Annotated in this window: 58 protein-coding genes, 1 pseudogene and 1 riboswitch (1 of these 60 only partly in view); of the genes and pseudogenes, 42 read left to right on the top strand and 17 right to left on the bottom strand. The window is 42.5% G+C overall.

Annotated features, from left to right (window positions below):
• Positions 1-64: 64 nt before the first annotated feature.
• Positions 65-1480 carry a metallophosphoesterase gene (locus L1028_RS09000; protein ID WP_234533129.1) on the bottom strand — a complete coding sequence of 472 codons (1416 nt, stop codon included), beginning with the start codon at positions 1478-1480 and terminating at the stop codon, positions 65-67.
• 206 nt (positions 1481-1686) lie between these two features.
• Here L1028_RS09000 and L1028_RS08995 point away from each other — a divergent pair, with 206 nt between their 5' ends.
• Complete coding sequence (locus L1028_RS08995) at positions 1687-2286, top strand: nitroreductase family protein (RefSeq protein WP_234533128.1); 600 nt, start codon at positions 1687-1689, stop codon at positions 2284-2286.
• Positions 2287-2359: 73 nt separating this feature from the next.
• Positions 2360-2572 carry a DUF2188 domain-containing protein gene (locus tag L1028_RS08990; RefSeq protein ID WP_234533127.1) on the top strand — a complete coding sequence of 71 codons (213 nt, stop codon included), beginning with the start codon at positions 2360-2362 and terminating at the stop codon, positions 2570-2572.
• A 57-nt stretch (positions 2573-2629) separates the two neighbouring features.
• Here the strand turns inward: L1028_RS08990 and L1028_RS08985 are convergent, their stop codons facing one another.
• Positions 2630-3796 (bottom strand): peptidylprolyl isomerase, encoded by a 1167-nt coding sequence (locus L1028_RS08985; RefSeq protein ID WP_234533126.1) that lies wholly within the window; start codon positions 3794-3796, stop codon positions 2630-2632.
• 185 nt (positions 3797-3981) lie between these two features.
• A complete protein-coding gene (locus tag L1028_RS08980) occupies positions 3982-4317 on the bottom strand; it encodes a hypothetical protein (protein WP_042126947.1) in 336 nt (111 codons plus the stop codon).
• 181 nt (positions 4318-4498) lie between these two features.
• Between L1028_RS08980 and L1028_RS08975 the strand changes: the two genes are divergently transcribed.
• On the top strand, positions 4499-5620 hold the full coding sequence (locus tag L1028_RS08975) for a lactonase family protein (RefSeq protein WP_234533125.1): 1122 nt from the start codon (positions 4499-4501) through the stop codon (positions 5618-5620).
• A 108-nt stretch (positions 5621-5728) separates the two neighbouring features.
• Here L1028_RS08975 and hfq read toward each other — a convergent pair whose 3' ends face one another.
• Positions 5729-5950 (bottom strand): RNA chaperone Hfq, encoded by a 222-nt coding sequence (gene hfq / locus L1028_RS08970; RefSeq protein ID WP_042126951.1) that lies wholly within the window; start codon positions 5948-5950, stop codon positions 5729-5731.
• A 110-nt stretch (positions 5951-6060) separates the two neighbouring features.
• On the opposite strand from hfq, the gene L1028_RS08965 reads away from it, so the two are divergent.
• The gene (locus L1028_RS08965) at positions 6061-6702 is read left to right on the top strand and encodes a phosphatase PAP2 family protein (RefSeq protein WP_234533124.1); all 642 of its coding nucleotides are present in this window, start codon (positions 6061-6063) and stop codon (positions 6700-6702) included.
• 101 nt (positions 6703-6803) lie between these two features.
• Here L1028_RS08965 and L1028_RS08960 read toward each other — a convergent pair whose 3' ends face one another.
• Positions 6804-7328: a hypothetical protein gene (locus L1028_RS08960; protein WP_234533123.1), complete on the bottom strand. Its 525-nt coding sequence runs from the start codon at positions 7326-7328 to the stop codon at positions 6804-6806.
• Between the two features lie 188 nt (positions 7329-7516).
• Here L1028_RS08960 and L1028_RS08955 point away from each other — a divergent pair, with 188 nt between their 5' ends.
• The 3 genes from L1028_RS08955 (at position 7517) to bcbE (ending at position 12459) form a co-directional block, all read left to right on the top strand.
• Positions 7517-8563, top strand: coding sequence for an FUSC family protein (locus L1028_RS08955; protein WP_234533121.1), 1047 nt, complete (start codon positions 7517-7519; stop codon positions 8561-8563).
• A gap of 97 nt (positions 8564-8660) precedes the next feature.
• On the top strand, positions 8661-11012 hold the full coding sequence (helD, locus tag L1028_RS08950) for an RNA polymerase recycling motor HelD (RefSeq protein WP_234533118.1): 2352 nt from the start codon (positions 8661-8663) through the stop codon (positions 11010-11012).
• Between the two features lie 133 nt (positions 11013-11145).
• On the top strand, positions 11146-12459 hold the full coding sequence (gene bcbE / locus L1028_RS08945) for a bacillibactin exporter BcbE (RefSeq protein ID WP_234533116.1): 1314 nt from the start codon (positions 11146-11148) through the stop codon (positions 12457-12459).
• 56 nt (positions 12460-12515) lie between these two features.
• Here the strand turns inward: bcbE and fsa are convergent, their stop codons facing one another.
• Entirely contained in the window at positions 12516-13163 is a 648-nt protein-coding gene (fsa, locus tag L1028_RS08940; RefSeq protein ID WP_042126959.1) for a fructose-6-phosphate aldolase, read from the bottom strand.
• Positions 13164-13398: 235 nt separating this feature from the next.
• Between fsa and L1028_RS08935 the strand changes: the two genes are divergently transcribed.
• From L1028_RS08935 to L1028_RS08885, 11 genes are all read left to right on the top strand, one after another.
• Positions 13399-13851, top strand: coding sequence for a hypothetical protein (locus L1028_RS08935; RefSeq protein ID WP_234533113.1), 453 nt, complete (start codon positions 13399-13401; stop codon positions 13849-13851).
• Positions 13852-13928: 77 nt separating this feature from the next.
• Positions 13929-14438, top strand: a complete 510-nt coding sequence (locus L1028_RS08930) for a GNAT family N-acetyltransferase (protein ID WP_234533112.1) — start codon at positions 13929-13931, stop codon at positions 14436-14438.
• Positions 14439-14504: 66 nt separating this feature from the next.
• Positions 14505-15185: a ribose-5-phosphate isomerase RpiA gene (rpiA, locus tag L1028_RS08925; RefSeq protein WP_234533185.1), complete on the top strand. Its 681-nt coding sequence runs from the start codon at positions 14505-14507 to the stop codon at positions 15183-15185.
• A complete protein-coding gene (locus tag L1028_RS08920; RefSeq protein ID WP_234533111.1) occupies positions 15182-15661 on the top strand; it encodes a VanZ family protein in 480 nt (159 codons plus the stop codon). Before rpiA ends, L1028_RS08920 begins: the two co-directional genes overlap by 4 nt.
• Positions 15662-15664: 3 nt before the next feature.
• A complete protein-coding gene (locus L1028_RS08915; protein ID WP_234533110.1) occupies positions 15665-16105 on the top strand; it encodes a GNAT family N-acetyltransferase in 441 nt (146 codons plus the stop codon).
• 174 nt (positions 16106-16279) lie between these two features.
• A complete protein-coding gene (locus L1028_RS08910; RefSeq protein WP_234533109.1) occupies positions 16280-16735 on the top strand; it encodes a MarR family winged helix-turn-helix transcriptional regulator in 456 nt (151 codons plus the stop codon).
• On the top strand, positions 16732-19893 hold the full coding sequence (locus L1028_RS08905; protein ID WP_234533108.1) for an MMPL family transporter: 3162 nt from the start codon (positions 16732-16734) through the stop codon (positions 19891-19893). Before L1028_RS08910 ends, L1028_RS08905 begins: the two co-directional genes overlap by 4 nt.
• 485 nt (positions 19894-20378) lie before the next feature.
• Entirely contained in the window at positions 20379-22316 is a 1938-nt protein-coding gene (locus tag L1028_RS08900; RefSeq protein WP_234533107.1) for an ABC transporter ATP-binding protein/permease, read from the top strand.
• Between the two features lie 25 nt (positions 22317-22341).
• Positions 22342-23889, top strand: coding sequence for a hypothetical protein (locus tag L1028_RS08895; protein WP_234533106.1), 1548 nt, complete (start codon positions 22342-22344; stop codon positions 23887-23889).
• A 90-nt stretch (positions 23890-23979) separates the two neighbouring features.
• Complete coding sequence (locus tag L1028_RS08890) at positions 23980-24666, top strand: response regulator transcription factor (RefSeq protein ID WP_234533105.1); 687 nt, start codon at positions 23980-23982, stop codon at positions 24664-24666.
• The gene (locus tag L1028_RS08885; RefSeq protein WP_234533102.1) at positions 24666-26459 is read left to right on the top strand and encodes a sensor histidine kinase; all 1794 of its coding nucleotides are present in this window, start codon (positions 24666-24668) and stop codon (positions 26457-26459) included. Before L1028_RS08890 ends, L1028_RS08885 begins: the two co-directional genes overlap by 1 nt.
• Positions 26460-27004: 545 nt before the next feature.
• Here L1028_RS08885 and L1028_RS08880 read toward each other — a convergent pair.
• Both L1028_RS08880 and L1028_RS08875 read right to left on the bottom strand, forming a co-directional pair.
• Positions 27005-27412 (bottom strand): annotated as a pseudogene (locus L1028_RS08880) (IS4 family transposase); the annotation flags it as partial.
• Between the two features lie 226 nt (positions 27413-27638).
• Entirely contained in the window at positions 27639-28310 is a 672-nt protein-coding gene (locus L1028_RS08875; RefSeq protein WP_234533098.1) for a tetratricopeptide repeat protein, read from the bottom strand.
• A 249-nt stretch (positions 28311-28559) separates the two neighbouring features.
• Here L1028_RS08875 and L1028_RS08870 point away from each other — a divergent pair, with 249 nt between their 5' ends.
• From L1028_RS08870 to L1028_RS08850, 5 genes are all read left to right on the top strand, one after another.
• Positions 28560-28757: a hypothetical protein gene (locus tag L1028_RS08870; protein WP_234533097.1), complete on the top strand. Its 198-nt coding sequence runs from the start codon at positions 28560-28562 to the stop codon at positions 28755-28757.
• A 195-nt stretch (positions 28758-28952) separates the two neighbouring features.
• Positions 28953-30059, top strand: a complete 1107-nt coding sequence (locus L1028_RS08865; protein WP_234533095.1) for a stalk domain-containing protein — start codon at positions 28953-28955, stop codon at positions 30057-30059.
• A gap of 88 nt (positions 30060-30147) precedes the next feature.
• On the top strand, positions 30148-30741 hold the full coding sequence (locus tag L1028_RS08860; protein WP_234533093.1) for an LOG family protein: 594 nt from the start codon (positions 30148-30150) through the stop codon (positions 30739-30741).
• A gap of 122 nt (positions 30742-30863) precedes the next feature.
• Positions 30864-31757 (top strand): polysaccharide deacetylase family protein, encoded by an 894-nt coding sequence (locus tag L1028_RS08855; protein WP_234533091.1) that lies wholly within the window; start codon positions 30864-30866, stop codon positions 31755-31757.
• Positions 31758-31901: 144 nt separating this feature from the next.
• On the top strand, positions 31902-32066 hold the full coding sequence (locus L1028_RS08850) for a hypothetical protein (RefSeq protein WP_234533089.1): 165 nt from the start codon (positions 31902-31904) through the stop codon (positions 32064-32066).
• Between the two features lie 72 nt (positions 32067-32138).
• On the opposite strand, the gene L1028_RS08845 is transcribed toward L1028_RS08850, so the two are convergent.
• A complete protein-coding gene (locus tag L1028_RS08845) occupies positions 32139-32351 on the bottom strand; it encodes a hypothetical protein (protein WP_060622323.1) in 213 nt (70 codons plus the stop codon).
• 241 nt (positions 32352-32592) lie between these two features.
• Here L1028_RS08845 and L1028_RS08840 point away from each other — a divergent pair, with 241 nt between their 5' ends.
• The 13 genes from L1028_RS08840 to L1028_RS08780 all read left to right on the top strand — a co-directional run bounded on the left by L1028_RS08840 (position 32593) and on the right by L1028_RS08780 (position 46613).
• Positions 32593-33948, top strand: coding sequence for an ABC transporter substrate-binding protein (locus L1028_RS08840; protein WP_234533086.1), 1356 nt, complete (start codon positions 32593-32595; stop codon positions 33946-33948).
• A gap of 124 nt (positions 33949-34072) precedes the next feature.
• Positions 34073-35026, top strand: a complete 954-nt coding sequence (locus L1028_RS08835; RefSeq protein ID WP_042187483.1) for a carbohydrate ABC transporter permease — start codon at positions 34073-34075, stop codon at positions 35024-35026.
• Positions 35023-35886 (top strand): carbohydrate ABC transporter permease, encoded by an 864-nt coding sequence (locus L1028_RS08830; protein ID WP_234533085.1) that lies wholly within the window; start codon positions 35023-35025, stop codon positions 35884-35886. Before L1028_RS08835 ends, L1028_RS08830 begins: the two co-directional genes overlap by 4 nt.
• Positions 35887-35969: 83 nt before the next feature.
• Positions 35970-37694 (top strand): sensor histidine kinase, encoded by a 1725-nt coding sequence (locus L1028_RS08825; protein ID WP_234533084.1) that lies wholly within the window; start codon positions 35970-35972, stop codon positions 37692-37694.
• Between the two features lie 33 nt (positions 37695-37727).
• Positions 37728-39074, top strand: coding sequence for an ABC transporter substrate-binding protein (locus L1028_RS08820; RefSeq protein WP_234533083.1), 1347 nt, complete (start codon positions 37728-37730; stop codon positions 39072-39074).
• 16 nt (positions 39075-39090) lie between these two features.
• The gene (locus L1028_RS08815; protein ID WP_234533082.1) at positions 39091-40689 is read left to right on the top strand and encodes a response regulator; all 1599 of its coding nucleotides are present in this window, start codon (positions 39091-39093) and stop codon (positions 40687-40689) included.
• A gap of 169 nt (positions 40690-40858) precedes the next feature.
• On the top strand, positions 40859-41923 hold the full coding sequence (gene desA / locus L1028_RS08810; protein ID WP_234533081.1) for a Delta(5) desaturase DesA: 1065 nt from the start codon (positions 40859-40861) through the stop codon (positions 41921-41923).
• Positions 41924-42084: 161 nt separating this feature from the next.
• Positions 42085-43221 (top strand): sensor histidine kinase, encoded by a 1137-nt coding sequence (locus tag L1028_RS08805; RefSeq protein WP_234533184.1) that lies wholly within the window; start codon positions 42085-42087, stop codon positions 43219-43221.
• Positions 43221-43823 (top strand): response regulator transcription factor, encoded by a 603-nt coding sequence (locus L1028_RS08800; protein WP_042187498.1) that lies wholly within the window; start codon positions 43221-43223, stop codon positions 43821-43823. Before L1028_RS08805 ends, L1028_RS08800 begins: the two co-directional genes overlap by 1 nt.
• Positions 43824-43948: 125 nt before the next feature.
• A complete protein-coding gene (gene asd, locus L1028_RS08795; protein ID WP_234533080.1) occupies positions 43949-45034 on the top strand; it encodes an aspartate-semialdehyde dehydrogenase in 1086 nt (361 codons plus the stop codon).
• Between the two features lie 116 nt (positions 45035-45150).
• Complete coding sequence (locus L1028_RS08790; protein WP_234533079.1) at positions 45151-45549, top strand: hypothetical protein; 399 nt, start codon at positions 45151-45153, stop codon at positions 45547-45549.
• A gap of 74 nt (positions 45550-45623) precedes the next feature.
• The gene (locus tag L1028_RS08785) at positions 45624-45806 is read left to right on the top strand and encodes a DUF3934 family protein (RefSeq protein ID WP_060622334.1); all 183 of its coding nucleotides are present in this window, start codon (positions 45624-45626) and stop codon (positions 45804-45806) included.
• A 114-nt stretch (positions 45807-45920) separates the two neighbouring features.
• Positions 45921-46613, top strand: a complete 693-nt coding sequence (locus tag L1028_RS08780) for a pseudouridine synthase (protein ID WP_234533078.1) — start codon at positions 45921-45923, stop codon at positions 46611-46613.
• Here the strand turns inward: L1028_RS08780 and thiE are convergent.
• The 6 genes from thiE to L1028_RS08750 are packed head-to-tail and all read right to left on the bottom strand — an operon-like array spanning position 46594 to position 51405.
• The gene (gene thiE / locus L1028_RS08775) at positions 46594-47259 is read right to left on the bottom strand and encodes a thiamine phosphate synthase (protein WP_234533077.1); all 666 of its coding nucleotides are present in this window, start codon (positions 47257-47259) and stop codon (positions 46594-46596) included. The genes L1028_RS08780 and thiE overlap by 20 nt on opposite strands.
• The gene (thiD, locus tag L1028_RS08770; RefSeq protein ID WP_234533183.1) at positions 47240-48067 is read right to left on the bottom strand and encodes a bifunctional hydroxymethylpyrimidine kinase/phosphomethylpyrimidine kinase; all 828 of its coding nucleotides are present in this window, start codon (positions 48065-48067) and stop codon (positions 47240-47242) included. The genes thiE and thiD overlap by 20 nt, the downstream gene beginning before the upstream one ends.
• A 22-nt stretch (positions 48068-48089) precedes the next feature.
• Complete coding sequence (gene thiM, locus L1028_RS08765) at positions 48090-48884, bottom strand: hydroxyethylthiazole kinase (protein WP_234533075.1); 795 nt, start codon at positions 48882-48884, stop codon at positions 48090-48092.
• Between the two features lie 40 nt (positions 48885-48924).
• Positions 48925-49959 (bottom strand): ABC transporter substrate-binding protein, encoded by a 1035-nt coding sequence (locus L1028_RS08760; RefSeq protein WP_234533073.1) that lies wholly within the window; start codon positions 49957-49959, stop codon positions 48925-48927.
• Positions 49956-50729: an ABC transporter permease gene (locus tag L1028_RS08755; RefSeq protein WP_234533071.1), complete on the bottom strand. Its 774-nt coding sequence runs from the start codon at positions 50727-50729 to the stop codon at positions 49956-49958. Before L1028_RS08755 ends, L1028_RS08760 begins: the two co-directional genes overlap by 4 nt.
• Positions 50710-51405, bottom strand: a complete 696-nt coding sequence (locus L1028_RS08750) for an ABC transporter ATP-binding protein (protein ID WP_234533068.1) — start codon at positions 51403-51405, stop codon at positions 50710-50712. Before L1028_RS08750 ends, L1028_RS08755 begins: the two co-directional genes overlap by 20 nt.
• 268 nt (positions 51406-51673) lie before the next feature.
• Positions 51674-51777: riboswitch (TPP riboswitch) on the bottom strand.
• Positions 51778-52000: 223 nt separating this feature from the next.
• On the opposite strand from L1028_RS08750, the gene L1028_RS08745 reads away from it, so the two are divergent.
• From L1028_RS08745 to L1028_RS08735, 3 genes are read left to right on the top strand one after another with little or no spacing between them, the layout of a single operon-like run.
• Positions 52001-52837, top strand: a complete 837-nt coding sequence (locus tag L1028_RS08745) for an amino acid ABC transporter substrate-binding protein (RefSeq protein ID WP_234533067.1) — start codon at positions 52001-52003, stop codon at positions 52835-52837.
• A 50-nt stretch (positions 52838-52887) separates the two neighbouring features.
• Entirely contained in the window at positions 52888-53556 is a 669-nt protein-coding gene (locus L1028_RS08740) for an amino acid ABC transporter permease (RefSeq protein WP_076299420.1), read from the top strand.
• Positions 53557-53570: 14 nt separating this feature from the next.
• On the top strand, positions 53571-54323 hold the full coding sequence (locus L1028_RS08735; protein WP_234533065.1) for an amino acid ABC transporter ATP-binding protein: 753 nt from the start codon (positions 53571-53573) through the stop codon (positions 54321-54323).
• A gap of 94 nt (positions 54324-54417) precedes the next feature.
• Here L1028_RS08735 and L1028_RS08730 read toward each other — a convergent pair whose 3' ends face one another.
• The gene (locus L1028_RS08730) at positions 54418-55080 is read right to left on the bottom strand and encodes an S-layer homology domain-containing protein (protein ID WP_234533062.1); all 663 of its coding nucleotides are present in this window, start codon (positions 55078-55080) and stop codon (positions 54418-54420) included.
• A gap of 321 nt (positions 55081-55401) precedes the next feature.
• On the opposite strand from L1028_RS08730, the gene L1028_RS08725 reads away from it, so the two are divergent.
• Entirely contained in the window at positions 55402-55875 is a 474-nt protein-coding gene (locus L1028_RS08725; RefSeq protein ID WP_234533060.1) for a Fur family transcriptional regulator, read from the top strand.
• Between the two features lie 316 nt (positions 55876-56191).
• Here the strand turns inward: L1028_RS08725 and L1028_RS08720 are convergent, their stop codons facing one another.
• Positions 56192-56872, bottom strand: coding sequence for a TIGR00266 family protein (locus L1028_RS08720; RefSeq protein WP_042187527.1), 681 nt, complete (start codon positions 56870-56872; stop codon positions 56192-56194).
• A 145-nt stretch (positions 56873-57017) separates the two neighbouring features.
• Between L1028_RS08720 and L1028_RS08715 the strand changes: the two genes are divergently transcribed.
• Together L1028_RS08715 and L1028_RS08710 are read left to right on the top strand one after the other, a co-directional pair.
• Positions 57018-57224, top strand: a complete 207-nt coding sequence (locus L1028_RS08715) for a hypothetical protein (protein WP_234533058.1) — start codon at positions 57018-57020, stop codon at positions 57222-57224.
• Positions 57225-57285: 61 nt separating this feature from the next.
• On the top strand, positions 57286-57671 hold the 5' portion of the coding sequence (locus L1028_RS08710) for a class I SAM-dependent methyltransferase (RefSeq protein ID WP_234533056.1). Its footprint extends 358 nt past the window's final position; only the first 386 of its 744 coding nucleotides appear in the window; its start codon is at positions 57286-57288; its stop codon lies off the right edge, out of view.

Raw genomic sequence — 57671 nt, 5'->3', positions numbered from 1 at the left:
CCAGCTTCTAACTTCGCAGAAATGCGAGTGGAGCTGGGTTTTTCATATGAAATATGGCATCCATTTATTGCTTCGTTAAAACCACCTCTAAGTCGACATTACTAAATGCTTTTTCTTCAGCCATACTTTGAACATACCCTCCCAAGAAACCGTCCTGCTGTTCCTCCCAAAGCTTGTAGCCAGGCAACGCTTTAATATCCTTAGCAAAGGTGCCCGCAGTTCCTGCGAAGTATCGTACATTCAGCTTGGACATTACCTTCGCCATGGATTCTTTTTCAGACTCCGTTAAAGGACTTTCCTTAAGACTATCCATAGCTTTGTCATAGGAGTTAGTAGCAAAGGCTTCTTCGGCATATGCCTTGAAGTTTAAGAGATTGTTATCTGTAATCTGGTTAGCTTCAGCCCAACCTTCTACGTTCAAAGATGCTGTTTTATAATTTACGCTTCGCGAGACGGGATCGAAGATCATGGCACCATATTGATGCGGATTGACGGCCATCGCACTCGTGGCGATATCATAGATTGGCATTTGTTCAGAGGATGCTATATCTTGATTCGCGTCTGCTGGATCTACTTGAATGTCCTGCATATGAATATGTCCTGAGAGAACTAGATTAAGTCCATTCTTCCGTAAGGATTTTATAGCTTCCTGGCTGTTATTAAGCTTGAAGCCTGAAACAGACATAGAAGTGTGACTTAATAAATTATGATGCATCACTGTGATCACAGAAGCGTGTTCTTTGGCTGCAAGCTTAACGGATTCATCCATCCATGAAAGAGTAGAGGGAGCAATACGCCCATCCGTCTGAGGAAACCCGTACTTCTGATTATTAAGATATTGGCTGCTGTCTATCATGAGAATCCATAAGTTGGGGGCAGCCTTGATGATATAGCTTAGAGATGCCTTATCACGTGCTACAGCTTCTTTGTATCCGAAATCCGCATACATTTTGACGAAGTCTTTATCTGTAATTGAATCCGTAAGGAGCTGTTTATCACCACTGAAGGATCTAGCCCAAGGATTAAATAAGTCGTGATTGCCTGGAATGACATAAACAGAGGTTCCTTGTTGTTCAATTCGCTTTAAATTTTCGGTTAACTTTTGATGGCTGCTGCGTTCTCCATTATTAGTTAAATCGCCACTGAGGATGATAAACGCAGGTTTTTCCTGTTCAGCGTCATAGACCAAAGCTTCAGCCATTTCATCACTGTAGGGCAGCATTTTTCCATCACCCCCAGTGACATAAGTTTGAAAAGCCTGTCCACCATCGTGAAGATCCTTATCCAAAAAGTGAGTATCTGTGGCGACCCAGAAAGATACAGGTTTAAGTTCAGCTTGATCAAGCTCTACAGCGTTTAAATTAGACGGTTTTGTGTCTTTGCAGCCAGTAAGTGCCAAGCTAACGGAGAGGAGTACCATACAAGAGAATATGACCGTTTTTTTATGTAGAATGAGAACTTTATCTGTTGAAAAATTCATTTATATAACCTTCCTTCTGTACTTTTGCTGCACTATTGTAGCTTATTTTTAGTCGAAATGTATATCGGAAAAGTGAAGGGGAGATGTTACTTACGGGAGACTTATATATCCTACAAAATAAGTTGTGAATAAATGTTGTGTTTTCAGAAAAAAGGTGATAAGATGTACAAAAGTAAGTTACTTAAATAAATGGAGGTAGTTATTTTATGTCTAACAATTTTTTTGAAGCAGTTAAAGGAAGACGTTCCATCTATGCCATCAGTAAAGAATCCACTATAGCCGATGCTCAAATTATTGAAATCGTTGAGCAAGCAGTTTTGCATAGCCCAACTTCATTCAACTCCCAAAGCTCCAGAGCGGTTGTTCTTTTAGGTGAACAGCATGATAAATTATGGAATATCACTACAGAAACATTGCGCAAAATCGTTCCAGCTGAACAATTTGAAGGAACAGCGCAAAAATTAGCATCTTTCAAAGCAGGTTATGGTTCCATATTGTTCTTTGAAGATCAAGCGGTAGTGAAGAACCTTCAAGAAAACTTCGCATTGTATGCCGAAAACTTCCCAGTTTGGTCTAACCAATCTTCAGGTATTCTGCAATTTGTAGTATGGACTGCACTTTCTGAAGCAGGATTAGGAGCATCCCTGCAGCACTATAACCCACTGATTGATGACGAAGTGAAAGAAGCATGGGGCATCCCGCAAGAATGGAAACTGATTGCTCAAATGCCATTTGGTAAGACAGTAACTCCAGCAGGTGAGAAACAATTCCAACCGGTTGAAGATCGCGTTAAAGTCTTTAAATAAGCTTAAAAGAATGTTTATAACCTCCTAGACCAGGCTAATTAATTATATAGTCAGGTTAAGGAGGTTTTTTTGTATGCCGTGGAACAAAGAAGATTATCCAGATTCACTCAAGAACTTCACTGCACCTATTCGTAATAAGGCGATTGATATTGCTAATGCACTGCTAGAAGACGGATATGAAGAGGGAAGGGCGATCTCTATTGCTACCGCACAAGCGAAAGAGTGGGGAGAGAACCGTGATAAGCAGATCCGTAAAAAAGGACATTCATTAGCAGCTCGAAAATAGGTACAAAAAAAGCAGGACAGCGTCTAGTGACGCTTGTCCTGCTTTTTTACGGTCGTATTATTTAGCGGATTCAGTTCCTGCTTCTGCGCTTGCAGATGGCTCAGGAGAAGCTGTTGCTTCTTTTTTGGCATCCGTAAGTGAATTTGTGATTTTTGCTTTTGCAGTTGTATCTGACAACCAAGTGGTGGAAAGAGTGGAAACCTTCTGAGACACAAGCGTCTTTTTGATTTCATCTTTCTTTTCTTCCAAGGTGTAGTTTTTAGCGTCTTTATGGTCGGTAACTTTAATGATGTGATAACCGTAATCGGATTTGACAGCACCGCTTGTTTCCCCAACTTTAAGCTTAAAGGCTACATCGGAGAATTCAGCAACCATGTCTCCACGTTTGAAGAAGTTTAGATCTCCGCCATTAGCTTTGGAACCGGTGTCTGAAGATTTTTCTTTAGCAAGTTCAGCGAAATCTGCTCCATCTTTCAATTGCTTCAGAATTGCATCCGCTTCTTCTTTAGTCTTAACGAGAATGTGGGAAGCGCGAACTTGTTCTTCTTCATTGAAAGTAGCTTTATTTGCTTCATAGTAGTCTTTGATTTCTTGATCCGTTATAGTCACTTGCGGCTCAAGAATCTTACGCAGTTTTACTTGCAGTGGCATTTGTTTCTTCAAGTCATCAACGGTCATTGAGCTTTGTTGCAATGCAGCATTAAATGCATCTTCTCCGCCGAGTTGTGCTTTAAGGTTTTCTAATTCAGTATTGATGTCTTCATCAGTAACAGTTACGTTAGCTTTTTTAGCTTCTTGATCAACGAGTTCTGTAGTAATCATAGCTTGCAGCGTGCTTTCTCCGCCTGCTTCGATCAATTTATCATAAAGCTGTTCTTTAGTAATGTTAGTTCCGTTAACGCTAGCAACAGCTGTGCTGTCGTCCTTTTGGAATGGAGGCTTAATCAGGACAATGATGAGTGCCGCAGCCAGAACCACAGAGGCAATCATCCAGCCTTTGTTACCTTTAGGAGTAACTGGTGGAGCAGGTGGCGTCGTATTATTGTTACTGCTGACTTTATTCATTACTGGAATACTTTCCTCTTTTGTTGTATTCACAGGTTCTTCAGCAGCTACGACCTCCACTTCATTTACTTCATTGGTATTCTCGGTAGTGTTCAATTCTTCTTCCGGAGTACCGTTGTTTTCTAAGTTCTCATTTCCATTCAGATCTTTTTTGTCCATTATTAGTAATGACTCCCTTCAATATAGGTGTTGCTTGTCTATTTACAACTTTAACAGAAATCCTGATCCTAAACCTTAAGAAAGTATAAAAAAAGATAGGATCTTTTTAAGTTTCTATTAATAAAAAGCAAAAAGCCGGAAAGGGCATCGTTAACATGCCCTTCCGGCTTATGGGAATAAGATGTTTACTTCAGTCCTTTCAATAGATGACGAATACTTTCCTGTTTCCGTCTTGGGACCCGTACGTTTTTAGCGAATAGACCCTTTTCTCCGAAATAAATGCAGTCATCTTCGATAGAACTGATCTTGTTCAGATTGACATAACAGCCACCGTACACATGATAGTAAGTTGAATTGGATAACAATCGTTTTAATTGCTCGGCAGTCATTCTCTTTTTTATGTTGTAGTTTCTGCCGTGAAAAATGACCAAATCATGGTCCCCGACCTTAAAGAACAGAATGTCTGTTTCCACCTCGAAGTCCTCGTATACATTTCTGGCTTCCAGCAGGATGCTGCTCATTCATGTTCCCCCTTTATACTTAGTAAAAGACTAATGTTAGCGCTTTCATTATAGCACAATCCCTAATCGTTGAAAAGCCTTATTTTTGAACTATTTGTCACACTTTTTACTTTATAGTTTGTCTTTAACGTTTAAAAATTGTAAATTATATAATAGCAATACTTTGGAGGAGGATGTAGAGATGGAAAAGCAGACTAAGTTATTGCTGTTTACGGGTTCCTATGCAAGTGCCACGGAAAGCGGTGTGCAGGTATTTGAGTTCGACGGCGAAGCAGGAGGTACGTTAAAGCTAATCGACTCGGTTCAGGGCCTAACTAACCCGACCTTTGTGAATGTAGATGCTTCAGCCCTGCGTTTATATGCCATAGGAGAAAAGCTAAACGGTGAGGGTGGAAAAGAAGGCGAAGTCGTTACCTTTGCTATCGATGCTAAGCGTGGGAAATTGAGTGAATTGAACCGTATAGCCTCAATGCCTGCATCAGGTAATGGTCAAACGACCACATGCCATATTTCTAGAGATCTAAACAATGAATACATTGTTGTATGTAGTTATCATGGTGGCAGTGTAGGCTTGATCACATTAGATGAAGAAAAAGTTGCTAATCAACTGGCAGATATCGCGATTCATTCCGGTCATGGTCACCATCCTGAACGTCAGGATCGCCCGCATCCCCATTCGGCTATTTTCAGTCCGGACGGACAGTATCTGTTTGTTTCTGATCTTGGGCTTGATATTATTCGGTCCTATAGAATCAATAGAGACTTGAACAAACTAGAAGTTCACGGAGATACTGCGCTTCATCCAGGGGCGGGACCTCGTCATTTTACTTTTCATCCAGATGGAAAGTCTGCTTATGTTATAAACGAGGTGGATTCCACGATAACATCGTTTACATATGACAGTGCTACAGGGACTCTTCACACGGTAGATACAGTTTCAACTTTGCCTGAGGATTTTAAGGAAGAGAATACTTGCGCCGAAATTGCTACTTCAAAAGATGGAAGATATCTTTACGCTTCTAACCGTGGAGCGGATAACATCGCAGTGTTTGCAGTGGATAACGCTACTGCCAAGCTTACACTAATTGAATATGTATCTACTCGTGGAGGGCATCCACGACACTTCTCATTAACTCCGGATGGGGCTTATCTTATTGTTGCAAATCGTGACGCTAATAACCTGGTTGTGTTCTCTATTGAAGAGACCAGTGGTCGTCTCGTCTTTACTGGAAATACGGCCGGGGTATCCAAGCCGGTGTGTGTGAAGCCTGTGATTTTCCTTTATAAAAGAAACTCGTTTTGAAGAGTGAATAAGACAATTTAAGAAAATAATAAAGGGAACACCGGAGATGTAGTCCGGTGTTCCCTTTATTATTGAAAATAGGATGAAGAAGTTTAATGAATGTGTGAACTATTTGAGTGAGACGGGCTTAAGAGGTACAATAGTGGATACTGCAGATTTGAAGAGCACATTCTGTCTGCCATCACCTTGCCCCTGTAAAGTGATTGTGAATGCATCATACGAGGTTACGACGCCTTGCATTTTTACACCATTTGTTGTAAAAATCGTCACGGGCACCTTTGTGGAAATAAACTGGTTCAACAAACGTTCCTGCAATTTTAGACTCTCCACTTTGGCAGCACTCCATCTTTTTGTATATTTATTTCTCTATAATTATAGCACGGGTTATAGCTTCTCAGGAAATGTGATCGACAGGCACTAAATTAGACACGGAGGTATTTATGCTTTATTATCAGAACTGGTCTAGAAGTTTTCGTTATTTTATAGGGTTTGCTGCTTGTTTCGTCGTTATTGCGATTCTAGTTCATATGAATAAGGTATCATCATTTGATAACTATATGATTCATTTTGTTCAATCCGCTGAATCACCTGGACTGACCACATTCGCCAATGGACTATCTCTGATTGGTTCCTCCAAGGTAGCAATTGGCATATCTATCGGCACGATGGCACTGCTGTATTTTCTGCTGAAACATCGGCTTGAGCTAATTCTGTTCCTATGGGTTGGACTAGGCTCACAGCTATTGAATACACTTATGAAGTTATGGTTTCAAAGGGAGCGTCCAAATTTCCATCGTATTGTCCAAGAGCTCGGTTATAGTTTCCCAAGTGGACATTCCATGGCAGCCTTCTCCCTGTATGGAGTAATTGCCTATTTACTGTGGCGTCATTTGCCGCGAAGAAGTGAAAGAATCCTGTTAATAATGTTTGCGGTATTCATGACTGTGGGCATTGGCTGGAGTCGTATTTACCTGGGAGTTCATTATCCTAGTGACGTAATTGGCGGTTTTGCTGCAAGTGGAGCGTGGCTGATGTTATCCATCAGTCTATTTGAAGCCTATAAAAAACGGATATCCTCATAAGAAATGAAGATACCCGTCTTTGTGGGGATATTTTAAAATATAAGAATATATATGTTTCACGCTATACATTATCCTTATATTTCTCGCATAAACGCTTACCGTCAATAGGACACCGAAGGCGTTTTTGCTTGAGGGTTCATCACATGATGTTCCGAAGATTTATGATCTTGGAAATGACCCATTTTGCTTATTTTTTTCTTCAGCATAGACGGAAGTCCAACCTTTAGCTTTTGAGCTTCGTCTTTTGTTAGACGTCCCTCGCTGAGGGCTTGATCCAGCCGCTTACTTGCGGATTCGCTGAGCTTTTGAATATATTGATCTTCTGTCCAGCCTTTCTTCTCAAGGGCAAGCTCTGGGAGGGTTTTGCCTGTTTTAAGGCTATTGATTAGCTCCGTACGATCCATTTCAAGCAGCTTGGCGGTTTCGAAAATAATGAAATGTCCGCCAGCTCTAAATTTCCCGTCTTTCCCTGGAGGGGGTCGATGACCTTTTTCCAAAGGCCCAGAATCAGGTGCAGTGGAGGTTACATTCTCAGCTGACACGCTACGAATAGGAGCGAGTGCTGGAGACAGACTGAGGAAAAGAACAGCTGTGATGGTCACTAATTTTTTGATGTTGTTATTCATTCACTCACCTCGTATGTTATATGTGATAGGTATTTACTTGAATTAGTATTCCCTGAAAGCTGAAAGAATCATAAGCGAGAGCTTAAATGATCATAAAATTCATCAACTCTAGGCTTGGGTTATTAGAGGAATGAGGGATTCGTAGATGTCCATATTGCAGAGTGGGCCAATTTTTAGGAGGGATATTTTTGGCTTTTGGAGCTCGCATATTTAAAACAGGAATGGCAGTCACGCTTGCCTTATATTTAGCTGAACTGCTACATTTTCCATCTTCTGTGGGAGCTGCGATTGCAGCAATTTTCGCTTTGCAGCCATCTATCTATCGCTCTTGGCGTTATTTTCTTGATCAGCTGACAACGACTACAATGGGCGCGGTACTCGCTCTTCTGGGAGGAATGCTGTTATCCAATAGTCCAATTGCGGTTGGGTTGGTCTGCATTCTTGTCATTATGATTAGTATGAAAATTAACCGAGCGGATACTATTAGCCTGACACTCGTCACTGTTATAACAGTGATGGAGGCTTCTGGAGAATGGCAGTTCGCGCTGAATCGTTTCTTATTAACATTGACAGGGATTGTTTCTGCTTTTCTAATCAATATTATAGTAGTTCCTCCGAAACCACGGAAGCAGTACATCAAGCAAATCGAGAACGTCTTTGCCAGCCTTTCCTTGCTGCTAAGAACGGCTGTATCTCATGAGATGAAGGAAAGTGTGTTTCGTGATGAAAAACTTGCACTGGAGTCATCTATTAAATCTTTAGCGGATAAGTACGCTTTGTTTGAGGAGGAGCAGAAACAGCTGAAGAGGGCGAAGTACAGTCAGACTCGACAAATGGTTGTCTATAAGAACCTGTTATCTTCTTTGCAAAAAGGCTTCGATGTTCTTGAGGCTGTGGATCGGCATTATTTTCAAGCGGATCGAAGCGAAGAGACAGATGCATTGTTTGACAGTCATTTGGAGCAGTTAATCAAATATCATCAACTGATCTTGCTGAAATTTGAAGATAAACTAAAACCAAACACCAATGAATCGGAACCCTTGGCAGACGAGAATGATGGATTTTTGAATTCAACGATCCTGGGGTATAATGCGGAGAAAATAGGTCAACTGCGATTGTATGTTGTAGCCGCAGCTATTTACGATTACGGATATCAATTAGAACGGCTTGATAAAGTGGCAGATCAGATGAATCGTATAGCGACTGATGAAAAAGAAACGGATCGTGAAGCTTAAAACATAACCTTGTGATGTGCAACATATAAGCTTAAGGATTCATCTATTAAGAGTATCCTCACTTGAAATATCAACCTTCCAAAGGGGATGAAATGTAGTGGAGAATCATGAAATTGAATGGAAAGAGGAACAGCAGCGGGTTGACGGAGTGACTAAGCTTTTGTCTGCCCATATCCGGCGATTATCTGAGGAACTCGGACTCCATCGCAGTGATGTGGTGGATATGCGGAAAGACTTCTGGGAAGAGGTAACGGTAAACTTCAGTAGTCCAGATGATTTAGGGGAAACTTCAACAAGTCTGCGCCAACAATCCCAAATCTTGAATGAACGTGAACGCCATCATTTACAGTCGAGCAAGGCTCTAAAAAAATATAAAAAGCTACTCGTCTCTCCTTACTTTGGGCGAATTGACTTTACAGAAGCACCAAATGGAGAAACGGAAAAGATTTATCTGGGGATTGGGTCCTTGATGGAGGATGATGGCACCTTCTTGATCTATGACTGGCGGGCGCCTATATCGAGCTTATATTATGACGGTGCTCCTGGCCCGGCAGCTTATGAAACACCTGGTGGACTTGTTTCCGGTACAATGAATCTTAAACGTCAGTTCGTGATTTATGATGGTGTTATTGAAGTCATGTTTGATACTGGGGTAACGATCGGCGACGAGCTTTTGCAGCAAGTGCTAAGCCATAGTGCCGATGATCGAATGAAGAGTATTGTAGCTACTATCCAAAAAGAGCAAAATGCGATTATCCGTAACGACAAAAGCCGAATGCTGGTCGTTCAGGGTGCCGCGGGGAGCGGGAAAACCTCTGCGGCATTGCAGCGGGTAGCTTATCTTTTGTATAAATACCGTGAAGTTCTGCAAGCAGACCAGATGTTGTTGTTCTCGCCGAACCCGTTGTTTAATAGCTATGTTTCAACCGTGCTTCCAGAGCTAGGTGAAGAAAATATGCAACAAACCACTTTTCAGATGTATCTTGAGCATCGTTTAGGACATGAATTCCAGCTGGAAGATGTCTTTAGTCAGACAGAAAACCTATTAAATGCCCCTGACGGCCCTGATGTGGGGATACGTAGAGAAGGCATCGCTTATAAATCATCCGTACCTTTTCTCGATGTGATTCGTCGGTATGCTACGATGCTGGAACATGAGGGCATGCTGTTCAAGCCTTTAATGTTTCAAGGTAGAGCGATAGTAAGTAAAGAAGAAATGGAACGCCATTTCTATACCTATGATCCCACCATTAAGCTTGCGAACCGTGTAGATTTAATGACACGTTGGTTACTGAAGAAGATTGCTGATTTTAGTCATGAAGAAAGAAATGCTTCATGGGTTGAAGATCAAATTGAGCTATTGGACTCCAGTGATTACCATCGTGCATATCAGATGTTGCGACGGAAGAAGAAAGCTACGCAGGATAGTTTTGATGATTTTGATACTGAGAAAGAAGTGTTATCCCGGTATGTAGTCAGCCAACGCTTAAAACCACTGCGTGGGTGGACTAAACGAGGTCGTTTTGTGGATGTTAAGGGGTTGTACAGTACGCTGTTTACTGATCGTGAGCTTATGGAACGTCTAAATGGTATTAATTCTCTGCCGGAAATCTGGGATGAGATCTGTGAGCAAACGCTAAAATCTATCGCAGTGAACGAGCTTGCCTACGAAGACGCTACACCATTCCTTTATTTGAAAGAGTTAAGCCAAGGCTTCCGTACCAATACGCTGATTCGTCATGTGATTGTGGATGAAGTTCAAGACTACTCACCTTTCCAATTGGAGTTCATGCGCCGTTTATTTCCAAGGGCTAAAATGACCGTATTGGGTGATTTGAATCAGGCGATTTATGCACAAGGTGAGGTGCTCGGTGATTTGTCTAGTTTGGTAAGCATTTATGGGGAAGAGAATACAGAAGTGATCTCGTTAACCCGAAGCTATCGCTCCACTTTTGAGATTGTAGAATTTACGCGTTCAATGATTCCTGGAGGGGAACGAATTGTGCCGTTTAATCGACGAGGAGAAGAACCTCAGCTAAGTGTGGTGTCTAGCGAGGATGAGCTTCTGAATGCAGTTGAAATGGATATTCGGAATTTGCAATCCAAGGGGTATCATTATGTGGCTGTCATCTGTAAAACAGCAGAAGAAAGCGCAAGAGTTCATGATGAACTACATAGTAGGCTACCAGTAAGGCTTGTTACGAAAGAAACGCCGAATTTCCAGAAGGGAACATTGGTGTTACCTGCTTACTTAGCTAAAGGTGTGGAGTTTGATGCTGTTATCATCTACGATGGTTCAGCTGAACGATATGGCAGAGAAACTGAGCGTAAGCTGTTCTATACAGCTTGCACTCGGGCGATGCATTTGCTGCATATTTTTAGCCTAGGAGAACCAAACCGGTTTCTTCCATCTGTAAAAGCGAAGACCATGATTGCAAATTCGCTGTAAAGCCCAATCTTCTGATCATAAGAGCGTCCTTTCGCATTCGCGGGGGACGGTCTTTTTATATGTATGAATAAAGAGGGATGAACAAACCACAATATAGAGAGTCGCCGCAAACAATGACAAAGGTGGTCAGTTCATGAAGGAAAGAAAATGGGATCTGCTTGCACTGGCATCCATTCCGCTAATTATGACCCTCGGTAACTCCATGCTGCTCCCTATTTTGCCGCAGATTTCTAAAGAACTAGGCATTAGCTCTTTTCAGGTGAGTATGCTGATTACTGTTTATGGATTGATGGCTATCGTTATGATTCCTATTGCAGGGTACCTATCTGACGCTTATGGGCGGAAAAAGGTGATTCTTCCGAGTTTAATCATTGCTGCAATTGGCGGTGTCGTCTGCGTGGTAGCCGCTTGGTTTATGAAGGGGGTTAGCGCTTATTGGGTGATCATAGCGGGACGTCTGTTGCAAGGAGTCGGTGCAGCGGGTGCCTTTCCAATTGTGATCCCCTTTGTAGGAGATTTGTTCAAGGAAGAAGAGGATGTGAGCAAAAGTCTCGGCATCATTGAGACCTCTAATACTTTTGGCAAAGTTCTCAGTCCAATTCTTGGCGCTTATCTTGGGATCTGGCTTTGGTTTGCTCCATTTATTGCAATTCCTGTTCTATGTTTAATTTCATTTTTTTTAGTTTTGTTCCTAGTTCGAAAGCCCGAGGCGAAGGATGAACCTGAGAAACAGGAGATTCGGGAGTTTTTATCTGGAATTGTGAGTGTTTTACGTAAAAAGGGACGTTGGCTGTATGCTATTTTTGCCATAGGCGGCATCTGTATGTTTGTGACCTTTGGCGTACAATTCTATTTGTCTGAAATGCTGGAAACTAAATATAAAATGCATGGGGCGATGAAAGGTTTTGTGTTGGCGATACCGCTTGCCCTCTTATGTCTGGCGTCATATGGAACAGGGAAGATCATCGGCCAGAACAAAACGTTAATGAAGTGGCTGGGCTTTGGAGGCATGCTATTACTGACGGTTGCAATGATTTTTGCGGGCTTCAATAAAGGTATTTATTTCTTAGTAGGATTTATGGGCTTAGGCTGCGTTGGAATCGGAATCGTGCTTCCTTGTATGGATGCTTTAATCACGGAGGGGATTGAGAAGGAGAATAGGGGTACGATAACCGCTCTCTATAGCAGTATGAGGTTTATAGGAGTAGCTGCAGGACCGCCAGTGGTATCGCTGCTGTTAAGCAGTGGTCATTGGGTATTATTCGCTTTGATGGCTACAGTCGGCGCGATTGGTGGTTTGCTGACCTTATTTGCAGTAACGCCAAGCAAGGGGAGCAATGGAGAATCTGGCGTGAAAGAAACGGGGCAGGCAAATCCGCACCTCTTGTCAAAGCGTGTTCGTCAGACCTCTGCAATGCCCTTAGATGGAAAAAAGAGCTATCCTTAAACTGCGTTACCATAGCTTCCGGGATAGCCCTTTGATAAAAAGAATGAAAGACAATCTTATGCTTGTGGTACGGATTCCCAATCCTTCAGGAAGCGTTCGATACCGTTATCTGTCAGCGGATGCTTCCAGAGGGTGGGCAGGAGCGAACCTGGGATGGTAGCAATGTGAGCACCAGCAAGAGCGGCTTGCTCAACATGCGCAATGTTACGGATGGATGCTGCAATAATTTCGGAAGTCATACCGTAGTTGGTTAGGATGGTCTTCAGATCCTTGATCAGCTTCATTCCGTCAACACCGATATCATCCAGACGTCCTACGAAAGGAGAAATATAAGTTGCGCCTGCTTTTGCAGCCATCAAGCCTTGAGCCGCTGAGAAGACAAGCGTTACGTTAGTTTTGATACCTTTTTTAGTAAGCTCATAACAAGCTTCCAAGCCATCTTCAGTCATAGGGAGTTTAATGACAACGTTTGGAGCCCACTCAGCAATTTCGTATGCTTCTTTGAGCATTTCTTCTGCTGTAAGTCCGATTACTTCTGCGCTTACTGGACCAGGAACGATTGCTACGATTTCTTTGATAACATCTTTAAACAATCTTCCTTCTTTAGCGATGAGCGACGGGTTAGTCGTTACGCCATCCACTAATCCGAGGCGAGTAATACGTTTGATCTCTTCAATATTTCCGGTGTCCAAGAAAAACTTCATTTTAAGTTTCCTCCCTTGATTTCCATATGGATTGACAAACAATATTCATATTTTCATTATGAGACATGTCAAACGAAGTTTCAACTGTTATTTTGAATATTTCAAAATAACTTTATAGATTGAATATCGCTTATACTTGTTAAAGTGCAGATAATATAGGATTGGTCTATGCAGTTATCCATGATAATATATAATCGGTATTGTTATTATGGAGTATTGGGTGGGACGTGATGAGATGTACTCGATATTAGTTATTTTACTTGTGCTCGTGTTGTCAGTTGCCGGATTCTTGGCCTACCAGAACAGCAAATTGGTATCTAATCAGAAAAAGTCAGGAACTTTATCACGCAATCCTGCACTAATGTATTCTATCTTTGACCAATCTTGCACTTCTAGTGTAGAAGATCCAGACGTAATTCCTTTAGTTCAATACACAGTTTTTGTGGAGTCCAGCGGGCAGGCAGTTGTGAATAAGCCTTTAGCAATCATTAATCTATGTAGAGTTAGTGCGGGTAGAGGAGATCTAGTTCTTGCTGATGTCGAACGTCGTGTACTGGAGCACATTAAATTGGCAGCTCCCTCAGATGCATTCATTGAGCATAAAGCTTACTTACATAGGGCTGCTAACCACGCTGAAAAAGAGATGATCCTAAATTTAGAGGATGTAGTGAAATTACAATATACATAAGGCAGAATGAAGAATGTTGATTTTTTCGGCTGCAAGAAGGATAATACGAAGTTGGATACAAGAAAAGGGGAATTAGAGTGTTACCCGTAACGGAAGTGGATTTTGAAGTGGTTGATCCAGAGAACGCTGATTTAAGAGAGCTTATTACGTTTCTGGATGAGGAACTGAAGATGCGTTATCCGCATGAAACGATCTATGTTGTTGATTTCAAGGATCCCAAAGTAAAAGAAATGACTTTCGTGGTAGCCTACTTAAACGGAAAACCAGTGGGCTGTGGTGGGCTTCGTCCACTGGAGTATATCGGAATAGAGATTGCAACGATGGAGTTGAATCGCTTTTATGTAGATTCTAGTTATCGTAAAATGGGCATAGCTACAAATATGCTGTTATTCCTTGAAGAACAAGCATTAGCGGCGGGGTTTAAGGAGATCCGATTGGAGACCGGAATTAAGCAGCCAGAAGCGATTGCGCTTTACGTCAAGCATGGCTACCAACCGATTGATTTGTTTGGACCCTATATAGGTGATCCGGATAGTCTCTGTTACGGCAAAATCTTGGATGCCGATGCTCTACCGGAGTCCTCCTGAATAATAGGTGATTTCAAGTTTACTATACATTTTTATAATGGATAACATGGGGGTATTAAAATGAGTATCAACGTTAAACAACTAGCAGCAGAAAAAGCAGTGGAGTATGTAGAAGACGGAATGAAAGTAGGTCTGGGTACGGGATCAACTGCCTACTGGGCAATCCGCAAGCTTGGTGAACGCGTCAGTGAAGGCTTGAAAATTACTACAGTAGCTACTTCACGCGCTTCCGAAGAGCAAGCACGAGAGCTGGGGATTCCACTGGTAGCTTTTAGTGATATTGATAGTCTGGACCTAACCATTGACGGAGCGGACGAGCTAGACAGCAGTCTGCAACTAATTAAAGGCGGCGGCGGCGCTTTGCTTCGTGAGAAGATTGTAGCTAGTAATAGTACACGAATGATTGTGATTGCCGATGAAGGTAAAGTTGTAAACACGCTAGGCAAATTTCCGTTGCCGGTGGAAATCGTTCCTTTCGCGTGGGAATGGACTGTGGCAGAGCTTGCCAAACTGGGTTGCCAACCTGAATTGCGTCGCAACGGAGAAGAGTTGTACAAGACGGATAATGGCAATTACATTGCGGACTGCCGATTTGAAGCGATAGATGCTGCACCAAAGCTTGCGCTGACCATCCAAAACATTCCGGGTGTTGTAGATCATGGCCTATTTATTGGAATTGCAGCGATGGCGATCGTAGGTAAACTTGATGGAAGTATCGAAATTATTGAAGCTCAACCTAAGAATTGATCAACCGCAGACATAAAGAAACTTACCGTTCATGGCCGCTAAAAGGATTGACACGGGTAGTGCTAACTCTGTATAGTGCTACTGTTATCTACTGGATGTTTATCGGATTTGGACGTGAAGTACATACCGGAGGTCCTTTTCAGTATAATCTGGTTCCATTTCGCACGGTGTCACTTTATTTCAACTTAGATAACGGTTTATCACTTATCAATCGGCTAGTAAATCTGCTAGGAAATGTTGTAGTTTTTATTCCATTTGGTTTTCTTTCGCCATTAGTAAAGAAACGTCCGGTTTCTTGGCTTAGGATCTCGCTATATGCTGTCCCTTGCATACTGCTTTTGGAGTGTTTGCAAATGCTACTGCATGTGGGAAGTTTCGATATTGATGATTTACTATTAAACATACTGGGTGTGTGGACAGGCTACGGATTGTTTCGAGTGATTAGCTTTAAAAGGAACAAAGAAGGAGAAATGTGAAGAATGTTGATTGATCTTAAACCCCTCAATGGTACACCTGAGGTGAATGAGCTGTTGACCTATGCGGTCATAGATGATCCGAATGCTCTACAGCAGACTTCGTCTGAGTATAGCGAACAAGCCGGGCTAAAGTTATATGGCTGGGAAGAGGAAGAATTACTGCTCGGTCTTGTAGGCTTTGAAGAAACAGAAGATGGTTCTTTGGATATTCGGCATATTGCTGTATTGCCAGAGAACAGAGGAAAGGGCTATGCACGGGGAATGATTCTGGAGCTGCTTACTACGCGTCAGCCGCGTTATCTGGTAGCTGAAACCGAGGATGAGATCGCTGCAGATTTCTATCGTAGTCTTGGGTTCATGGTGTACAGCCTCGGCGAAAATGCAGCAGGCATTGAAACGCTGAGATGTGTTTATGAAGTAGAAGAGATCCAGGATGAGGAATAAACAGTTTTTAGAAGACATACAATGGCAGGTCGAGATGAAATCTCGGCCTGTTTTTTTGTTGGGTATACCTTAAATTGTTCCTTAGAATTGTAAAGTTGACTTTTGAAATAAATGGGATTATAGTTTGACAATGAAACTGTTCTACAGTTGAACTATATTTGGAGGTAGGAAGCTTTGGAAGATGAAGTTCAGCATTGGATTAACCGTTATATGGATGCTTATATGATGGTGACCCGACAAGTAGCCGCAAGAATTAAAGATAGCATTGCTGCAGATACAACGAATGATCAGTATCAAATTCTGCGTCTGATTAATGCTCAGGAACAATGTACGTCTACATATCTAGCAGAAACTTTTTGCGTGGGTAAAAGCTCCATTACAGCGATAATCAACAGACTGGTGCAAGCGGGCATTATCGAGCGAACCCGTGACGAGAATGATCGTCGTCAGGTGTATTTATCGATGTCAGAGCATGGAAAAAGCGTATTTGAAGCAGCTGAGTCGCAAGTACATGAAGTAGTGGCACCGTATTTGTTTCATTTTGAAAAGAAGGATATTGAGACGTTCATCATGATGTTTGAGAAACTGGCGAGTCTAATTCAGAATGATAATGGAGGGAAGAGCCAATGAAGACGATTCTAAAAGCAAGATGGGCGGTCATCGCAATCTGGCTCGCTGTAGCGGTCGTGCTAGTGATGACGGCCCCATCGTTCTCTGATCTTGTCCGTGAAAAGGGGCAGGTTACCGTTCCAGAGGGATACCCTTCATCAAGAGCAGCAGAAATCATGAAGGAAGCAGCAAGTGACAAAGGAGGCGTATTACTCCATCAAGTAGCCCTTGTGTTCAATAACCCGAAGGGAATCGGAGCAGAAGAAACAGCAAGTATTCAACAAGGCGTTGAGAAGCTGGCTGCGAATAAGGAAGCTCTGCAGTTAGATTCCATCACCGATCCTTTTTCACAAAGTGAGCTTAAAGATACACTGATTGCCAAAGATGGCAAGACCATTATGGTGGCGTTGTCCGTAAAAGGTGAAGGAGAGGCTGTTACTGCGCTGCCAGATAAAGTGGATAAGATGCTCTCGGGTGTTAAAGCAGATCATTATTTGACCAGTGAAGGTCTGATTACAGAGGATATGATCGCAAGCTCAGAAGCAGGGCTAAAGAAGTCGGAGTATATTACAGTTGTCTTTATCCTACTTATTCTATTCGTCGTGTTTCGTTCGTTCGTAGCGCCTTTTGTACCGCTACTGACAGTGGGTATCAGCTATATTATATCCCAATCTGTCGTGGCTTTTTTGGTGGATCGTTATGATTTTCCTTTATCTACCTTTACTCAAATCTTTATGGTTGCAGTCATGTTCGGGATTGGGACGGATTATTGTATTTTGCTGATCAGTCGTTTTAAAGAAGAAATGATGACCGCAGAAGATACCAAAAGTGCTATTATTGCCACGTATCGTAAAGCTGGAGGAACGGTTTTCTATTCAGGCTTAGCGGTGTTCGTAGGTTTTGTAGCGATTGGGTTATCGAAATTCATCCTTTATCGTTCAGCAGTAGCTGTTGCAGTTGGAATTGCGGTTATGTTACTGGCACTCGTGACGATTGTTCCTTTCTTTATGGCTGTTCTTGGTAAAAAACTATTCTGGCCTTCCCGTGGCAAGCTGGAGCACAGTGAGAGCCGTATTTGGGGATGGGCAGGTTCTTTTTCTTTAAAAAGACCATGGGCCGCTCTTCTAATTGTTGCAGTAATCGTGGCCCCTTTCCTAGTGACCTATAGCGGTAAGCTGTCCTTTAACAGCTTGGAGGAAATTGGTTCGGAATATGCTTCGGTAAAAGGGTTTAATATTATTTCGGAGAGCTTCGGACCAGGTGAATCGATGCCTGGCAAGATCGTAATCAAGAATGATGATCGCATGGACAATTCAGAATATCTGGGACTTGCGGAGAAAATCAGCCGCGAGCTGGAAAAAGTGGATAGCGTAAAATCTGTTCGGAGTATGTCACGTCCAACAGGTGAGCTGATTAGTGATTTCTTGATTCCGAATCAGGTGGGTACACTTTCTGATGGACTGGATCAGAGTAACGAAGGATTGACCAAGATTCAGACCGGCTTGTCTGAAGCAAGTAAACAGCTTAGCGATAATGCTCCTAAACTTACAGAGGCTGTTGCTGGGAGTGCTAAGTTGACAGAGGGCACAGCGGATCTCAAAGACGGAATCGTTGCTTTAGGCGCTGGTCTCACTCAAATTGAGAGCGGGATAAAGAGTGGCTCAGCGGGTGCAGGAGAGATCAAAGCTGGTCTTCAGCAGGCAGCAACAAGTGCTAAACAGTTAGCAGATGCAAATGCGAAGTTACTTGAGGGCTATAAAAAAATCGGTGGTGGCTTAACCCAGCTGGATGAAGGACTCGGGCAGCTTCCGAAGCAGCTACAAGGTGTTGCAGACGCTTTAAAAGGACTGGACGGTTCCTTCGCCGGCCTTGAGAGCAGTTATCCGGAAATTGTTCAGGATGTAAATTATTTGACGATCAAAGGTACAGTAGCACAAAGTGGTACGGGTGCAGCGCAACTAGCAGCCGGTCTTGGCCAGGTTTCAGAACAGCTTAAAGGTGCAGCTACTGGCTTAAATGAGGCGAATGCCGGTTATGCCAAAGCTGCGGCCGGGCAAACTGCGCTCGCGCAAGGTTTAGCTAAGCTTGTAGCTGGAATCGGTCAACTGCAATCTGGACTCGATCAGGCGGCAGCAGGTCAAGGACAGATCGTAGGTAAGATTCCATCTATCACAAGTGGTCTTGATCAATTGCAAGGCGGACAGAAGCAGCTTGCAGATGGTTTTGGTGAATTGACAGGCCAGATTGGAGCCTTAACCACTGGACTAAGCGATAGTGCTGATGGATTGAAGCAAATTACAAGCGGTCTGGGCTCGGCACAAGAATACTTGAATCAGATTCAAGCGGCTAAGGATGAAGAGCTGAGCGGATTCTTCGTACCAGCTGAGGCACTTAAAGCTGAAGGTATAAAGCAGGTATTTGATACGTACTTGTCTGATGACCGTAAGGTGATGACATTGGACGTGGTATTCACCGAGAATCCTTACAGCTCAGAGGCTATAGATAGTGTGGGTGATATTCAAGCAGCAGTAGATCGTGCAGTTAAAGGTACGAAGCTTGAAAATGCTGAAACAGCTATTAGCGGGGTTACAAGTAGTCAAAGTGATTTGCGGAACATTTCCAATGAAGACTATACGCGTACAGTAATCTTGATGCTGAGCGGTATTTTCATCATTTTAGTGTTGCTGCTCCGTTCAATCGTAATGCCGATTTACCTTATTATTTCACTTTTGATCACTTACTTTTCAGCGTTGGGTGTTACAGAGGCTATTTTCGTTAATATTCTGCACTATGAAGGGATTACCTGGACGACGCCATTCTTTAGTTTTGTTATGCTGATTGCACTAGGTGTGGATTATAGCATTTTCTTAATGGCCCGGTTTAACGAAAATAAAACATGGGACGTAAAAGAAGCGATTCTACACGCTATGCGTAATATGGGTACAGTTATCCTTTCAGCTGTAGTTATTCTGGGTGGTACCTTCGCTTCTATGTATCCTTCTGGGGTATTGTCGATGATGCAGATTGCTACAGTGGTGCTCGTAGGATTGGCCTTGTACGCTTTAATCTTCCTGCCGTTCTTTGTCCCTGTAATGGTACGGATCTTCGGCCGAGGAAATTGGTGGCCATTTTCGGTTAAACAGAGCGGAGAAGCTAACAAACAGGATTTAAATATGTAATCTTTTGTGAGACGAGATCAAAATACCTTTCAAGTTTATGCAGCCAGTTGCCGGAAATCTATCGGTGACTGTTTTTTTCTGCGTACATCGCGCCTCAATTACAACTAGTAAGTGAGATGATGAAGCGACGATAGAAGAAATAACAGCTTCTTTAACTGTCCTAGCTAACATGGCTGAAGAACTACAAACGAACATTTCTAAGTTCAAAGTGAAACGCTTCATGTTATCAACATGAATAAGATCACTGTAGGGGATTTGGCTATTCTGGCGGCGCTGGCTAGTCGAATAGTCGGATAAATGCAACAGTCAAGGGAGTTCAGGATCTAGGTAAGAAGCCAGATTCTGAACTCCCTTTGTTATCCTGGGGAAGGTAGATTAAAACGTCTTCCAGACAATAGTCTCAAAAAAGTCACATCATATTCATGGGTCCATCATAAGCAGGTTGTATCTTTATAAACATCATCAAGAATAGATGGAGTGATCCCATGATAGAAATAAGAAATATCAGCAAAACGTATTATCCGGAAAAATCAAGCCCGATCCCCGCATTGAAAAATGTCGATTTAGTGTTACATAACGGGGAGTTCGTTGCGATCGTCGGAGCTTCAGGCTCGGGAAAATCCACACTTCTTAACACGCTTGGAGGTTTGGATAAACCTGATTCGGGAGAGGTGTACATCAACAAAACCCCCATGTCAACGTTTGACGGTGACCAGTTTTCTGATTACCGGAAAGATTACGTCGGATTTGTGTTTCAACATTTTCATCTGATGCCTCACCTGACCGTGTTGGAAAATGTAGAGTTAGCTTTGGCAATGAGCTCGTATGAGAAGAATGAAGCACACCAAAAATGCGTACAAGCCATTCAGGAGGTCGGTCTGGAAAAGGTGATTCACCATAAGGCTGGCGAGTTGTCAGGAGGACAACAGCAAAGGGTTGCCATTGCAAGAGCATTGGTCAAGTCGCCAAAAATGATATTAGCCGATGAACCGACAGGCGCATTGGATTCTCAAACTTCACAAGAAATTATTGATTTGTTGAATAAAATTTCCGGACAAGGCCGTTTAGTCGTTGTCGTCACCCACGATGAATCGGTAGCTAACCAAGCTTCGAGAATCATTCGAGTCAAAGATGGAGAGATCATCGAGGACCTGAAACAAAGCAGCAGTGACTTCGTTCAAACAGCGGAAACTGCCGAACCACCCCGGAAACGTTCGTTTCAACTGAAATCCGCATTCAGGCTATCTTATCACCGGATCAAGGAAAAGAAGTGGCGATATTTCCTAGTGTCCATCGGTATCTCCATGGGAATATGCGGATTTTTCCTGGCTCTGGCGTTCGGGAACGGGATCGACAATTATATGCAGTATTCATCCGATAAAGTGATAGACAGTAAAAAGCTGGAGTTTACAAAAGAACAAGATTATATGCTCAGTTCCGATTATTATGAAATGAAGAAAAACAAGCATGTCAAATTGGTGCAGCCTGAATTCGATATTTCGGCAAGAATCGAGAAAAAGCCAGACATCATTAGCTTTGATGTCAAGCCTTTGCACAAGGAAAAAAACAGGAGCGAATACGCCGCACCAAACGTGATGTACGGTCAACTTCCGAAAGATGAGGAGCATGGAATTGCCTTGTCCGAAAGTACAGCACAAAAACTGCTGCAGGATGGAGAAAAGCTGGAAGACTTAATCGGCAAAGAGATCACAATCAAATTTCAATCCATGGACGAAATTACGAGCTATCCCTCCCGATGGGATACGCAAACCATGAAGATCTCAGCCATTACGGAACGATCGTTTATCGGTAAAGAATATTCATATATTCCCTATGATGTCCACACCGACGTTGTCAAGCGTTCCAGATTTATCGGAAAAGACTCGGAAATCACGAACAATAGCTATGGAGTGTACTTGGACGATAAAAGTTCGATCCAATCAGTCGTTGATCAGTTTAAACAAAGCTACACGATCACAACGCCTGAAAACGTTTTAAAAGAGTTAACTCAAACCTTCAAAAATATACAGCTTGCCATGACGGGGGTCTCCATCTTAATCCTGTTGATCTCTTCGATCATGGTAGGAATTATTCTATTTATCAGCGTGTTGGAGCGGAGAAAAGAAATCGGCTTGTTCAAAGCGATCGGCGGAAGGAAAAGAGAAGTTCGCTGGATTTTCTTTTCGGAAGCGATTCTGCTCGGGGGAATGGCTTCTATTAACGGGACCGTGCTCGGCGTCGTAGTGCAGCTTGTAGTGAACCAGACGCTGGAACCGAAAATTCATTTTCAGTTAATGAGTTTAAACGTATTTACGATACTTATATCGATAGGTTTTGGCATCTTGATCAATGTAGTAGCAGGCACGATCCCTGCGAACCAGGCCGCGAAGTTAAATCCGATTCAACTGCTTAAGCAGGAATAATACATCAGAGGACAGGGTGATAGCCATGATAAAAATAGCGCGTTTGCTGCTCTTCATTTCAATCTTAACCGTATTTACCGCATGCGGCAAAAATAATCCGGGAACGACGGAAAAGCCTGCAGCATCTCAGGCTCAGCAAGAAAGCGGGAAGGTAGAAGAATCCCAGAAACCGATCGAGAATCCGATGGAAAGCAACCCGATTGAAAACAGTAAAAAATTGAGAGAAATGATGCCGAAACTCGTGAAAGATCTCAAAAAGGTTTTGATAGACGATGCAAGCAAGCTATGGCCATCGTTCAATAATGCGGATAAGCAGATATTATTGCTGAATCCTTCGAACAAAATAGCCTATCTCATGAACAACCAGAAATCCGACATCGGATCTAAAGACGAAGTGATCGAGTATAACACGGATTCCATCAAAGATGTCGAATTGTTGGTCACGCCGTTTCAACTCACGACATTCAACGATCATCCTACGTATGTTGTTAACGTTGACATTTCTTCAAGCTTCGGCATGATGTCGGGTGATAAAGCCTATGAAAATCTGTTTAAGTTCATCGTACATGAGGGGATTCATCTACTGCTGCAAAGTGGGGACTCGGTAGAAGGTTTAGGTACAAGAGCAGAAACCTATCCGGAAGATATCAACAGCAGATACTACCGAAATGAAATGTACCAGTACCTGAAGGAAGCTAGTAAATCCAAGAACAGAGATGAGAAGATCGATCAAATTCAGAAAGCAGTATATTTCTATGAATTGTATTTAAATAGTAACAAAAAGAATAAGCAGCAAGACGGTTATGATAATATTGAAGGAATGGCCACTTATTTACAGGAAAAAGCCTATCTACTGCTTAACCATCCCAATACGTCGACAAAAGAGTTGAACGATCTGACTGCACAAAGTATTATTGATAATTTCATTCCCGCTGATCAGGAAAAAGAAGGGGGGCTCTTGGTTAAAGGTAGAGAGTTCTATGACATTGGATCCTTGGCGATCGTATCTGCCGTTGATTTGGGGCTGGATGATAAAGCTATATTCACAACTTCTCCTTTAGGAGTCTTGAAATCCAAATTCGGGAGCCAAAAAGCGGAAGGTCACGAGAATATAAAAACGGCAAACAATGATTATTACATTTCATACAATAATCAGTTAAAATCATACGTAGATGATATCGTATCTAAACAAAAGGATGACAAGTATGCCGCCGTTCGAATCCCTGTTACAATCAACAACGCTTCGGTCATGTACGAGGATATGATGGTTGAATACAAATTTAAAGGGAACCCGGCGGAAATACAAACTACGACAAGGGAAATAGTGCTCGGAGATACCCGGATTAAGCTCAACAAGATGAAATCCTTGTACATACAGAACACTATGGAAATACTGAAAGATCCGACGAAGATGGATCCCAACATGGTGATGGGTTACACGATTGTATATGTTCCTAAGAAAGATATCGAAATCAACAAGGACAAGCTGCTTACGATTCAGAGGGACGATCTTCTCATCTTTGACGCCAAGTATGAGGAGAAAGATGGAGAGTATCAAATATTAATGAAATAACGAATCCATGCATTGGAGCAGGCATCTTCATTCGTACGGTATGTCACTATACCATGAAGATGCCTGCTTTATTGAACGAGGAGACATTCCATGAAGCGAACGATTTTAATTATAGAAGATGAAGAGAAAATTGCGAATATTGTCGCTGACTATTTTATGATGAACGAATACAGAACCCTTATCGCGTCGGATGGGAAGGCCGGGCTGCAAGTATTTGAGGAGGAAGCCGTCGATTTGATTATTCTCGACATTATGCTTCCGGAAATGGACGGATTCTCCGTATGCAGAAGAATCAGAAAAAAATCGGATGTGCCCATCATCATGCTGACAGCACGTTCGGAAGTAGAGGATCAGTTAATGGGCTATGAATTTAAAGCGGACGATTATGTGACCAAGCCGTTCAACCCTGAGATTCTTGTGGCAAAATCCAATGTTCTTCTCGAAAGAATCCATTCCGCCCAAAAAGAAGAAGATGGAAACAAAGAAACCTTAACGTTAAAAGGAGTAACCATCAACAAACTTACCCGGGAAGTCTGGATCGAGAGCACGACCATTGAATTGGAGCCGAAGCAGTTTGATCTTTTGCTGTATTTGATGGAGAACAAGCATATCGTCTTGTTTAGAGATCAAATCCTGAATGAAGTATGGGGATATGATTATTTCGGCAACGAAAGAGTGGTTGACGCGCAAGTCAAAAAGCTTAGAAAAAACCTGCAGCATAAAGCCTATCTGATCAAAACCGTATTTGGTCTAGGGTATAAATTCGAGGTGGAGTAATGCGGAAGAGAGGGATCGCCTATAAGCTTTTTTTGTTGCATGTCGTCTTATTTTCCGCCATATTTATCATCCAAATCGTCTTTCAATCGATGTATTTCGAACCCTACTATGTACATACGAAAAAGCAAAATATGAAAGAGATTGCGCATACAATCGAATCGAAAATTCAAAATCATGAGCCGACTGACGTGATCAATAAGTATATTACCCAAATGTCGGAGAATAACAACGCTATCATTTCGGTAATCGATTCCGGCTTTCAGCCTCGCTACGGATCGTCATTAAAAAATGATTACTCGCAATTTGTGGTTAGGACGAAAGACAATAGGGAGTATAAAATCATTGATGACTTTTTTACAATCCCATATAAAGATATAAACGAAGAAGAAACCATCTCCATTGACGGTCTTCTATTGGATGAAAAGGAATCTTTGGTACTTCCGAATAAAATCCGCCTCGGCACTCGCAACCTGGAACCAGCCAAGATATCCTCGATATTTTTCGAAGGAACCGTTGAAAGTAATCAAGGCATGATGAATGAGCAGCCTAAGCCTATTGTAATTGAAGGAAAAATGGTCGCCAAACCACCGGGAAATAAATTCTTCACAGCGCAAAAGAATGTCCTCATCAAAGAAATGATCGGTATGACCACCAGAAATGAAGGGCAACCGATACCCGATCAAATACATACGGTTCGGGACACGCAGACGGACATTAATAATTTGGTGTTAGCCGAAAATATGGAAGGAACAGATCTAGTATTGCTGGCTGTCACTTCTCTCCAATCCGTGGATGAGGTTATCGGCAATTTGAACCAGTATTATATCATATTATTTGTTTTCACCTTGATGATCGTTATTTTGATAGCTATTATTTTTTCCAAGACATTATCCAAGCCTCTGGTGAAGATGAGCGCCATCGCGAATCAGATTGCCAATCAAGATTTCAGCGAAAAATATATCGTCAAGTCCAAGGACGAGTTAGGTCAAATGGGCGAAGCTTTAAACAAAATATCTATAAACTTGGAACAAAAAATTAACGAATTAGTCCATGCTAATGAAAAACTGGCACAAGATTATGAAATGCAGATGAAATTAAAGGCCAAAGAAAAAGAGTTTGTCGCCAACGTATCTCATGAGTTAAAGACACCTTTAACCGTGATAAATGGTTATGTCAAAGGCATCAAGAACGGGGTATATGAGGAAAATGCCTTGAAATATTATGATGTTATCTTGGGTGAAGTTGACCGCATGACAGAAATGATTCAAGAAATGCTTGATATTTCAAGACTGGATTCGCCTACCTATCAGCTGACGGAGAGCGCTTTTGACTTATGGCACGTCTTTTTGAAGGTTTACGACAAATTCAAAGCGATGGCTGATGAAAAAGGATTAAAGGTTCTTTTTGAAATCGATGAGGAAGCTTATGTAAGTGGGGATATCAAAAGAATCGAGCAGGTCATCACCAACTTATTTGTGAACGCCGTAAAATATACGCCAAAGCATAGCCATATTAACATCAACATCAACATCGTATATCATGAAAGTATAAGTAAATATACGTTTAGTATTGAAAATGAAAATACCAGCATCTCTGAGGAAGAAATCGACCGAATCTGGGATCCGTTCTACAGAATCGAAAAATCAAGAAGTAAAGAATTTGGCGGGACAGGTCTGGGGCTCGCGATCGTAAGACAGATATTGGATCTTCATCATAGCAGCTATGGCGGTAAAAACACAGAAAATGGTGTCTTATTTTACTTTGATTTGTATGCAGTCGACATGGAATTTTAGGCTATAGTGTAAACATATTGAAAGGAGACGAATAAACTTTATAATTACCAGACAGGTCTTAACCCTTGATGATCTTTTACCTTCATTTGCTCCATGTACTATCCGTTCATTGTTTCTGACATTGATGTCCTGAAACCCGTCGCAAATAAAGCGAATTTTCTTTCTCCGCCAACCGGGAACAAACTTTTTAGGGGAGCTCATACAGCTTACTTATGTAAGAGACAACAAGCATAAACGGAGGTTTAGAAAATGAAAAAGCAGTACGTAAAGAAAATTCCTTTTTTAGCGCTGGCAGGTTTCATTTGTGCAGTAAGCATCGGTAAACTTCAAGTTTCATTAGCAAAATAGGCAACCAAAGCCCCAAAAGGGGGTAACGCAACAATCCCAAAAAACGTTGCCAAAAATAGAAATTGGGCGGCTGGAGATAGATTACTAAACATGGTTCGAGAAACAACTGCTAAACATGCATTAAAGCTATCCAGTCAGGTATGTAAAATTCAAGAGGCTCGGCTAGGTGGGAGAGCAGGAATGATCGGTGCAAATTAAAATTCATCTGACCATCCAAGCGTCAGCATGGTAAATCCTTTCATAAAACGACCTGTCGTATGGTCGAATACACGAGTGCGAGAAGATGAAATGAGCGATTCAAAGTGCTCAACGATTTTCAAAGCAAAGCTATGGAGGAACTTTCTCCAAGCAAATGTCGCTTGATTTAGAAAACGATAGATAACATCTTTCCTAGGTAGAGACTCACCGCGCTCGCTCTCCAAGAGACGAAACCAATTTCGACCTTCAAACACGAGAGAGAACAAGATTTGAAACACAGCCAAACTAGAGAGACCGAACGACTTGGTAATTCCAGCATTCCTTAATAGTTGGCCGATTTGTAAGGTTGAAAACAAGATAGAAAAGCGGTTTTTTGCCTGTTCAGACAAGGGTTTTTGGTGTAACATAGGGTTTACATCTTTGTTTGTATGGTTGCTCGATACTTCCATGATACCAAACAAGTTGGGTGTTTTTTTTGTCAAGTGTAAATGTTTTTCTCCTTAGATTCCTACAGCAGCAAACGTTTAGACTGATTTATTAAGTGCGAAAGTTGAGTTAGTTATAAAAAAACGGAGATCATTTCTGATAATAAGAAATGATCTCCGTTTTTTGGGGTTGAGGAGTCGTTAAAGATTATTTCATCTTGGCGAAAAAGCTGCGTAACGCCCAACCGCGCTCCTGCCGTTTTTTATATTTAGGCAGTGAACGATAAACAGCGGTAGATTCTTCGAAAGCTCGTTTCGCATCCTCTGATCTGCCAAGCGCTTTATACATCGAGCCAGCCAGATAATACGCCTCAGAAGAAGAAGACTGGATTTCTTGATACTGAGTAACGTATTGTAATGCTTTATCATGATTCGTATGGCGGAAAGTTTCCGCTAACCAAAGATATGGCTGACCATATCGAGCCTTACGGTTGATCTCCAGACCACGAAGCATTTGTGCTTCGCCTTCATCCAAAGCGCCTAGCTTGAGATTCACATGTCCAAGTTCTACCCAATATTCGGCAGATTGTTCATAACGGTCCTCGATTTGGAGTAGAAGATCCTTCGCTTCCCTGTATTTTTTACGTTCTGCCAAACTCCGCGCTAAATCAAATTTGGATGAAACATCATTAGGATTTAAAGAAATGGTTGTACGTAGCTTGGAAATTTGACGCATTCTTTTGAAGGGCTTTGTAATGCTGGGGAAGATGCCCACATATCGCCGATCCAAGAAATACAAGATAAGAAGCAGGATAAGTATAGCCAGAAAAGGGTTGCCCACTAATCTGAAGAGCAGTAAAACACCTATAAATTTAAGCATAACTTCCCTCCATAATCATTTGGTTCCGGTAATGCGATTGAATAGAGTAGATCTAAGGCAGCGTAATTATAACATAATTCAAAGCAATCTGAATCCCGGGATTTAAAAATTATACAACTTTGAGCAGCTTAATAGCGTCTTAGTGTAAGATGAATAATAATTACAATAATATCATAAGAAGGGAAAAACAAGATGAACTTATTAGTAAGGAAGCTACGGCTGTTTAGTTTGGTTGTTTGTTCTACTTTTATGGCTGTTATGTCAGTCCCACAAGTGATAAGCGCGGATCCCTCATCCGCGAAGCTGAGTGGAATTAAGGAGATTGTTGCTACTTCTGGATTTTGGGGAGGGAGCTCCTTCGCACTGGGGACTGACGGAACCGTATGGTCTTGGGGGAGCAATGTTTTTGGACAATTTGCAAATGGAACTGCAGGTCCTGAAGGGTGAACGATTACTCCCCATAGCATAGCAGGGCTTGAGCGTACGAAGCAGTTAGAGATCGGTGGAATTTATTATGTTGCGCTGAACGAAGACGGGACGGTTAAAGCTTGGGGAGATTACCGGGACAAGAATGCTGTAGAAGCAGGCAATGGGGTAAGCACTAAACAACACAAGGTGCTGCCTCCTCAGGTTATCACTGGGATGACCGATGTAGTCAGTATAGCTTCAGGCATACACAATACCTTAGCTTTGAGAAAGGATGGAAGCGTACTCCAGTGGAATCCTCCAGAAATCACTGATGTAGGTTATACAGAGCTGCCTGCTGCCACCAAGGTGCAGGGTTTAAGTGAGGTGAGGTGGATCGGGAGCAGTACTTATCAGGCCGCGATTCGAACTAACGGTACCCTGTGGACTTGGAGCGCTAACCCGCAAATAGAGAATGCAAAAACGGTGAAGAAACCGACACCAGTTAAGGATTTGTACCATGTGAAGTCCGTTTCTATGAGCGATCGCAGTATTCTGACTTTAACCGAGAGTGGAAGCGTCTGGGGAACGATTGACGGCAATAATTATAATGAAATCACGATGAAGAAGATGCCAGGTCTTACGGATATTGTATCTGTTCAGACGAAAAATGGGTTCAATCTTGTTGCCAATAAAAAAGGAGAATACTGGGTATGGGAAGCTGGCACTTTATTGCAAGGTCTGCAAAAGATCACAGTCATAAAGCCGATCTCCAAACTTACGCTGGATTTAGGTGGCTTTGTAGCTGTTAAAAAAGATGGCACCGTCTGGACTTGGAGTACCCAATCATCAACCGACAGTAAATGGATCTTTACTAAGCCTAAACAAATCAAAGGCTTGAGCAATCCGGTTTCTTTTGCCACGGGGGAAAATAGTAAATATGCAGTTTTGAAGGATGGAACAGCAGTGGCTTGGGGGACGAATATGTTTGGTCAACTTGGGATCAGTGCGCTTGATTCACGTCCTTTTACTGTATCTCCTATCTTGAAGCCTGTTACTGTAATCGTGGATGGGAAGAAGATCGACTCCGCACAGTCTGCTATATTCTTGGATGGAAGTGTAAGAGTACCGATCAGGGAAGTGGCGGAAAATCTGGGCTATACCCTCTCATGGGACGGGGATATGACGCTCTCGAAAGAAGGAAAGAAAATCATTTTTAAAGAGGGAGCCATTAAAGTAAGTTATACATCACTTGTTCCAGCTGCAGATTTGGCTAAGGCAACAGGTGTTACTGCAGAGTGGAATAGTAAACTGTACCAATTAACGATACAAACAAAAAGATGACTTTCATTTAACACGTGTTTTAATATTCTGTTGTACAATAAGTGAATTATCTCAATTGAACCATAATAACCAGTCTGGAGTGATAGGTATGGCTTTTACAATATGTGTGTTCGCCGGTTCGAATCCAGGTCTTAACTCAGAATATACGGAAATGGCTAGAGAATTGGGTTATCATATAGCTGCACAAGGTTGTAGGCTGGTTTATGGAGGTTCAAGAAATGGCCTTATGGGACAGGTGGCTGACGGAGTGTTGGCAAATGGTGGTGAAGTCGTCGGTATCATGCCAGTGGATCTTTTTAATGATGAAATCAGGCATACTGGGCTAACGAATCTGATTGAGGTCTCTAGTATGCATGAACGTAAGGCCATTATGAGCGGTATGGCTGATGCGTTTATAGCCCTGCCAGGTGGTCTTGGAACCTTTGATGAGTTATTTGAAATCCTATGCTGGATGCAGATTGGGATTCATCAGAAGCCTATAGGGCTGCTGAATATAAGAGGTTATTTTAATCCATTGCTAGCCATGATTTCTCATAGTGTAGGTGAAGGGTTTGCTCCAAAAAATGCGTTAAAAATGTTAGATATGAACTCTGATCCCGAATATTTGCTTGAACTGATGAGAGGTCAAGTTGATCATAGTAATAAAGGTATTGGAAATGTTAGATATCCATCACAGCGCTAGATTTTAGGTTTCCACTGCTCTAAGGAGCAATTAAACGGTTTACACAATAAGGGCGCAAACACTTCACGGTGTTTACGTCCTTATTTTTTAGAAATAATCACTCATGAATAGGAGGAAGGTCTATGATTAGAGAATTAGGTTTTGCGGCTGACGACCGTTTGTTAATTATTAACGCAGATGATTTTGGAATAACTAAAGGAACTAATGAAGCTATTGTTAATTTATTTGAAGAAAAAGCTATAACATCCACATCTATTATGATCCCGTGTAAAGACTCAAATGAAGCAATGGAGATTAGTAATTGGAAAGGAATAAAAAATATTGGCATTCATCTAACTCTAACAAGTGGCGAGAAACATCCGTATAGACCCGTATTTCAAAAAAGAGTTTTAAATAGTTTAATTACAAAGGAAGGGTATTTTCATCAAGATGCCACTCTTCTGGAGAGAAACGCAGCTGATGATGAGGTTAGTTTAGAGATAGAATCGCAGATCCAAAGTGCAATTGTTCATGACATTGAGCCAACTCATCTGGATAGTCATGGAGGAAGTGTTATGGGGTTATTCACAGGGCGAGATTTTTTAGAAATAACATTTGATCTATGTGAAAAGTACCGTCTGCCCTTTAATTTACCTACTAGGATAGTAGAACAACCATTTTTTAATAATGATCAATTGAGAATGTTTCAAAAAAGAATTTCTTCAGCAAAAGAGAGGAACATTCTATTAATCGATGATATAGTTTCTCTTCCATATTGTTTTAACCCCACTGATGCGTACAGCAAAATGAAAAGGGAATTAACTGAAGTAATAAAGAATTTAAAGCCTGGAATAACCCAGTTAACTTTACATCCATCTAAAATAACTGAGCAGTTAATAGCGATAACGGAATGTTATACAGAAAGAGAATTGGAATATCTTCTTCTAAATGACATTGATATTAAGCAAGTGATTAATAATGAGCAGATTAAACTTATTTCGTGGAAAGACATTCGCGATTTACAAAGATCTATTTAGCGCATTGCAAAAAGGGATCATTTTAATTTGTTTAATCAGAATGTGATGAAACTGTTTAAACTTTGGAGCAGCTGGGTAAATACCTATAAGCGATGAAGCAGAAACGCAAATTTCAGGAACGTCACGGAAGGAGTTTGAAATCCAATGAATGTGATCGTACATCAACTTATGGCTTACAATCATCAGTTTTTTAGACCTCAGCCCGTGGTCAATCCTAAGCAAGAGAGATCTAATAAGAAGAAGCAGAGTTTTCAGGAAGTTCTCAATGAGAAAATGAAAGTGTATGGCACATACAAAAATATTAAGTAAAAGCTACTACATATGTCTGCTGAAAAAAGCCGGAATGCAATGATCCTAGGGGTCACTGTGTTCCGGCTTTTTTTAGGGCCTAACCTCAAAGAATTGGCAGCTCTTGCGAGAGTAGTAAGTCAGATCACTAACTCTCGACTGAATAACGACATCGAAATCAGTGAAGCGGACAACTGTTGCTCCTGAATTTACCAAATGATCGTCCTGAAATACTCGGACAGGTAATTTTCGGTCAATGGCTTCTTGAAAATCACTGTCTGTAAATAGCGGGCGGTTAATAGGCATAGATATTAAACTCCTTTGATCATGTAATGAAGTTAGAAATAAAAATAGTATACCTGCGGAAGCACAAGAAATTCAATCTCCTTAGAGCTAACGATTATTTTATGAGGACCCTATTTGGATAGGCTGATCTTGAGTTCGTAAGTATTTCCACCATAAATCGGAAGTTTGCCTCCTCAAAAAAAGAATATAAACCCTGTACACTAAATCTTGTAAGAGAAACCTTTGAAAGGGGTACAGGGGAATGAATAAAGTAAAACACTTGGCGCTTTCGTTAGTCGCTATCATGCTCGTAGGTTCACTGGCAGCATGCGGAGGCAGCAATGCCGAGAATAATGCATCAAGTAAAAATACAGGTAACAACGCAGCAAGCACAAGTGAACCTGCAAAAGACGAGGGCACTAAGCCTGCTGAGAAAATCGAACTTTCTTTCTGGACACTCGGTAACGTGAACTACGAGGATCTAGCGAAAGAGTACACGAAGGAACATCCAAACGTTACGATCAAGGTTCAAAATACCGGTGACCAAACGGCTCACCATAATAATTTGACCACTGCTTTATCGGCGGGGTCGGGCGCACCAGATATTTTCCAACTTGAAATCGGTTTCATGGAGCGTTTTATCAATGCACAGGATAAATTCTATAACCTGAATGATCTTGGGGCTAAAGATATTCAAGCGAACTATTTGGATTGGAAATGGAAACAAGCCTCTTCCGTAGATGGCAGCTTCCAACTGGGTCTACCCACTGATATCGGTCCAACGGTTGTATATTACAGAACAGATTTGGCGGAAGAAGCCGGATTGCCAAGTGACCCAGAAGGATTCGGAGGAGCCATTGATACTTGGGATAAGTTCGCAACTGTAGCCAAGGCATTCAAGGAAAAAACAGGTAAGCCTTTTGTAGATCTTACAGACCTTACATTTAACGCTTTACGCGATCAATCGGCAGACGAAATTTATTTCAGCAAAGCGGATGGCAGCTTTATCGGAGACACCAATCCACAAGTTCGCAAAGCTTATGATTTCACTGTAAAAGGTATCCAGGAAGGCTGGATCAGCAATGTGATGTTATGGTCTCCTGAATGGGGCCAAGGCATGAACGACGGATCGTTTGCAGTAGTTATGGGACCTGCTTGGATGGCAGGGAATGTGAAGAGTAACGCGCCAGACTCCACTGGAAAATGGAAAATCGCGCAGCTTCCAGAAGGTGCCGGTAACTGGGGAGGATCATTCCTGACACTGCCTAAGGAAGGCAAACATTCGAAAGAAGCTTATGACTTTATCGCATGGATGGATAACAAGGATAATCAACTGGAATCATTCAAAACAAAAGGATTGATGCCTTCTATTCCTGCCTTGTACGAAGATCCTGCATTCGTAGATTTCAAAGATGAATTCTTCGGTGGCCAACAAACGGCTGTTGAATTTGGTAAAGCTGCTAATCGTGTAAAACCTGTATACTACGGTCCTCTTCATGACCAAACCGATACTTTCTTCAAAAATGCACTGAAAAACGTGCTGGAGAAAAAGGCTGATCCGGCTAAAGAGTGGGATGAAGCTGTAAAACAAGCGAAAACACTGGCTGAACGCAGTTAAGCTTTCTAATATAAGCATTCTATTTCTAGAAGGTCCGGATTCATGGAGAACGGTATTCTCTATGAATTCGGATTTAATGCCGAAGACGTTTATGCTGACACATTAGATTACCTGGAGGTGTGACATGGCTGAGCCTGTTATTTCGAGTCCGCATGCCGAGAGCAAGCGCCCGTTTTTAACTGAACAAAGAAGGAGCCGCATCACTGCTTATACTTTCATTTCTCCTTTTTTTATTCTGTTCTCGATATTTGGACTATATCCGATCTTCTTTACGATCTACCTCTCATTCTTTAAATGGGATGCCTTGAATCCTATGAAATTCGTAGGAATGAAAAATTATGAATTAGTCACAAGCGACCCTACCTTTTGGATTTCTTTTAGCAACACCTTAATTATGGGACTGCTCGGAACGGTTCCACAGATCCTATTGGCGCTTTTGATTGCCGTTTTGTTGAATTCGGGAATGACTCGTTTCAAGAAAACGTTCCGTGTTCTCTTTTTTATGCCTAATATTACATCTATCGTTGCTGTTACCCTGGTGTTTAGTACGCTGTTTGGGAACAACGGGATGATTAACTGGATGCTCAGTGGTTTAGGGCTTGATAGTGTGGCCTTCAACTCTGGTTGGTGGGGGGTCAAAATCGCGATCTCTACCATGGTGATGTGGCGCTGGACAGGGTATAATGCCATTATTTTTCTATCAGGACTTCAAAGTATTCCGACGGATTTGTATGAAGCAGCCCGTATTGATGGAGCGAACAGAAGGCAACAATTAACCTTCATTACATTGCCATTACTGAAACCGTTCATCGTATTTGTCACTTTGCTATCGACTATAGGCGCCCTGCAGCTATTCACTGAGCCTTATGTATTCTTAGGACAATCAGGAACGGGATCTACACGCCAGGAAGGCATCACTATGGTTACCTATTTGTACAGCGAGGCATTCCGCAATGGATTCTTCGGTACGGCGGCGGCTACGGCAGTCCTACTGTTTGTGGTCACGATTATATTTTCTGTCCTTAATATGCTGGTTTCAAGCCGCATGGGTGGAGATACAGGAGGGGGTAAAGCGTGAGTACTGTGCGTCTATTAAAAAAAGATCCGGATGATCTTGGGATTTTCGGCAAAGTAGGATTTTATCTCATTCTGATTCTTGGTGCACTCGTGTCCATCTTTCCTTTTTACTGGATGTTTGTAGTTGGCACAAATGATAGGGGCGCAGTATTCCATGTACCCCCTTTGCTTACAGTTGGGAACCAGTTTTTTGATAATTTCCAGCGGGTTCTAGATAAAACGGATTTCTTCCAAGCGCTAGGAAACTCTTTATTCGTCTCGTCCATGGTAACCATATCGGTCGTGTTTTTCTGTACCCTGGCTGGTTATGCTTTTGCTAAATATGAATTTCCGTTTAAAAATATTCTATTTTACTTTGTAATTGCCACTCTATTTGTACCCCAGCAGCTTGGTGTGCTACCTACTTACGTAATTATGGCCAAGCTCCACTGGATCGACTCTTTCAAGGCACTGATCGTACCGGCTATGGTTAATGCCTTCGGGATCTTTTGGATGAGGCAGTATATCTCTACAGCTGTACATACGGAACTGATCGAAGCTGGACGGATTGATGGCGGCGGACATTTCCGGATCTTTTGGAACATCGCCATTCCAGTTATCACTCCAGCGATGGCTACACTAGGCATACTGAATTTTATGACCGTATGGAATGACTTCTTCTGGCCTTTGGTCGTGTTGAAGAATCAAGAACATTTTACAATACAAATCGCGCTCCAGCAGTTATTCTCCAATCGTGACGGTCTCGATTATGGAATGATCATGTCAGCTACATTCACGGCGACCTTGCCACTGCTGATCGTTTTCCTGTTGTTTAGTCGCTGGGTGATTGCGGAACTTACCTCAGGAGCTATAAAGAGCTGATCTTACTTTTAACCTTTACAAGGGAATAGGCGGTTTCGTGAAGAATACTAGAGGACAGAGACAGCAGGGGGAAGGGGAATATCATGAAGCTCCGCCGTAAAATCTTGTTCGCTATTATTCTTCTCGTCTTTATTCCGGTGATTCTGATGGGGATTGTTACTTATGTCAACTTCTCTAACGCTATGGAGAAAAAATCAAGTAACTTCTACTGGGTTTCATTGCTCGAAACGGATCGAAAGCTCAAATTCGCTCTTAGTGAAATCTCCTCGATCACAAATTCTGTGATCACACAACCGGTGATACAACAATCGCTCAAGCAGACTAACTTTGTGCTCACCTATGATCGCAAGCAGGAACTCAACAATTTACTCATTAATCATCCGATGATTACTTCATTTAGTTTATATAGCAAAGATCGGTTGCTTTATCAATACAATGCGCCGATGTCTTTTGAGGAGATGAAGAAGCAAAGTTGGTTTCATACTATGGAAAGCGCGGAGGGACGCCCTGTATGGTCAGGGCCCGGTGAGAACGGTTCAGCGGTATCGGGTCATCCGGTAGTTGTGCAAGCCAGAGTAATCAAAGATTATTATTCTCTTGAAGATATAGGCTATTTGGTCGTTAATGTTAAACCTGATTTACTGGATCAGATTTTCTGGGAGGCAGCAACGCTTAAGAAGGGTGATATTCTGCTGGTGAACAAGCTTGGGAATATCGTTTTTAACAAATCTGGTGAACATATTGGGCAACGCACGGAGTTCCCTTTTTTAGAAAATGATTATGCCAAGGAACAAAACTATTACATAGACAACTATCAGGGGGAAAAATCACTCATAACCTTCCTTCCTTCACATAATAAAGACTGGTATTTGGCAGCGATTACACCGATGAATCTAATCTCTTCGGAATCTATATCTATTCGTAATATTGCGATTATTTTGAGTACGGTTTCATTGTTATCCGCAATTTTGTTTGACCGATATTTTGTTAGAAGGCTCGTTTATAGCATTAACAGCGCGGTCAACGGGATGAAACGGGTGAAGCAGGGGATTTTTACACCTATCACTACACGTTATCGTGCGGATGATGAAAGTGATTTGCTGATTGATGGCTTTAACCGGATGAGCACACAGATTAACGAGTTGATTGTTCAAGTGCAGACGGAGCAGGGTCGCAAAAAGGAAGCGGAAATGAAGGCATTAATGGCGCAGATTAATCCTCATTTTATTTATAATTCACTAGAATCGATTAATTCGATGGCCGTGCTGCAAGGTAATAAAGATATTAGTAAAATGGTCATTTCACTCGGCAAGCTGCTGCGAATCAGTATTAGTCAGAATCAAGAGCTGATAAAGCTGCAAATGGAGTTTGAACATGTTCGCCATTATCTGGATATTCAGAAGTTCCGTTTCGAGGATAAATTTTCGTATATTATAAATCTTCCTGAGGGTCTTAGAACGTTTATGACTCAAAAGTTGATTGTTCAGCCCATTGTAGAGAATGCATTGTACCATGCGATTGAGCCGATGGAGGACCCTGGAATCATAGAAATCACAGCCTATGAAATGGGTACGGATATGATCATTATCGTAAAAGATAACGGTCCGGGCTTCGACTTAGCCAAGATGATGAATCTATGGGATAACGAGGGAGGCGGCCAGAAGAAATATAGTGACAGTGGCGTAGGGCTTAAGAATGTTCATGAGCGCCTGAATATCAGATTCGGCAGTCCATATGGCTTACTTGTGTGTTCATCCCCTGGATTTGGTTCAACGATTCGAATCCGAATACCAAAAATACTGCCATAATCGATCATACAGAGGAAACAGGGGGAGATTGACATGAAGTGGTTATTGAAGTGGGGTTGGATGTGGATATATCTAGTGCTGATATCTGGCGCTGTTCTATTTATTACTTTAGGAGATCACGAACCGATTGAAGATAATTCAACAGAAAAAATAACGCTGACTTTCCGTCATTTCTGGATCAAAGAGCATGATCGGCCACTGCTGGCTATCTTTGAAGAGATTGTGGATAAATACCAAATTGCGCATCCGAATGTGAAGGTCAATTTTGAAGGACTAGACCAGACGATTCACCGTGAACAAAAGCTGAAAAGCGAGATGGTTACTGGGACGCCACCCGATATGTTTGTCTTATTCGGTGGCGCTGAAATTGAGCCATATGTGCGCTCTAATCGACTGGTTGATCTGTCTGATTTTGTCCGAGAGAACGGTCTAACCAATCAATTCAAGGATTTGCATCTATGGACCTTTGACAACCATATTTATGGATTGCCTATCGAAGGAAACGCTGAACCGCTGTATTTCAATAAGACTATATTCAACAAGCTTGGTCTCGGGGCACCTACAACGCTTCAGGAACTCGATGATGTCATCCTGAGGCTCAAGGCTGGAGGATACATTCCGTTTGCACTCGGGAACGAGGATCGTTGGCCCGCCGGGATCTTTGCACATTATTTAATGGATCGTTATGCTGGCTCCGAGCTGATTCAGAAGCTAATTACAGGTGAAGATCAAGCGAGCTTTCAGAATGAGTCCTATTTAAAGGCTTTTGAGCATTTGGATCAATGGATAAAAGAAGGCGCCTTTAGTCCCCAGTCTAATGATCTCTCAACTGAAAATGCAGTAAGTTTGTTTGCAAGCGGTAAGGCTGCAATGTATTTAAACGGGAACTGGGATATCAATTTATTTTCTGGTAGTGCGGCTCCAACTGATTTTCAGAATGAGGTAGGCGTTATTCCCTTTCCTGCCTTGAAGCAAGGAGAGGAGCCTTCGATTGCAGGAGGCTATACCATCGGCATTGGTCTTTCCTCCGAACTAAATGGAGCTAAACGGGAAGCCGCTTTGGATCTTATGAAGGCTTTTTACACGCAAGAAGTTCAGACCCGAATTGTATATGAAGGACTGAGAATTCCATCTATTCGTATTGCTTTTGATCCGGAGAAGACCGGTCCGGTATTCGCGCAAGTGATGGAAATGATGGAAGAGAACCGCAAGAGCTTTGTGCCTTACGATAACGTATTATCACCTGAAGTTAAGAAAATGTTCCTAAGTGTCATCGAAAAAATGATTAACGAAGAAATGTCTGCAGATCACGCTTTAAAGCTAGTGCAGGCATCATCGATGGAATACTGGAATCTGATCCAAAACTCAAGTGTTCAATAAGCATGGAGGTGCTGGAATGGATGAGATAGAAGATAAATATAAAGTACTGCTCGTAGATGATGAGCCAATTATTCTTCGTAGTCTAAAAGTAGCTATTCCATGGGATGATCTCCAGATGGAAATTGTGGGAGAGGCTCGAAATGGAGAACTAGCCCTCCGCTTAATAGAAGAAATTACACCACATATTATAATCAGCGATATCCGTATGCCTGTGATTGACGGAATCACTTTGATGAAGGAAGTATTACCAAAGAATTCTAAGCTGGTATTTATCTTTATAAGTGGTTATGGGGAATTCGAATATGCGAGAGAAGCTTTGCGTCAAGGAGCCTTTGATTATTTGCTGAAACCCATCGACCATGACGAACTGGTTGCAATGCTATACCGAGCGAAAACGAGGCTGGATGAGCAGAAAGAGAACGATCAGATGATGCATTCTGTGCAGATGCTGTCGATGCTAGCCCGTGAACGGATGTTTGCTGAAATCACTTTGGGAAATGCAAGGCCGCTTGAGCATCTGAAATGGCTGGAGAACAGTGAGCTTGAGAGCGGATATTTCATGGCTGTTGTCCAATTGGATGATTATTTTGTGCTTACTGGGCAGTGGAGCGTGGAAGAAAAGCGGCTGTGGTTGTTTGCGATCCGTAATATTGTTGAAGAGTGGTCGCTGGAGCATGGAGTGCTTACAGTCTTTCCTTTTCATAACGGAGAGTGGATATTGCTCTTTCCTGGATCTTTAAGCACGAGCAGAAGAGAACTAGGTGAACATTTAATTACTGGGATCAAAAGATACTCCAAGCTAAGCTGCTCTGTAGGAATCAGCCGCTGTACACAAGGGATTGATCAATTAAGCGCGGTGTATCCTTTGGCTGCGAAGGCTTTGTATCAACGTTTCTATTATGGTCTTGCCGGGGTGTTTATAGATGAGGAAACATCCATCGCAGGCAATACAGAAGTGAAATATCCAAAAGAGCTGGAGACCTCGCTGATAGAGAGTATTCGTACCTTGAATAGAAACCAAATGTCATCATTGTTTGATGAGTTGGGATTATATATTGAAGCTCAAGCTATTCCTAAAGAGATAGCAGAACGTCTTCTTGTGGAAATGGTTGTTGTGTTATACAGACATTTTGAACATTTGAATCTAAATTCGGATTGGTCTCTACATGGATTACTAAGCAAGCTGCACCATTTGGGGACCCTGAGCAAGATGATGACTGCGTTGAAGGAAGAATTTGGGGAACGATTAGATCAAGGAAGTAAACCTGTGAATCGGGAGGACACACGCAGTTCCATCGAGAAGACGAAACGTTATATCGAGAGTAATTACCATAAAGACTTAAGTATTGAAGAAGTATCGGAGCTTGCCGATCTTAGTGTCAGTCATTTTTGTACGTTATTTAAACAAATAACAGGCTATACCTTCTTGGAGTATGTGACTCACTGTCGAATGGAGAAGGCGAAGGATATATTGCAAAGTAGTAATGTGAAGGTGTATCAGATCGCCCCGCTTGTTGGTTATCAGGACCCACGATATTTTACTCAAGTCTTTAAAAAAGCAAGCGGTCAGACGCCAACGGAATATCGTGAAGAGCATACAAGGCAGGTTAATTAACGAAGAAGTACACGGAATGCATAGCTAAACTGGAAAAAAAGGGCGTAAGTATGACATTTATCATACCCTATACTTGATGTTTATGACTTATAGGATGACACTTTATCTCCTATACTAAGGATATATAAAAAGATCCTTAGCCAGACACATCAAGGAGGAAACGATAAAGATGACTACAAAACAGACATCACAGCTCTCCAGTCTTAAAAAAAGTGTAGCCCCATATGAAAAAAACGACCGCAACGCGAGCATAAGACAGCTCATTAATACTTTAGGGCCACTTGTGCTGTTATGGGGAGGAGCTTATTTTTCTTTATCCGTTTCCTACTGGCTCACCCTTTTGTTGGCCATTCCTGCAGCAGGATTTGTAATTCGAACTTTTATTATTTTCCATGATTGTACACATGGATCGTTCTTTAAGAATCGTAGAGCGAATGACATTATCGGAACGATCACAGGTGTATTAACACTTGTTCCTTATCGTCAGTGGAAGCATAGTCATTCCATTCATCACGCCAGCTCCAGTAACCTCGATAAAAGAGGGATTGGCGACATATGGATTATGACTGTTGACGAATATGAAGAAGCTTCATTCTGGAAACGTCTGTATTACCGGATTTACCGTAATCCAATCGTGATGTTCGGTTTAGGACCTATTGCTGTTTTTATGATTCAGTATCGGTTTAATGCAAAAGGCGCTAGACGTAAAGAGCGGATGAATACCTATTTAACAAATGTATCTATCGCAGCTCTCTATGGTTTGCTCATTTGGGCGATCGGCTGGCAAGCCTTTATCATGGTGCAATTGCCTATAGCCTTTGTATCTGGTTTTCTCGGAATATGGTTGTTCTATGTTCAGCATCAGTTTGAGGATTCCTACTTCGAGAATGAATCAGAGTGGAGTTATGTTATGGCTGCAGTAGAGGGAAGCTCATATTACAAGTTACCTAAACTATTGCAATGGATCACAGGGAACATCGGGTTCCACCATGTCCATCATTTAAGTCCAAAGGTACCCAACTATAATTTAGAAAAAGCACATAATGCTACGCCACCATTGCAAAAGGCGACGACCATAACGCTTAGCACTAGCCTGAAGGCGCTACACTTCCGTCTTTGGGATGAGGAGAATAAGTGCTTCATCAGCTTTAAAGAGGTAAAGTCGAGACTAAGCAAACCTAAGGTAGCGGGAGAAGTCCTGCAAGTTCATAAGTCTAGACTCCAAGGAGAATAATAACTATAGGTTCGAACAAAATAGGATTATATAGAAAGGTTAGAGCCGGAAAAATCATTCGTGGCTCTAATCTTTTTCTATTTATCGCAGTGGTTCAACAGATTTTCACTGAATTTGTGCTAGAATAAGGAGAGTAATGTATGGTAAAAAGGAGAGCGGTCATGCAAAAGTGGCATCATATTTTTCATAAAAGCACAGGTCTCAGCCCTTATGTGTGGGTCGTTTTTTACATTCTACCGTTTTATTTTATATTTCGCTCCTCCTCTACCTACCAAGTAGTTTGGGGAATCTTGATGATCGCTGTATTTTTTGTTTGTTATGTGCTTTCCTTTGTTTCTAAGGGGTGGCTGGTTTATTTCTGGACGAGTGTTCAAATATTAGTGTCTATAACGATGACGCTTTTGTTCGGATATATGTATTTTGCACTTTTTCTAGCCTTTTTTATTGGGAACATACAGAATCGAGTGGGGTTCTTCACACTGTACTCCATACATCTGTTAACTACGATCATTACAATCAATTATGAGCTGCTCTCGCGTAATTCAGTGTTTATTAGTCAGCTTCCGTTCGTACTTGTTAGTATGATTGCAGTGATTCTTCTACCCATCACTACCTACAACCGTAACAATCAAGAGAAGCTGCAAGACCAATTGGAGGACGCTAATAAGCGAATATCCGAACTCGTTAAGCTTGAAGAACGACAACGAATTTCGCGGGACCTCCATGATACATTAGGTCAGAAGCTTTCATTAATTGGTCTGAAGAGTGATTTGGCAGGGAAGCTAATCGACTCTAATCCTACCCAAGCAAAAGCAGAGATCAATGATGTACGACAAACGGCGAGAAGTGCGCTGAAAGAGGTTCGTGAAATGGTTACGCGAATGCGTGGCATTCGGCTTGAAGATGAACTGGTTCATATTCAGCAGTTCCTTGCGGCTGCGGAGATTGATTATATGCTGGAGGGGAATCCGAAGCTAACAAACACCTCATTGATCACGGAGAATGTCCTTAGCATGTGTATAAAGGAAGCTGTCACTAATGTTGTGAAGCATAGTGGGGCAAAGTCTTGCTCTATTCTGATTGAACCCTCACGAACGGATCTAGTCATTAAAGTGAAAGATGATGGGACCGGTATACCTGGGAATGATCTTTATTTCAAAGGTCACGGGCTGCAAGGCATGAGGGAACGTCTTGAATTTGTAAATGGCTGTATGGATATCGTGAGAAATGGCGGTACTACAATCGTGATTAAGGTACCCAATGCATTCCATCATCAGAAACAGGAGGTCATCCTATAATGATTAAAATTGTAATCGCTGAGGATCAACGAATGCTCCTCGGGGCGCTGGCTTCTTTGCTCGATTTAGAAGAGGATATGAAGGTCGTGGGCAGAGCAAGTAATGGGGAAGAAGCTGTAGCGATGGTTCAGCAGCTTAAACCGGATATCTGTATCATGGATATTGAGATGCCGGCAATGAGTGGTCTTGACGCTGCAGAAGCCCTGAAGACTAGCGGCTGCAAAACAATGATATTAACGACCTTTGCACGAGCGGGATATTTCGAACGTGCGCTCAAAGCGGGTGTTCATGCTTATTTACTGAAGGACAGTCCTAGTGAAGAGCTGGCACTCTCTATCCGGAATGTTATGGCAGGCAGACGCATGTATGCACCGGAGCTGATGGATGAAGCCTACAGCGGTGAAGTGAATCCATTGACTCAGCGGGAGAAGGAAGTACTTGGCCTGATCGCCGATGGCAAAAATACGAAAGAAATTGCCAGTGAGCTGTACATTACCACTGGTACGGTACGGAATTACATCTCTGTTATCCTCGATAAGCTGGATGTGGGGAATCGGATTGAAGCAATCACTCGATTTAAGGAAAAAGGCTGGTTTAAGTGAAAATATTTAATTTTTTAATGTTATTTTGATGTTAACACTCGCCAAATGATCTCCATCCGTATATCATTAATTATCGGCCTATTATTCACAATAGGACAGTTAATCAAAAGGAAGTGTATTTTCTGATGTCAAGAAAGCTAAGAGCCGGCATAGTGGGCGGCACAGGAATGGTAGGTCAGCGTTTTATTGCCCTTCTAGAGAATCATCCTTGGTTTGAAGTAACTGCGATTGCTGCCAGTGCTAGATCTGCTGGAAAAACGTATGAAGAATCGGCCAAGGGCAGATGGAAGCTATCCACTCCAATGCCTGAGAACGTGAAGAATATTATGGTTCAAGATGCTTCTAAGGTAGAAGAAGTAGCTGCGGACGTAGACCTGATCTTTTGCGCAGTAGACATGAAAAAAGAAGAGATCAAAGCGCTCGAAGAAGCTTATGCTCGTACGGGTACTCCAGTTATCTCCAATAACTCAGCGCATCGCTGGACTCCGGATGTGCCTATGGTTATTCCTGAGATTAACCCAGAGCATCTTGAGGTTATTGCGCAGCAAAGAAAACGTCTGGGAACTGAGACTGGTTTCATTGCGGTTAAACCTAACTGCTCCATTCAAAGTTATGTGCCTGCGCTTCATGCACTTAAAGAATTCAACCCTTCCAAAGTTGTAGTCACCACTTACCAAGCGATTTCGGGTGCGGGCAAGACTTTTGCTGATTGGCCTGAAATGCTGGACAACGTGATTCCTTACATTGGTGGCGAAGAAGAGAAGAGCGAGCAAGAGCCGTTGCGTATCTGGGGAAGCGTGCAAGAAGAAGGTATCGTAAAAAGTGAAGCGCCTACGATTACTTCGCAGTGTATCCGTGTGCCTGTAGCAGATGGACATATGGCTGCTGTATTTGTTTCTTTTGAGAAAAAGCCATCCAAAGAAGAGATTCTGAAACTCTGGAATAGCTTCAAAGGACGTCCTCAAGAGCTTGAACTGCCTAGCGCCCCTAAACAGTTCATTACTTATTTCGAAGAGGAGAACCGTCCACAGACCAAACTGGATCGTGATATTGAGAATGGTATGGGCGTATCGACGGGCAGACTGCGCGAAGATGCCATCTATGATTACAAATTCGTAGGTCTCTCCCATAACACCCTGCGCGGAGCAGCAGGTGGTGCTGTATTGATCGCTGAGCTTCTGAAAGCGGAAGGTTATATTCAGCCTAAATAAAATGGATGAGCTGTAAAGCTGATTCGAAATAGACACCTCATCAAAGCCTAGTCTTTGGTGGGGTGTTTTTTAATGGATTGATTTGGTGAAATAAGTTAGGGAAGGAGCTGATATACTTGTATAAATATTTATTAGCTTTTATATGGTTACCTTTAATACTATTCACAAGCGGGTGTACATCATCAACTCAAGAGGACCAAGAGTACGGAATATCTTCTATAAATGCTGAAATTCCTATTCCGAAGAACGCCAAGGAAATCGAAGTGACGACAACTTCAAGTAACCCTAATATAAAAATAGGCGTAAAGTACGAATTGGATAATATAGGGGGAGAACAAGGTTTTTACCGGCCTGAAAGCTATTTTAATAAATTAGAGGATGCTGGCTGGGAGGAGCAGGAGGACAAGCGGTTAGGGCATGTGCAATTTTTTGAAAAAGAGGGTACTGTCATCGCCATTGAAATACATGAAGATACCTTTGATATTCATGAAATGAATAAAGATGCTGAATTCTAATCAGAGTGAGAGTGTGGTAAAATAGATGAAGTGTATAAACTATACGAATTCTGAATGACTGACGGAGTGATATGATGGGTGCAAAAAGTAAAGGTGGCGGCACGGGCAGAGGTACGGGGAGTAAAGGCTGGACACGCTGGAACAAAACAGCAAAGCCAGTTAAACCTGCAAAAGGTGCTCCAACCACGGGTCCAGGCGCTAAAGATGCAAGTGGAAGCAAGGGCAATAACGTGAAAAAAAGCGGAAGCACCAAATAGCTCCCTTGAACTGGGTTATTCCTGAAAGTTAACATCTGATTTTGATCGTTAAAATCAGGTGTTTTTTTATGGATATAAGCAAGTATCAGTATCAGATGGAAAGTAGGATCATTATTGAGAATCGATAAATATATAAGCGAAACTGGATTTTGTTCCAGAAGAGAAACGAAACGACTTATTGCCGCAGGCCGAATCGCTGTTAATGGTATCGTCTGTGATGCGAATATTCTTTTAGAGCCAGAGGATATTGTATGGATTGATGGAGAGCCCATAACAAGCAGTAAAGGGGAGCCGGTATACCTCGCGTTGAATAAACCGATAGGCATTACCTGTACAGCTGCCCCAAATGTAGCCGGGAATATTATAGATTTTGTAGGTTATCCCTCACGGATCTTTGCGATCGGCAGATTAGATAAACACTCGGAAGGCCTCATTTTGTTAACCAACGATGGAGATATCGTAAACAAAATGATGCGTTCCGAGAATGGGCATGAAAAAGAATATGTAGTTCATGTAGACAAGCCGATAACGTCAGAGTTCATACATGCAATGTCTAGTGGTGTGGATATTCTTGGTGTCACAACAAAACCTTGTGAGGTCTATCGGATCGCGGAATGTCAGTTTAGAATTATCCTAACTCAAGGCCTTAATCTGCAAATACGCAGAATGTGCAAGGAGCTAGGATATAGAGTACTAAAGCTAGAGCGTATAAGAATCATGAATATTACACTTGATAGTTTGGAGCGGGGACAATGGCGGCATTTGAGCGGTGAAGAGCGGAGTGAGCTTATGACCCGCTTAAATTAACTTCGTGAACAAATCCTCTGGCTGCCAAGGTGATGTCTTCTGCGCCCGCAATAGCTGAGATAACGGATATACCGTCCGCACCCGCAGCTAGTACTGGTGCTGCATTGTCCACCGTGATCCCGCCTATGCCGACCAAAGGAATCGTAATTCCGCTGTTTCGTATTTCTTCAATAACCGATGTGCCTCGAACAGCGCGGGCGTCCTCCTTGGAAGAGGTAGGATAAATAGGACCAATACCCAGATAATCGGCTCCATCCGCAATCGCCTGCTGAGCTTCGGCGAGCGAATGAGCGGACACACCAACGATCTTATCCTCACCAAGCAGCTGCCTAATCGCTAGCGCAGGGGTGTCATCTTGTCCTACATGAATGCCGTCCGCATCAAGGGCGATGGCCAGATCAATATCGTCATTAACGATAAAAGGGACCCCGTTAGCACGACATATTTTTTGGAGCCGTCTTCCTAGATTAAATCTAACTTGGGCAGTTAGTGCCCCCATACCTTTTTCACGAAATTGGAACATCGTTATGCCTCCTGCGACGGCTTCTTTTAATACCTTAGCTGGGGCTATCCGACAATTCACACTGCCCATAATGAAATAGACTTTTAATAATTCCCGAAGTTGATCACTGTCTATTTGCTTCAAGGTTCATCCCTCGCAATCTACTCTGATATGCAAAATGATTCGTAGGTCCATGTCCAGCCCCTATGCCCAGCTCGTCTTCAATCGCCGCTTGTATAAAAGCTTTAGCTATGTGTGTTGCTTCGGGAACGGTTTTGCCCTTGGCAAGCTCGGCAGTGACTGCTGCTGAATAGGTGCAGCCTGTGCCGTGCGTGTGTCTAGTCTGAACTCGTTGATTCTCCATAAAGATGAATTCGTGACCATCATATAGGAGATCCACAACAGCCTTAGTTGAGGTATCATGCCCTCCTTTTAGCACTACATATTTAGAGCCCATGGCATGAATGATTTTAGCCGCTTCTTTACGATCGTCAATAGTAGTGATGCTCCTGTTGGTAATCATTTCAGCCTCTGGAATATTGGGTGTCGTCACTAAGGCTAGCGGGAGGAGATGATTGATTAAGGACTGAACAGCTTCTTGCTGTAGCAGCGTGGAACCCCCTTTAGCAACCATTACAGGATCAACTACAAGATTACTCCAGCTGTATTGCTGGATCTTCTTTGCTACGATACGTATGATGTCACTGTTAAAAAGCATCCCGGTCTTCACAGCATTCGGCTTCAGATCAAGTCCAATGGAATCAAGCTGCTGAGTAATAGCTTCCAGTGTCAACGGATAAACGCCTTGAACTCCGAGAGTGTTCTGGGCTGTCACAGCCGTAATAGCACTCATTCCATATACAGAAAGCTCCTGAAAGGTTTTCAGATCTGCTTGGATGCCAGCGCCACCACCGCTATCCGAGCCGGCTATGGTTAAAGCTTTAGATATCATCATTGTTCTCTCCTTAGGGTTGTTATCTGAGTTGCTTGATTATTGATTTATCTTGGTAAGTTTCAGCTGTGACCAAGCTCAATTGATTTAGAAACTCGATTTGAAAGCTACCCGTACCTTGTCCAGTGGTTAGTTCAGCGGCGATTTCAGCAGCCACTCCATAGAAGGAGAGAGCTTCGCCTGCGGCTTCAAGAGATGCTCCTTCACTTACCGCTAGAAATGCACCGACTACTGCACTTAGCAGACAACCGGTTCCCGTTACTTTCGTTAGAATTGGGTGACCATTGCTGGCAATGTAGGTGTTATCTCCATTTGTGATGACATCGTCTTTTCCGGTGATGATAACTACACAGCCTAACTTCCGAGCGGCTGTCTCAGCCAAGACAACTATATCGCCATCCCCTTCGCCTGCATCTACCCCTTTAATAGACCAGCTTTCACCAATGACATTGGCAACTTCCGCTACATTCCCTCGCAGAGCGGTAATTTGCATCTCATTCACCAGCTTTTGAGTGACCGCTGTTCGATAAGAAGTGGCTCCCGCACCCACTGGATCAAGAACTAAGGGAACGCCGTGCTTATTCGCAGATTGTCCCGCGAGCACCATGGATTGAATGGCGTAGTCATTCAGTGTGCCGATATTTAGAACTACGGCAGATGAAAATGCGGCGATATCGACCACTTCCTCGTGAGCATCTGCCATAAAGGGGGAGGCACCGAGCGCCAAAAGACCGTTGGCCGAGAAATTGGCTACGACGATGTTGGTGATATTGTGGACCAGTGGATTGGATTCCCGAACCTTGGATAGATAACTCATGATAATTCCTCCTCAAGTTTTATAAACGAAAAGCTAATGTTTAAAGATTAATAAAAGCATCCTCGGCTTTGATGTCAGTAGACAGTAAATCATTGTCTGATAGCCACTGTCGTACCTTTTCCCAAGAGGCGGACTCTTGATATCCAAAATCTTGGTCACCCGCATCCATTAGCGGTAGTAGAATCGATAGACTCTTCTCTTCAATTTTCTTATCGAGTGGAGAGGTCTCATCTTCGTGTGCAAGCAGCAAATTTAACGCTTTTTCCGGATTCTCCAGCACAAATTGTTGTCCTTTAGTAATTGCATTTAGAAACTTTTTGAAATAGGACTCAGAATTTTGTAGTCCTTGATCGCTGGCGACAAGGACTAGCTCGTAATAATCGGGTACACCGTAGTCCGTGGGATTGAACCCTTTAACGGGATGACCTTCTTTTTCCAGGATTAATTGTTCATGGTTAATGAACCCTCCCATAATGGCATCCACTTGCCCCGTCGCAATCGCCGGAATAAGGTCAAAGCCTACGTCGATTAATTTGCTGGCCTTAGGGTCACCCCCATCGTTTTGGATCATCGTATGAATCATGGCCTCATAAAGAGGAATGGAAGAATACCCAATTTGTTTACCTGAGAGGTCTTTAGGACTATGGATGTCTCCAGCCTGAGGTACCATTAAATGATTAAGTGGATGTCTCACAATCGCTGCAATCGAACGTACTGGAATGTTCTCACTGCGTGCCATGAGCACCTGAGGTTGATAACTAAGCGCTAAATCGACTTTATTCGCTGCCACAAGTTTCAGTGCATCGTTGCTGTCTGCGGGCATTTGGATCTCTACGTCCAGGCCTTCCTCTTGGAAATAACCATTCTGCTCAGCGGCATATAAAAAAGAGTGAACGGCATTGGGATACCAATCGAGCATAATCGTCAGCTTGTGCGTTTGTTTAATTTCGTTATTAGATGAATTAGTAGGAGGACTACTAACATTGGATGCTTTTCCGCAGCTGGTGAAGATTAGGACTGAACATATGAGAAATACGGGAATAAGCCATTTTCTTGGGGAGTTCAAATCATTCATTGCTTAGATCCTCTTTTCTTTAAAAATAATGGTTCGAGCAGAGCTATCATCAGAAACAACACTACACCGAGCGCGGACAACAGAAATACAGCGGCGAACATTTCAGCACTTTGCATATTTCCGGCCATCCTTCGGCTAAAGTAACCGAGTCCTTTGCTGCCTCCGAGCCATTCGCCGATGGTTGCTCCAATTACGCAGTACACAATGGATAGCTTTAGTCCTGAGAAAAAGGAGGGCAGCGCCAACGGGATTTGGGTTTTAGAAAGCAGTTGCCAGCGGTTTGCGCCAAATGTTAACAATAAGTCTTTGTAGGCTTGACCACTTGTACGAAGTCCGTCATATGTACTCACAACGACTGGAAAAAAGGCAGTTAGAAAGACAACAGCCACTTTGCTCCACAGCGTATACCCGAACCACATAATAAAAATGGGGGATAGCGCGATTAACGGGATCGTCTGACTGATAATAAGGAACGGATAGATGGCCTTTTCAAGGGGGCGAAACAAGAACATTCCGGTGCCCAGCAGTGAACCACAGATAACCGAGAGAACAAAACCTACCAATATTTCCTGCAGTGTCGCCAATAAATGCGGTCTGAGTAATTGCCTGTGTTCGATCAATGCGATACCTATTGAAGAAGGTGCAGGTAGGATAAAGGCTGGAATCAAGTGAAGACGAACAGCTGACTCCCAGATCACAAGAATGAACAACAGCAGTAGAATGAAGGGGCCGTAATTGTTTAGATATTTTTTAAAAGGTATGGGCTGCATACAGTCTCCGCTCCAACTCTTCCCGTAACGCTATAAACCGGGGTTCATAGTTCAGCTTGTAATGTCTTGGCCTTGGTAAATCAACGACGATCTCCTGTAATTCGCTATGCACGCCTCCAGACAATAAATAAATCCGATCGCTTAGTAATAGCGCTTCCTCTAGATCATGAGTGATGAGCATCACTGTTTGACCCAGCTCATCCCAAAGCTCCAACAGCCAACGGTGTATCTCACGTTTGGTCATAGCGTCGAGCGCTCCAAATGGCTCATCTAGCAGCATAAGACCGGCCCCGCCACCAGCTACAAGCGTTCGTAGAAATGCGACTCGCTGTTTCATGCCACCCGATAGCTCATGGGGATATGCCTGCTCTACATCGGCCAAACCGAAGTGTGACAGCATTTTCCGAATGTGAGAGATCGTCTGTTGTTTGCTAAACCTTGCTTTAATCTCCCAGGGCAAAAGACAGTTGTCGAGCACGGTTCTCCAAGGCAACAGCAAATCCTGCTGAGGCATGTATGCGATCTGACCTAAGCGAGTAGAGGATGACGAGTTCGAATGAATTATTATTTTCCCATGAGTGGGTTCGAGCAAGCCTGCTATAGTTTTGAAAAGCGTACTTTTTCCGCATCCGCTAGCCCCAATGACAGAGACAAACTCTCCTTGCCTGATATCCATGGATAGATCTGCGAATACAGGGGGGTGTTCTGATTCCGGAAAAGAGTAGGTTAAGCCTTGAATGGATAGGATTGTCGTGATGATCGAACCTCCTAAAAAGTTTTGTGATTGATAAACTTCTTGTGTGGCTTCAAACAAAACTTGCTTCGGAAGCATACGCTTAAGTTTTGTGATTGAATGTAAACAAATAAAGACCCATTCATTTCCGGTGGGAAATAAATGGGTCAAAAAGTTCATTCTGCATAGGAACACTAAAAATGCATGGGATGAAAATTCTGCTCCACTTCCCTCCGCTGGTATGATCCAGATCAGGTTCCAAGGGTCCGGAGCTTGAAGCTCCGTCTCAGTCGGCCGACTCCCCTAGTGAAATAACAGGTCCATATTTAATTTGTTTATAAATATACCATATCTTTCTGAGATGTAAAGAGAGGATCTTATGAAGGATTATTCTAAGAATGGGTAATATAAGGGTAGAGATTTACCTAATATTACAATTCCGATGTATATAATCGGAAAAAACCATTGACGGTAAACAGCAGCCAGTGTAGTATACAATTTACCGGATGAATTCCGGGTAAAGAGAGGGGAATTAATAATGAAAAAACTAAGTTTAACTATTCTATTGGCGTTAACCGTGGTGTTTGTAGCGGCCTGCGGCAATAATTCGAATACCGATACTTCTAAGAATTCTTCAGCTGGAACGAATGGTGGAAATACAGCCACTGCGCAAAACAGTCTGGAAGCTGTTAAAGCTAGCGGTAAATTGCGTATTGGAACAGAAGGGACGTATGCACCCTTTACTTATCATGACGCTTCGGGGAAACTGACCGGCTTTGACGTAGAAATTGCTGAGGAAGTAGCGAAGCGTCTCGGTGTTGAACCAGAATTTTTTGAGACACAGTGGGACGGTATTTTTGCTGGGATGGATGCCAAGCGGTTTGATGTTATTTTTAACGAAGTATCCATTAATGAAGATCGTAAAGTGAAATATGATTTCTCTGAACCGTATATCGTATCTAAAGCGGTATTGATAGTGAGCGAAAACAATGAGGATATCAAAACATTTGCAGATCTTAAGGGTAAAAAAGCCGGACAATCGCTAACCAGTAACCTTTCCGATATCGCCCGTGAGAACGGTGCTGAAATCGTTGCTACAGACGGGTTCAATCAAGCGATGGACCTATTGACCTCAGGTCGTATTGATGCGACTGTAAATGATGGTTTGTCTTATCTAGACTTGAAGAAGCAAAAGCCTGATGTGAAAATTAAAGTGGTAGATGAGATTCCTGACGGTTCGCAAAGCGCAGCTGTTTTTTTAAAAGGCAACGATGAGCTGATAAAAGCAGTTAGTGATGCAATTGTTGAAATGAAGAGCGATGGCACATACTTAAAGATTTCTGAGAAATACTTTGGTGCTGACGTTTCAAAATAATACAAGGTTTCAGAAGCTGACCAGCTTGGAGCCAAAAAGGATGTCTAAAAATGGATGACCGCAAAATACAAATTTTCTTAGATTCACTGCTACCCCTGCTAAAAGCTGGGGTGGCTTTTACCATTCCTTTGGCATTGATATCATTTGCACTGGGATTGATCTTAGCGATATTGACTGCACTAGCTCGTCTCTCCCCGTGGGTACTTCCGAAGCTAATCGCTCGCTTTTATGTATGGGTCATTCGTGGAACGCCTTTGTTGGTACAACTGTTTATTATTTTCTATGGTTTGCCGGCAGTTGGAATTGTGCTCGACCCTTTCATAGCCGCGACCATTGGATTTACGCTTAGTGTAGGGGCTTATTCATCAGAAATCATACGTGCTGCTATCCTGTCTATACATAAAGGTCAGTGGGAGGCGGCCTTCTCCGTTGGGATGACTCGTGCCCAGGCACTGCGCCGCGTTATACTACCACAAGCTGCCCGTGTTTCTGTACCGCCGTTATCGAATTCCTTTATTAGCTTGGTCAAAGACACTTCACTGGCAGCGACCATTACCTATACGGAGATGTTCAGAACAGCACAACAGGTTGCTTCCACCTCCTATGAGCCACTGCTGATCTATTGCGAAGCAGGATTGTTCTATTTACTATTCTGCTCAGTGTTATCAGCACTGCAAAATTACTTGGAGAAACGACTGAGTCGTTACTCTGCGAGCTAAAGGGGGAGACAATTATGATTGAAATACTTAATTTGCATAAATCCTTCGGTGAGCTGCAGGTATTAAAGGGCATTGATCTCGAAATGGAGCATGGCAAGGTGCTGGTCATTATTGGCCCATCGGGTTCAGGCAAAACAACGCTTTTACGCTGCTTTAATCTGCTTGAAGTCCCTGATCAAGGAAGCTTATCGCTCAGTGATATTAAAATTAATTTCACGGATAACAAGAAAATTCCCCAGAAGTCCATTTTGGCATTACGCCAAAAAACAGGGATGGTCTTTCAGTCCTATAATCTTTTTCCGCATATGACTGCACTAGGCAATGTAATGGAGGGGCAGGTTACGGTCCAGAAACGATCCAAGGACGAAGCACGCGAACATGCCCTTCAGTTGTTAACCAAAGTTGGCTTGGAGGACAAAGCGGATGCTTATCCGCACCAACTGTCTGGTGGTCAGCAGCAACGGGTAGCTATCGCTCGTGCCATGGCAGTAGATCCAGAGGTGCTGTTGTTCGATGAGCCTACCTCTGCGCTTGATCCTGAGTTGGTGGGGGAAGTGCTTAAGGTTATTAAACAGTTAGCGGCAGAGGGAATGACTATGGTGATAGTGACCCATGAGATGAAATTTGCTGCTGATGTGGCTGACCGGATCATTCTGATGGATGGAGGCCATATTCTAGAGCAAGGGACTCCGCAAGAAGTTCTTGAGCATCCGCAACATCCTCGTGCTCTGCAATTTCTGAACAGAATTAGTGGCGAAGAAGTATAGAAGAAGAACAACACGCAAAAAAAGCAGTTCAGGACTATACCTGGGCTGCTTTTTCTTGTTTAACATTCAATGTTAGTGGTGCGTCGCTTCTAGGTTAGGATTTAATACCGGTCTTCATGAATTCCAAAGCATTATAGAGCATAATCGCAGCTTCGGCGCGAGTGATTTCACTTTTCGGATTAAACTTCCCGTTGGCGTCTAAACTATTGATCTTGTATTTAAGCGAACGTTGAATACTGCCTTGGTAAGAAGGGTTCAACGCAGCATCGTCAGCGATATCTACGGGCACTATATTGATCATTGGCAGATTCCCAATGCCTTCGACCCCTTGCACTAGATAATTGGTGAACTCTTCTTTGGTCATTGTTTTGGTTGGATCAATATCCTTAGGAAGCTCGACACGATTGTAATACGCATTGATAAAGGCTTCAGCGTACCAAGCTTTATCCTTGACTTTCGTGAACAAGCCACTAGCAACGGGAGCTTTGTTGAAATCAATAGCCGCGAGACTAAGCTGGAGACCACCCGAAATGAACTGGATCCCTTGTGCTGTTGTTACTTTGGAGCTGGGCAGGAATTGGGATTCACTAACCCCTTTGATCAAGCCTTGATTTTTTAAAGAAATAATTTTTTCTTTGCCGTTTATATTGTCAATATCCTTAAAGGTGTTTCCGGCTGCAAATATTTGGCCACCCAGAGAGAAGGAGAGAATCGCAACGGTTGTAATCGCGGCTAACGTTCTTTTTTTCATATTCATGGTTATTTCACCTCGTTGTATGGATAGGCCTCGTGGCCGCTATCAACTTCTTAAACGCAGAAAAATATGGAAAGGTTGCGGTCAAACCTGCATTATTTCACGAAAAAGTAGATTTTGGCAGAAAAATAGGCAGGAATAGATGAAAGAACTTTGGATAAGAGAGCTAAAATGTTATAATGATGTCAGGCTCTATTCATTCGTGATTATTTTTGATATGATTATATCGTAACGATTACTATTTACGTTTAATATTTTGATGCATAAATGGGTGCGTCTCAGTGGATACGGATGTTAAATCATTCCGGGAAGGTAGGAGATCAAATGGATCAAATTTCAAATATCAGTCAGCTTTTTGCGGCGCAAAAATATAAATTAACGCCCCAGCGTGAGGCCATAGTGAACATATTGCTCGACAATGAGAAAGATCATCTCAGCGTAGAAGAAGTATATATGCTTGTTAAGCTCAGCTATCCGCATTTAGGGCTGGCAACGGTTTACCGTACACTTGAGCTCTTATGCGAGCTTCACATTGTAGAAAAAATGAACTTCGGAGATGGAGTCGCTCGTTACGATCTGCGCGGGAATGATCATTCTCACATGCATCATCATTTGATATGCAGTGTGTGCGGCAGGTTGGAGGAAATTAAGGATGACTGGCTGGTGGAGCTGGAGAAAAGAGTGGAACGTGAATATGGCTTTAACGTCACGGATCACCGCCTTGATTTCAAGGGCACTTATGGCACATGTAAACGAACGGGCTGCAAAAAAGAAAAAGCAAACAAAGCGGTCTCTTAAGACCCGCTTTCTAATTGAAAGAAGAAGCTGTCCCAGAAGTAGTAATTGCTGCTTAGGGGGCAGCTTCTTTTTTGGAAAGTAATTAGGTGAAAAATCCCTCTAAAGAACTCATAATTGGCCGATATGAATGGAAATGGGGAAATCCTCTCTATAAATCGGCGAAATATCTATATTTCACAACAAATCAGTTGAATTATAGGGAGATATTCCTTAATTTGCACGCTAAGCAGCGCTTCTTAAAAACCGGAGAAGCGCTACGTTGCGTTTTAAACTGTTAAAGGAAATCCTACTTATGGGAAATCCTGCGTCTTTTTTCTTAGCTTCGAGTGGGCACGAAGGATTTAATCCACGTTCCGAAGCTCCCTGGGTTACGGCTCTGAACGAGGATTACACCTTCTCCGCGGAAACGGCAGACAAGCGCTTCACCACTGGTTAAACTGTTCAACCAACCCGAGGCTGCTTTTTCTACCTTATAGTCCATATAATCTGGCCAGGCGACGAGATGTCCATTGTCGATAATCATCTCTTCACCAGGTGCTAAATTAATGGCGTGGATCGCTCCGAAGGAGGACAGGAATACTGTTCCTCTGCCGCTGATTTCTACAATGAAGAAGCCTTCACCAGAGAAAAGTCCGCGTGTTAAATTTTGCATTTTGGTATTTACTTGAATGCCTTCCGTTCCGGCTAAGAATCCGTCCTTTTGAACTAACAGCTTATAGGATCCATCTAATTCGATAGCTTGGATATCACCTAATGATCCAGGAGACAGTAGGACCTCACTTTGACCACGGATAGCTCTGAGTTCCTGGAAGAAGAACTTTTCACCGCTCAGCATTCTTCCCAGACCCCGCATTACGCCTCCATCAGCCGTTCCTTTTAACTCTACGTTAGGCGACATGGCAACCATTGCGCCCATCTCAGCTTTAACGCTTTCGCCGGGATCCAGATATACCTTCAACATTGCAAAAGCACCCTCGTACAAAACATCGTATTTCATCACTAAAAACCTCCGAATCTATTTAGATAAGTTAGAAAACTAGCAGTGATCTCATTGTAACGGAATTCTGGCTGCGCTCATAGTCTGTATTATGTTAAACTATAGTTGTCTGATAGTTCATCAATGAATAGGAGAGTGGTGCCACATGGCACGAACCAAGACTCAAAAAGCCTTGTTAAAGGCAGAGCGCTCAGGTATCTGGTGCGCAGCTCAAAGTCGAAGATCCAATGGGGATTATAGCGCCATTTCACAGCATGTACGGTTAACGCCGAGCAAACAACAGCAATTGAATAAGAATAAACACAAGGAGCGGATCTTCCAAGATGATGCTCCTTTTCATTTGGCCATTTGAAAATAATGTGCCACTAAGAATATACTGATGGAAGACATTATGGATAGGAGATATATAACTGATGAAACAAAATAAATATGACGATACAAATTTCTTCTCCGCCTATAAACAAATGCCTCGTTCCATTGGCGGGCTTGAAGCAGCTGGAGAATGGCATGTATTACAACCTCTGATCCCAGACTTACATAATAAAAGTGTTCTTGATTTAGGCTGCGGATTTGGCTGGCATTGTCTATATGCACGCGAGCAGCAGGCAAGCTCAGTCGTTGGCGTAGATATCTCTGAAAAAATGCTACATGAAGCGCGTGAAAAAACAGACGATCCAGCTATTTCTTATATGCAGATGCCGATTGAGGACATTGAATTTGCGAGCGAACAATTTGATGTGGTCATCAGTTCATTGGCCCTGCATTATGTAGAGTCCTTTGAAGCCATCTGTTGCAAGGT

The organism is Paenibacillus pseudetheri, assembly GCF_924513355.1.
Lineage (GTDB): Bacteria > Bacillota > Bacilli > Paenibacillales > Paenibacillaceae > Paenibacillus_AQ > Paenibacillus_AQ pseudetheri.
The sequence above is the reverse complement of the archived record's forward strand: the minus strand, read 5'-3'. Positions and strand labels throughout refer to the sequence as shown.

Excerpts from the sequence above, each read along its gene's own strand:
- bcbE (WP_234533116.1), top strand. The coding sequence starts at position 11,146 with ATGAAGGAAAGAAAATGGGATCTGCTTGCACTGGCATCCATTCCGCTA.
- L1028_RS08905 (WP_234533108.1), top strand. The coding sequence starts at position 16,732 with ATGAAGACGATTCTAAAAGCAAGATGGGCGGTCATCGCAATCTGGCTC.
- L1028_RS08865 (WP_234533095.1), top strand. The coding sequence starts at position 28,953 with ATGACCGATGTAGTCAGTATAGCTTCAGGCATACACAATACCTTAGCT.
- L1028_RS08890 (WP_234533105.1), top strand. The coding sequence starts at position 23,980 with ATGAAGCGAACGATTTTAATTATAGAAGATGAAGAGAAAATTGCGAAT.
- L1028_RS08990 (WP_234533127.1), top strand. The coding sequence starts at position 2,360 with ATGCCGTGGAACAAAGAAGATTATCCAGATTCACTCAAGAACTTCACT.
- L1028_RS08985 (WP_234533126.1), bottom strand. The coding sequence starts at position 3,796 with ATGGACAAAAAAGATCTGAATGGAAATGAGAACTTAGAAAACAACGGT.
- L1028_RS08960 (WP_234533123.1), bottom strand. The coding sequence starts at position 7,328 with ATGAATAACAACATCAAAAAATTAGTGACCATCACAGCTGTTCTTTTC.
- L1028_RS08915 (WP_234533110.1), top strand. The coding sequence starts at position 15,665 with ATGTTGATTGATCTTAAACCCCTCAATGGTACACCTGAGGTGAATGAG.
- L1028_RS08965 (WP_234533124.1), top strand. The coding sequence starts at position 6,061 with ATGCTTTATTATCAGAACTGGTCTAGAAGTTTTCGTTATTTTATAGGG.
- asd (WP_234533080.1), top strand. The coding sequence starts at position 43,949 with ATGTCAAGAAAGCTAAGAGCCGGCATAGTGGGCGGCACAGGAATGGTA.
- L1028_RS08855 (WP_234533091.1), top strand. The coding sequence starts at position 30,864 with ATGATTAGAGAATTAGGTTTTGCGGCTGACGACCGTTTGTTAATTATT.
- L1028_RS08895 (WP_234533106.1), top strand. The coding sequence starts at position 22,342 with ATGATAAAAATAGCGCGTTTGCTGCTCTTCATTTCAATCTTAACCGTA.
- L1028_RS08900 (WP_234533107.1), top strand. The coding sequence starts at position 20,379 with ATGATAGAAATAAGAAATATCAGCAAAACGTATTATCCGGAAAAATCA.
- L1028_RS08730 (WP_234533062.1), bottom strand. The coding sequence starts at position 55,080 with ATGAATATGAAAAAAAGAACGTTAGCCGCGATTACAACCGTTGCGATT.
- thiM (WP_234533075.1), bottom strand. The coding sequence starts at position 48,884 with ATGAGTTATCTATCCAAGGTTCGGGAATCCAATCCACTGGTCCACAAT.
- L1028_RS08755 (WP_234533071.1), bottom strand. The coding sequence starts at position 50,729 with ATGCAGCCCATACCTTTTAAAAAATATCTAAACAATTACGGCCCCTTC.
- L1028_RS08750 (WP_234533068.1), bottom strand. The coding sequence starts at position 51,405 with ATGGATATCAGGCAAGGAGAGTTTGTCTCTGTCATTGGGGCTAGCGGA.
- L1028_RS08935 (WP_234533113.1), top strand. The coding sequence starts at position 13,399 with ATGTACTCGATATTAGTTATTTTACTTGTGCTCGTGTTGTCAGTTGCC.
- L1028_RS08805 (WP_234533184.1), top strand. The coding sequence starts at position 42,085 with ATGCAAAAGTGGCATCATATTTTTCATAAAAGCACAGGTCTCAGCCCT.
- L1028_RS08745 (WP_234533067.1), top strand. The coding sequence starts at position 52,001 with ATGAAAAAACTAAGTTTAACTATTCTATTGGCGTTAACCGTGGTGTTT.
- L1028_RS08845 (WP_060622323.1), bottom strand. The coding sequence starts at position 32,351 with ATGCCTATTAACCGCCCGCTATTTACAGACAGTGATTTTCAAGAAGCC.
- L1028_RS08800 (WP_042187498.1), top strand. The coding sequence starts at position 43,221 with ATGATTAAAATTGTAATCGCTGAGGATCAACGAATGCTCCTCGGGGCG.
- L1028_RS08835 (WP_042187483.1), top strand. The coding sequence starts at position 34,073 with ATGGCTGAGCCTGTTATTTCGAGTCCGCATGCCGAGAGCAAGCGCCCG.
- L1028_RS08740 (WP_076299420.1), top strand. The coding sequence starts at position 52,888 with ATGGATGACCGCAAAATACAAATTTTCTTAGATTCACTGCTACCCCTG.
- desA (WP_234533081.1), top strand. The coding sequence starts at position 40,859 with ATGACTACAAAACAGACATCACAGCTCTCCAGTCTTAAAAAAAGTGTA.
- L1028_RS08715 (WP_234533058.1), top strand. The coding sequence starts at position 57,018 with ATGGCACGAACCAAGACTCAAAAAGCCTTGTTAAAGGCAGAGCGCTCA.
- L1028_RS08820 (WP_234533083.1), top strand. The coding sequence starts at position 37,728 with ATGAAGTGGTTATTGAAGTGGGGTTGGATGTGGATATATCTAGTGCTG.
- L1028_RS08840 (WP_234533086.1), top strand. The coding sequence starts at position 32,593 with ATGAATAAAGTAAAACACTTGGCGCTTTCGTTAGTCGCTATCATGCTC.
- fsa (WP_042126959.1), bottom strand. The coding sequence starts at position 13,163 with ATGAAGTTTTTCTTGGACACCGGAAATATTGAAGAGATCAAACGTATT.
- L1028_RS08725 (WP_234533060.1), top strand. The coding sequence starts at position 55,402 with ATGGATCAAATTTCAAATATCAGTCAGCTTTTTGCGGCGCAAAAATAT.
- L1028_RS08875 (WP_234533098.1), bottom strand. The coding sequence starts at position 28,310 with ATGCTTAAATTTATAGGTGTTTTACTGCTCTTCAGATTAGTGGGCAAC.
- L1028_RS08975 (WP_234533125.1), top strand. The coding sequence starts at position 4,499 with ATGGAAAAGCAGACTAAGTTATTGCTGTTTACGGGTTCCTATGCAAGT.
- L1028_RS08760 (WP_234533073.1), bottom strand. The coding sequence starts at position 49,959 with ATGAATGATTTGAACTCCCCAAGAAAATGGCTTATTCCCGTATTTCTC.
- L1028_RS08825 (WP_234533084.1), top strand. The coding sequence starts at position 35,970 with ATGAAGCTCCGCCGTAAAATCTTGTTCGCTATTATTCTTCTCGTCTTT.
- L1028_RS08885 (WP_234533102.1), top strand. The coding sequence starts at position 24,666 with ATGCGGAAGAGAGGGATCGCCTATAAGCTTTTTTTGTTGCATGTCGTC.
- L1028_RS08980 (WP_042126947.1), bottom strand. The coding sequence starts at position 4,317 with ATGAGCAGCATCCTGCTGGAAGCCAGAAATGTATACGAGGACTTCGAG.
- L1028_RS08785 (WP_060622334.1), top strand. The coding sequence starts at position 45,624 with ATGGGTGCAAAAAGTAAAGGTGGCGGCACGGGCAGAGGTACGGGGAGT.
- L1028_RS08720 (WP_042187527.1), bottom strand. The coding sequence starts at position 56,872 with ATGAAATACGATGTTTTGTACGAGGGTGCTTTTGCAATGTTGAAGGTA.
- L1028_RS08850 (WP_234533089.1), top strand. The coding sequence starts at position 31,902 with ATGAATGTGATCGTACATCAACTTATGGCTTACAATCATCAGTTTTTT.
- L1028_RS08860 (WP_234533093.1), top strand. The coding sequence starts at position 30,148 with ATGGCTTTTACAATATGTGTGTTCGCCGGTTCGAATCCAGGTCTTAAC.
- thiD (WP_234533183.1), bottom strand. The coding sequence starts at position 48,067 with ATGATATCTAAAGCTTTAACCATAGCCGGCTCGGATAGCGGTGGTGGC.
- L1028_RS08870 (WP_234533097.1), top strand. The coding sequence starts at position 28,560 with ATGGCTGTTATGTCAGTCCCACAAGTGATAAGCGCGGATCCCTCATCC.
- L1028_RS08995 (WP_234533128.1), top strand. The coding sequence starts at position 1,687 with ATGTCTAACAATTTTTTTGAAGCAGTTAAAGGAAGACGTTCCATCTAT.
- L1028_RS09000 (WP_234533129.1), bottom strand. The coding sequence starts at position 1,480 with ATGAATTTTTCAACAGATAAAGTTCTCATTCTACATAAAAAAACGGTC.
- L1028_RS08815 (WP_234533082.1), top strand. The coding sequence starts at position 39,091 with ATGGATGAGATAGAAGATAAATATAAAGTACTGCTCGTAGATGATGAG.
- L1028_RS08735 (WP_234533065.1), top strand. The coding sequence starts at position 53,571 with ATGATTGAAATACTTAATTTGCATAAATCCTTCGGTGAGCTGCAGGTA.